57 protein-coding genes, 1 tRNA gene and 1 riboswitch (2 of these 59 running past the window's edge) are annotated in these 54467 nt (G+C 72.0%); of the genes, 26 read left to right on the top strand and 32 right to left on the bottom strand.

Annotation, left to right across the window (positions count from 1 at the left end; all coding sequences use genetic code 11):
- The 5 genes from ACZ56U_RS21695 to ACZ56U_RS21675 form a co-directional block, all read left to right on the top strand.
- Window positions 1–221, top strand: the 3' end of a protein-coding gene (locus ACZ56U_RS21695) for a peroxiredoxin (protein ID WP_469085633.1). The gene continues 238 nt to the left of window position 1, outside the view; the window shows 221 of its 459 coding nt (coding positions 239–459); its start codon lies off the left edge, out of view; it ends in the stop codon at window positions 219–221.
- Window positions 222–351: 130 nt separating this feature from the next.
- Window positions 352–927, top strand: coding sequence for a calcium homeostasis/redox stress adaptation protein (locus ACZ56U_RS21690; protein WP_391229429.1), 576 nt, complete (start codon window positions 352–354; stop codon window positions 925–927).
- Window positions 928–1035: 108 nt separating this feature from the next.
- Window positions 1036–1611 carry a TerD family protein gene (locus ACZ56U_RS21685; RefSeq protein ID WP_391229431.1) on the top strand — a complete coding sequence of 192 codons (576 nt, stop codon included), beginning with the start codon at window positions 1036–1038 and terminating at the stop codon, window positions 1609–1611.
- Window positions 1612–1764: 153 nt separating this feature from the next.
- Complete coding sequence (locus ACZ56U_RS21680) at window positions 1765–2907, top strand: DUF475 domain-containing protein (RefSeq protein ID WP_469085632.1); 1143 nt, start codon at window positions 1765–1767, stop codon at window positions 2905–2907.
- A gap of 118 nt (window positions 2908–3025) precedes the next feature.
- Window positions 3026–3763: a TerD family protein gene (locus ACZ56U_RS21675; protein WP_469085631.1), complete on the top strand. Its 738-nt coding sequence runs from the start codon at window positions 3026–3028 to the stop codon at window positions 3761–3763.
- 22 nt (window positions 3764–3785) lie between these two features.
- Here the strand turns inward: ACZ56U_RS21675 and ACZ56U_RS21670 are convergent, their stop codons facing one another.
- Window positions 3786–4637, bottom strand: coding sequence for a TerD family protein (locus ACZ56U_RS21670; RefSeq protein ID WP_469085630.1), 852 nt, complete (start codon window positions 4635–4637; stop codon window positions 3786–3788).
- A 197-nt stretch (window positions 4638–4834) separates the two neighbouring features.
- On the opposite strand from ACZ56U_RS21670, the gene ACZ56U_RS21665 reads away from it, so the two are divergent.
- From ACZ56U_RS21665 to ACZ56U_RS21655, 3 genes are read left to right on the top strand one after another with little or no spacing between them, the layout of a single operon-like run.
- The gene (locus ACZ56U_RS21665; protein ID WP_469085629.1) at window positions 4835–6001 is read left to right on the top strand and encodes an HpcH/HpaI aldolase/citrate lyase family protein; all 1167 of its coding nucleotides are present in this window, start codon (window positions 4835–4837) and stop codon (window positions 5999–6001) included.
- Window positions 6002–6023: 22 nt separating this feature from the next.
- Entirely contained in the window at window positions 6024–8537 is a 2514-nt protein-coding gene (locus tag ACZ56U_RS21660; RefSeq protein WP_469085628.1) for a phosphoribosyltransferase, read from the top strand.
- Entirely contained in the window at window positions 8537–9364 is an 828-nt protein-coding gene (locus ACZ56U_RS21655) for an HAD family hydrolase (RefSeq protein ID WP_469085627.1), read from the top strand. Before ACZ56U_RS21660 ends, ACZ56U_RS21655 begins: the two co-directional genes overlap by 1 nt.
- On the opposite strand, the gene ACZ56U_RS21650 is transcribed toward ACZ56U_RS21655, so the two are convergent.
- The 4 genes from ACZ56U_RS21650 to ACZ56U_RS21635 all read right to left on the bottom strand — a co-directional run bounded on the left by ACZ56U_RS21650 (window position 9354) and on the right by ACZ56U_RS21635 (window position 12514).
- A complete protein-coding gene (locus ACZ56U_RS21650; RefSeq protein WP_469085626.1) occupies window positions 9354–10004 on the bottom strand; it encodes a DedA family protein in 651 nt (216 codons plus the stop codon). The two genes, ACZ56U_RS21655 and ACZ56U_RS21650, sit on opposite strands and share 11 nt — an antisense overlap.
- Before the next feature lie 60 nt (window positions 10005–10064).
- Window positions 10065–10280: an FmdB family zinc ribbon protein gene (locus ACZ56U_RS21645; protein ID WP_469085625.1), complete on the bottom strand. Its 216-nt coding sequence runs from the start codon at window positions 10278–10280 to the stop codon at window positions 10065–10067.
- 20 nt (window positions 10281–10300) lie between these two features.
- A complete protein-coding gene (locus ACZ56U_RS21640; protein ID WP_469085624.1) occupies window positions 10301–11671 on the bottom strand; it encodes a hypothetical protein in 1371 nt (456 codons plus the stop codon).
- Window positions 11672–11746: 75 nt separating this feature from the next.
- Window positions 11747–12514 carry a DUF4097 family beta strand repeat-containing protein gene (locus ACZ56U_RS21635; protein ID WP_469085623.1) on the bottom strand — a complete coding sequence of 256 codons (768 nt, stop codon included), beginning with the start codon at window positions 12512–12514 and terminating at the stop codon, window positions 11747–11749.
- 210 nt (window positions 12515–12724) lie between these two features.
- Here ACZ56U_RS21635 and ACZ56U_RS21630 point away from each other — a divergent pair.
- Window positions 12725–12796 (top strand) — tRNA-Val (locus ACZ56U_RS21630).
- A gap of 50 nt (window positions 12797–12846) precedes the next feature.
- Here ACZ56U_RS21630 and ACZ56U_RS21625 read toward each other — a convergent pair.
- Window positions 12847–13215 (bottom strand): hypothetical protein, encoded by a 369-nt coding sequence (locus ACZ56U_RS21625; RefSeq protein ID WP_469085622.1) that lies wholly within the window; start codon window positions 13213–13215, stop codon window positions 12847–12849.
- A 102-nt stretch (window positions 13216–13317) separates the two neighbouring features.
- Window positions 13318–14241: a ketopantoate reductase family protein gene (locus tag ACZ56U_RS21620; RefSeq protein ID WP_469085621.1), complete on the bottom strand. Its 924-nt coding sequence runs from the start codon at window positions 14239–14241 to the stop codon at window positions 13318–13320.
- A gap of 146 nt (window positions 14242–14387) precedes the next feature.
- Here ACZ56U_RS21620 and ACZ56U_RS21615 point away from each other — a divergent pair, with 146 nt between their 5' ends.
- Window positions 14388–14615, top strand: coding sequence for a DUF2277 domain-containing protein (locus tag ACZ56U_RS21615; protein ID WP_469085620.1), 228 nt, complete (start codon window positions 14388–14390; stop codon window positions 14613–14615).
- 118 nt (window positions 14616–14733) lie between these two features.
- Here the strand turns inward: ACZ56U_RS21615 and ACZ56U_RS21610 are convergent, their stop codons facing one another.
- From ACZ56U_RS21610 to ACZ56U_RS21590, 5 genes are all read right to left on the bottom strand, one after another.
- Window positions 14734–15297, bottom strand: a complete 564-nt coding sequence (locus ACZ56U_RS21610; RefSeq protein ID WP_469085833.1) for a DedA family protein — start codon at window positions 15295–15297, stop codon at window positions 14734–14736.
- Between the two features lie 248 nt (window positions 15298–15545).
- Entirely contained in the window at window positions 15546–15998 is a 453-nt protein-coding gene (locus ACZ56U_RS21605; protein ID WP_469085619.1) for a DoxX family protein, read from the bottom strand.
- Between the two features lie 318 nt (window positions 15999–16316).
- Window positions 16317–16724 (bottom strand): hypothetical protein, encoded by a 408-nt coding sequence (locus ACZ56U_RS21600; protein ID WP_469085618.1) that lies wholly within the window; start codon window positions 16722–16724, stop codon window positions 16317–16319.
- A gap of 128 nt (window positions 16725–16852) precedes the next feature.
- Entirely contained in the window at window positions 16853–18496 is a 1644-nt protein-coding gene (locus ACZ56U_RS21595; RefSeq protein WP_469085617.1) for an alkaline phosphatase D family protein, read from the bottom strand.
- 70 nt (window positions 18497–18566) lie between these two features.
- Window positions 18567–19211: an HNH endonuclease family protein gene (locus ACZ56U_RS21590; RefSeq protein WP_469085616.1), complete on the bottom strand. Its 645-nt coding sequence runs from the start codon at window positions 19209–19211 to the stop codon at window positions 18567–18569.
- Window positions 19212–19561: 350 nt separating this feature from the next.
- On the opposite strand from ACZ56U_RS21590, the gene ACZ56U_RS21585 reads away from it, so the two are divergent.
- Window positions 19562–20143 carry a TMEM165/GDT1 family protein gene (locus tag ACZ56U_RS21585; protein ID WP_469085615.1) on the top strand — a complete coding sequence of 194 codons (582 nt, stop codon included), beginning with the start codon at window positions 19562–19564 and terminating at the stop codon, window positions 20141–20143.
- Between the two features lie 164 nt (window positions 20144–20307).
- Window positions 20308–20976: an HAD family hydrolase gene (locus ACZ56U_RS21580; RefSeq protein ID WP_469085614.1), complete on the top strand. Its 669-nt coding sequence runs from the start codon at window positions 20308–20310 to the stop codon at window positions 20974–20976.
- Between the two features lie 377 nt (window positions 20977–21353).
- Here the strand turns inward: ACZ56U_RS21580 and ACZ56U_RS21575 are convergent, their stop codons facing one another.
- Window positions 21354–22094, bottom strand: coding sequence for a peptidoglycan-binding domain-containing protein (locus ACZ56U_RS21575; RefSeq protein WP_469085832.1), 741 nt, complete (start codon window positions 22092–22094; stop codon window positions 21354–21356).
- Between the two features lie 520 nt (window positions 22095–22614).
- On the opposite strand from ACZ56U_RS21575, the gene ACZ56U_RS21570 reads away from it, so the two are divergent.
- Entirely contained in the window at window positions 22615–24807 is a 2193-nt protein-coding gene (locus ACZ56U_RS21570; protein ID WP_469085613.1) for a DHA2 family efflux MFS transporter permease subunit, read from the top strand.
- 76 nt (window positions 24808–24883) lie between these two features.
- Here ACZ56U_RS21570 and ACZ56U_RS21565 read toward each other — a convergent pair whose 3' ends face one another.
- Window positions 24884–25384, bottom strand: a complete 501-nt coding sequence (locus ACZ56U_RS21565) for a GNAT family N-acetyltransferase (RefSeq protein WP_469085612.1) — start codon at window positions 25382–25384, stop codon at window positions 24884–24886.
- 97 nt (window positions 25385–25481) lie between these two features.
- Here ACZ56U_RS21565 and ACZ56U_RS21560 point away from each other — a divergent pair, with 97 nt between their 5' ends.
- Window positions 25482–26189, top strand: coding sequence for a hypothetical protein (locus ACZ56U_RS21560; RefSeq protein ID WP_469085611.1), 708 nt, complete (start codon window positions 25482–25484; stop codon window positions 26187–26189).
- A gap of 5 nt (window positions 26190–26194) precedes the next feature.
- The gene (locus ACZ56U_RS21555) at window positions 26195–26836 is read left to right on the top strand and encodes a hypothetical protein (protein ID WP_469085610.1); all 642 of its coding nucleotides are present in this window, start codon (window positions 26195–26197) and stop codon (window positions 26834–26836) included.
- Here the strand turns inward: ACZ56U_RS21555 and ACZ56U_RS21550 are convergent.
- Window positions 26822–27247 carry a DnaJ family domain-containing protein gene (locus ACZ56U_RS21550; RefSeq protein WP_469085609.1) on the bottom strand — a complete coding sequence of 142 codons (426 nt, stop codon included), beginning with the start codon at window positions 27245–27247 and terminating at the stop codon, window positions 26822–26824. The genes ACZ56U_RS21555 and ACZ56U_RS21550 overlap by 15 nt on opposite strands.
- 103 nt (window positions 27248–27350) lie before the next feature.
- Between ACZ56U_RS21550 and ACZ56U_RS21545 the strand changes: the two genes are divergently transcribed.
- Window positions 27351–27743, top strand: coding sequence for a hypothetical protein (locus ACZ56U_RS21545; protein WP_398832153.1), 393 nt, complete (start codon window positions 27351–27353; stop codon window positions 27741–27743).
- A gap of 21 nt (window positions 27744–27764) precedes the next feature.
- Here ACZ56U_RS21545 and ACZ56U_RS21540 read toward each other — a convergent pair whose 3' ends face one another.
- A complete protein-coding gene (locus ACZ56U_RS21540) occupies window positions 27765–28436 on the bottom strand; it encodes an O-methyltransferase (RefSeq protein WP_469085608.1) in 672 nt (223 codons plus the stop codon).
- Between the two features lie 360 nt (window positions 28437–28796).
- Between ACZ56U_RS21540 and ACZ56U_RS21535 the strand changes: the two genes are divergently transcribed.
- Entirely contained in the window at window positions 28797–30857 is a 2061-nt protein-coding gene (locus ACZ56U_RS21535) for a bifunctional glycosyltransferase 87/phosphatase PAP2 family protein (RefSeq protein ID WP_469085607.1), read from the top strand.
- Window positions 30858–30933: 76 nt separating this feature from the next.
- Here ACZ56U_RS21535 and ACZ56U_RS21530 read toward each other — a convergent pair whose 3' ends face one another.
- Complete coding sequence (locus ACZ56U_RS21530) at window positions 30934–32169, bottom strand: cytochrome P450 (RefSeq protein ID WP_469085606.1); 1236 nt, start codon at window positions 32167–32169, stop codon at window positions 30934–30936.
- 250 nt (window positions 32170–32419) lie between these two features.
- Between ACZ56U_RS21530 and ACZ56U_RS21525 the strand changes: the two genes are divergently transcribed.
- Together ACZ56U_RS21525 and ACZ56U_RS21520 are read left to right on the top strand one after the other, a co-directional pair.
- Window positions 32420–33589, top strand: a complete 1170-nt coding sequence (locus ACZ56U_RS21525) for a steroid 3-ketoacyl-CoA thiolase (RefSeq protein ID WP_469085605.1) — start codon at window positions 32420–32422, stop codon at window positions 33587–33589.
- Between the two features lie 58 nt (window positions 33590–33647).
- Window positions 33648–33887 carry a hypothetical protein gene (locus ACZ56U_RS21520; protein WP_469085604.1) on the top strand — a complete coding sequence of 80 codons (240 nt, stop codon included), beginning with the start codon at window positions 33648–33650 and terminating at the stop codon, window positions 33885–33887.
- Window positions 33888–33937: 50 nt separating this feature from the next.
- Here ACZ56U_RS21520 and ACZ56U_RS21515 read toward each other — a convergent pair whose 3' ends face one another.
- From ACZ56U_RS21515 to ACZ56U_RS21480, 8 genes are all read right to left on the bottom strand, one after another.
- A complete protein-coding gene (locus ACZ56U_RS21515) occupies window positions 33938–34735 on the bottom strand; it encodes a Fic family protein (protein ID WP_469085603.1) in 798 nt (265 codons plus the stop codon).
- Complete coding sequence (locus ACZ56U_RS21510; RefSeq protein WP_469085602.1) at window positions 34732–35544, bottom strand: hypothetical protein; 813 nt, start codon at window positions 35542–35544, stop codon at window positions 34732–34734. Before ACZ56U_RS21510 ends, ACZ56U_RS21515 begins: the two co-directional genes overlap by 4 nt.
- Window positions 35545–35698: 154 nt before the next feature.
- Window positions 35699–36118: an aggregation-promoting factor C-terminal-like domain-containing protein gene (locus ACZ56U_RS21505; RefSeq protein WP_391229508.1), complete on the bottom strand. Its 420-nt coding sequence runs from the start codon at window positions 36116–36118 to the stop codon at window positions 35699–35701.
- 300 nt (window positions 36119–36418) lie between these two features.
- The gene (locus tag ACZ56U_RS21500; RefSeq protein WP_469085601.1) at window positions 36419–37213 is read right to left on the bottom strand and encodes an ECF transporter S component; all 795 of its coding nucleotides are present in this window, start codon (window positions 37211–37213) and stop codon (window positions 36419–36421) included.
- The gene (locus tag ACZ56U_RS21495) at window positions 37210–38916 is read right to left on the bottom strand and encodes an ABC transporter ATP-binding protein (protein WP_469085600.1); all 1707 of its coding nucleotides are present in this window, start codon (window positions 38914–38916) and stop codon (window positions 37210–37212) included. Before ACZ56U_RS21495 ends, ACZ56U_RS21500 begins: the two co-directional genes overlap by 4 nt.
- Window positions 38913–40055 carry an energy-coupling factor transporter transmembrane component T gene (locus ACZ56U_RS21490; protein WP_469085599.1) on the bottom strand — a complete coding sequence of 381 codons (1143 nt, stop codon included), beginning with the start codon at window positions 40053–40055 and terminating at the stop codon, window positions 38913–38915. Before ACZ56U_RS21490 ends, ACZ56U_RS21495 begins: the two co-directional genes overlap by 4 nt.
- A complete protein-coding gene (locus tag ACZ56U_RS21485) occupies window positions 40045–40707 on the bottom strand; it encodes an SCO2322 family protein (protein ID WP_469085598.1) in 663 nt (220 codons plus the stop codon). Before ACZ56U_RS21485 ends, ACZ56U_RS21490 begins: the two co-directional genes overlap by 11 nt.
- Window positions 40704–41936 carry a prenyltransferase/squalene oxidase repeat-containing protein gene (locus tag ACZ56U_RS21480; protein WP_469085597.1) on the bottom strand — a complete coding sequence of 411 codons (1233 nt, stop codon included), beginning with the start codon at window positions 41934–41936 and terminating at the stop codon, window positions 40704–40706. Before ACZ56U_RS21480 ends, ACZ56U_RS21485 begins: the two co-directional genes overlap by 4 nt.
- A 117-nt stretch (window positions 41937–42053) precedes the next feature.
- Window positions 42054–42194: riboswitch (cobalamin riboswitch) on the bottom strand.
- 17 nt (window positions 42195–42211) lie between these two features.
- On the opposite strand from ACZ56U_RS21480, the gene ACZ56U_RS21475 reads away from it, so the two are divergent.
- The gene (locus tag ACZ56U_RS21475; protein WP_469085596.1) at window positions 42212–42877 is read left to right on the top strand and encodes a phosphotransferase; all 666 of its coding nucleotides are present in this window, start codon (window positions 42212–42214) and stop codon (window positions 42875–42877) included.
- Window positions 42878–42945: 68 nt separating this feature from the next.
- On the opposite strand, the gene ACZ56U_RS21470 is transcribed toward ACZ56U_RS21475, so the two are convergent.
- Entirely contained in the window at window positions 42946–43419 is a 474-nt protein-coding gene (locus ACZ56U_RS21470; protein WP_469085595.1) for a nuclear transport factor 2 family protein, read from the bottom strand.
- 90 nt (window positions 43420–43509) lie between these two features.
- Window positions 43510–44577, bottom strand: coding sequence for an MBL fold metallo-hydrolase (locus ACZ56U_RS21465; protein ID WP_469085594.1), 1068 nt, complete (start codon window positions 44575–44577; stop codon window positions 43510–43512).
- 167 nt (window positions 44578–44744) lie between these two features.
- Here ACZ56U_RS21465 and ACZ56U_RS21460 point away from each other — a divergent pair, with 167 nt between their 5' ends.
- The 3 genes from ACZ56U_RS21460 to ACZ56U_RS21450 are packed head-to-tail and all read left to right on the top strand — an operon-like array spanning window position 44745 to window position 47352.
- Entirely contained in the window at window positions 44745–46202 is a 1458-nt protein-coding gene (locus ACZ56U_RS21460; RefSeq protein WP_469085593.1) for an aldehyde dehydrogenase, read from the top strand.
- Between the two features lie 6 nt (window positions 46203–46208).
- Window positions 46209–46442 carry a ferredoxin gene (locus tag ACZ56U_RS21455; protein WP_469085592.1) on the top strand — a complete coding sequence of 78 codons (234 nt, stop codon included), beginning with the start codon at window positions 46209–46211 and terminating at the stop codon, window positions 46440–46442.
- Between the two features lie 46 nt (window positions 46443–46488).
- Window positions 46489–47352 (top strand): tetratricopeptide repeat protein, encoded by an 864-nt coding sequence (locus ACZ56U_RS21450; RefSeq protein WP_469085591.1) that lies wholly within the window; start codon window positions 46489–46491, stop codon window positions 47350–47352.
- Here the strand turns inward: ACZ56U_RS21450 and ACZ56U_RS21445 are convergent.
- On the bottom strand, window positions 47349–47963 hold the full coding sequence (locus ACZ56U_RS21445; RefSeq protein ID WP_469085590.1) for a TetR family transcriptional regulator: 615 nt from the start codon (window positions 47961–47963) through the stop codon (window positions 47349–47351). The two genes, ACZ56U_RS21450 and ACZ56U_RS21445, sit on opposite strands and share 4 nt — an antisense overlap.
- A gap of 208 nt (window positions 47964–48171) precedes the next feature.
- Between ACZ56U_RS21445 and ACZ56U_RS21440 the strand changes: the two genes are divergently transcribed.
- The 3 genes from ACZ56U_RS21440 to ACZ56U_RS21430 are packed head-to-tail and all read left to right on the top strand — an operon-like array spanning window position 48172 to window position 51352.
- Window positions 48172–49557, top strand: a complete 1386-nt coding sequence (locus ACZ56U_RS21440; RefSeq protein WP_469085589.1) for a glycosyltransferase family 4 protein — start codon at window positions 48172–48174, stop codon at window positions 49555–49557.
- Window positions 49551–50285, top strand: a complete 735-nt coding sequence (locus ACZ56U_RS21435) for a class I SAM-dependent methyltransferase (RefSeq protein WP_327716797.1) — start codon at window positions 49551–49553, stop codon at window positions 50283–50285. Before ACZ56U_RS21440 ends, ACZ56U_RS21435 begins: the two co-directional genes overlap by 7 nt.
- Window positions 50282–51352, top strand: coding sequence for a prenyltransferase/squalene oxidase repeat-containing protein (locus ACZ56U_RS21430; RefSeq protein ID WP_469085588.1), 1071 nt, complete (start codon window positions 50282–50284; stop codon window positions 51350–51352). Before ACZ56U_RS21435 ends, ACZ56U_RS21430 begins: the two co-directional genes overlap by 4 nt.
- A 10-nt stretch (window positions 51353–51362) precedes the next feature.
- Here the strand turns inward: ACZ56U_RS21430 and ACZ56U_RS21425 are convergent, their stop codons facing one another.
- The 4 genes from ACZ56U_RS21425 to ACZ56U_RS21410 all read right to left on the bottom strand — a co-directional run.
- Window positions 51363–51653 carry a hypothetical protein gene (locus tag ACZ56U_RS21425; protein WP_469085587.1) on the bottom strand — a complete coding sequence of 97 codons (291 nt, stop codon included), beginning with the start codon at window positions 51651–51653 and terminating at the stop codon, window positions 51363–51365.
- Window positions 51654–51695: 42 nt separating this feature from the next.
- The gene (locus ACZ56U_RS21420) at window positions 51696–52706 is read right to left on the bottom strand and encodes an LLM class F420-dependent oxidoreductase (RefSeq protein WP_469085586.1); all 1011 of its coding nucleotides are present in this window, start codon (window positions 52704–52706) and stop codon (window positions 51696–51698) included.
- 97 nt (window positions 52707–52803) lie between these two features.
- Complete coding sequence (locus tag ACZ56U_RS21415) at window positions 52804–53577, bottom strand: DUF5336 domain-containing protein (RefSeq protein ID WP_469085585.1); 774 nt, start codon at window positions 53575–53577, stop codon at window positions 52804–52806.
- 202 nt (window positions 53578–53779) lie between these two features.
- Window positions 53780–54467 carry the 3' portion of an N-acetylmuramoyl-L-alanine amidase gene (locus ACZ56U_RS21410; RefSeq protein ID WP_469085584.1) on the bottom strand. It continues 275 nt past the right edge of the window, so the window shows 688 of its 963 coding nt (coding positions 276–963); its start codon lies beyond the right edge, outside the window; its stop codon occupies window positions 53780–53782.

Genomic DNA, 54467 nt, shown 5'->3' with positions numbered 1-54467 from the left:
TCTTCGCCGAGCAGGAGGGCCTCGAGTACCCCCTGCTGAGCGACTTCTGGCCGCACGGCGAGGTCTCCCGCGCCTACGGCGTCTTCGCCGAGGACAAGGGCTGCGCGGTGCGCGGCACCTTCGTCATCGACAAGGAGGGCGTGGTGCGCTGGACCGTCGTCAACGCGCTGCCCGACGCGCGTGACCTGAACGAGTACGTCAAGGCTCTCGACAGCCTCTGAGTCGGGACACCCGGTGATTCTTCGGTTCCAAGGCCTGCGGGCCACGGGAACCCGTCACTAGGATCGACACGTTGATCCGGTATCACACGCATGGCGGGGCTCCCCGCCCCTGGACACCAATGGAGGACTCGTGGGAGTCAGCCTCAGCAAGGGCGGCAACGTATCGCTGACCAAGGAGGCCCCGGGCCTGACCGCGGTCATCGTCGGTCTGGGGTGGGACGTCCGCACCACCACCGGCACCGACTTCGACCTGGACGCCAGCGCACTGCTGCTGGACGCCTCGGGCAAGGTGAGCAGCGACGCGAACTTCGTCTTCTTCAACAACCTCAAGAGCCCCGACGGCTCGGTCGAGCACACCGGCGACAACATCACCGGTGAGGGCGAGGGCGACGACGAGCAGATCAAGGTCAACCTCGCGGGCGTCCCGGCCGAGATCGAGAAGATCGTCTTCCCGGTCTCGATCTACGACGCCGAGAACCGCCAGCAGTCGTTCGGCCAGGTCCGCAACGCGTTCATCCGCGTCGTGAACCAGGCCGGCGAGGCGGAGATCGCGCGCTACGACCTCTCCGAGGACGCGTCCACCGAGACCGCGATGGTCTTCGGCGAGCTGTACCGGCACGGCGCGGAGTGGAAGTTCCGCGCCATCGGCCAGGGCTACGCCTCGGGCCTGCGCGGCATCGCGCAGGACTTCGGCGTGAACGTCTGAGACGTCCTTCAGACGTGAGCCACCCCGTCCGGCGCCGCACGGTTCGCGTGCGGCGCCGGACGCGCAGGACCACCAGAGACAGCAGTACTACGGGGAGGGACCAGCATCATGGGCGTCACGCTCGCCAAGGGGGGCAACGTCTCCCTGTCCAAGGCCGCGCCGAATCTCACGCAGGTGATGGTCGGGCTCGGCTGGGACGCGCGCTCCACCACCGGAGCCCCGTTCGACCTCGACGCCAGCGCACTGGTCTGCGACAGCGGACGGGTCCTGGGCGACGAGTGGTTCGTCTTCTACAACCAGCTCAAGAGCCCGGACGGCTCGGTGGAGCACACCGGCGACAACCTCACCGGTGAGGGCGAGGGCGACGACGAGTCGATCCTGATCGACCTCTCCAAGGTGCCGGCCCACTGCGACAAGATCGTCTTCCCGGTCTCGATCCATGACGCGGACAACCGCGGCCAGACCTTCGGACAGGTCAGCAACGCCTTCATCCGCGTGGTGAACCAGGCCGACGGCCAGGAGCTGGCCCGCTACGACCTCAGCGAGGACGCCTCCACCGAGACCGCCATGATCTTCGGCGAGGTCTACCGGTACCAGGGCGAGTGGAAGTTCCGTGCCGTCGGACAGGGGTACGCGTCAGGGCTGCGGGGCATCGCCCTGGACTTCGGGGTCAACGTCTCGTAACGCGATATGAGCAAAAGCCGGGGCCGGGTGGGGTGCGGAGGGGGGCGGACTAGACTCCGCTTCAAAGTTCGGTAAAAAGCCGAGTAGGGCAGCGGGGGAGACCCTCCCCCAGACTACGTCTGGGAGGTGCCCCCAGACAGGATTGGGTAGCCAGTGGTTCTGAAAACCTTCGGCTGGTCGTTCGCGGTCACCGCGCTCGGCCTCGTAGCGGCGGTCTTCTACGGGGGGTGGACCGGGTTCGGCATCGTGGCGATCCTGTCCATCCTCGAGATCTCGCTGTCCTTCGACAACGCGGTCGTCAACGCCGGAATCCTGAAGAAGATGAATGCCTTCTGGCAGAAGATCTTCCTCACCGTCGGTGTCCTCATCGCCGTGTTCGGCATGCGACTGGTGTTCCCGGTCGTGATCGTCGCCATCAGCGCCAAGATCGGCCCGATCGACGCGGTCGACCTCGCGCTGAACGACAAGGATCACTACCAGGAACTCGTCACCGACGCCCACCCGGCGATCGCCGCGTTCGGTGGCATGTTCCTGCTGATGATCTTCCTGGACTTCATCTTCGAGGACCGGGACATCAAGTGGCTCGCGTGGCTGGAGCGCCCGCTCGCCAAGCTCGGCAAGGTCGACATGCTGTCGGTCTGCATCGCGCTCGTCGTCCTGCTCGCCACCGCGATGACCTTCGCGACCCACGCCCACCAGCACGGCGGCGCGCACGTCGACAAGGCGGAGACGGTTCTTCTCTCCGGTATCGCGGGTCTGATCACCTACATGATCGTCGGTGGTCTCTCCGGCTACTTCGAGGACAAGCTCGAAGAGGAGGAGGAACGCGAGCACGAGGAGGAGGAAGAGGCCGCGCGCAGCGGCAAGCCGCGCTCGGCGGTCGCCCTCGCCGGCAAGGCGGCGTTCTTCATGTTCCTCTACCTCGAGGTCCTGGACGCGTCCTTCTCCTTCGACGGTGTGATCGGCGCCTTCGCCGTCACCAACGACATCGTGCTGATGGCGCTGGGCCTGGGCATCGGCGCCATGTACGTCCGTTCGCTGACCGTGTACCTGGTCCGCCAGGGCACCCTCGACGACTACGTCTACCTGGAGCACGGCGCCCACTACGCGATCGGTGCGCTGGCCGTCATCCTCATGGTCACCATCCAGTACCAGATCCACGAGGTCATCACCGGTCTCGTCGGTGTCGTCCTGATCGCCTGGTCCTTCTGGTCCTCGGTGCGCCGCAACAAGGCACTCGCGGCCGCCGAGGGAAAAGCCGAGGGCTCGGACCCGAAGACTGAGATCTCCGTCTAGCACCCGAACCCCCGGCCGGGTGTGACAGCCCTCCGGGTGAGGAACGCTCTGAGCGGGGCGGCGTCGACTCCTCGACGCCGCCCCGTCGGTCTGTGACGTGAAACGTGGGGGCGGGAACATGGGCTTCTTCGACGGGCTCCGGGGCGGCCGCGAGGCCGACTTCGACTCGGGCAACGCGGCGACCAACGCCATCGAGCTGACCAAACGGCACGACCGGGTCTCCCTGAGCAAGCAGGGCGCGGAGACCGGGCATCTCCGCATCAACCTGGCCTGGCGGATGCGGACCTCCGACATCGGCGGCTCCCAGCGCGAGAGCCTGTTCCGGCACCCCTTCCGGGCGCTCAAGCCGCCGGAGGTCATGGGACACAGCCAGAGCATGGTCAACGTCGACCTCGACCTGGGGTGCCTGTACGAGCTGGCCGACGGCACCAAGGGCGTGGTGCAGCCGCTCGGCGGGTTCTTCGGCGACGTCAACGCGGCGCCGTACGTCAAGCTGAGCGGGGACGACCGGTTCGGGTCGGCGTCGGGCGAGACGATCTACGTCAACCTCGACCACAAGGACGCCATCAAGCGGATCCTGGTGTTCGTCTACATATACGACCAGACCCCGGCGTTCGACCGGACGCACGCGATCGTGACCCTGTACCCGAGCAACGGCCCCCGGATCGAGATAGGCCTCGACGAACGCCATCCCCAGGCCCGGTCCTGCGCCGTGGTGATGATCGAGAACGTCAAGGGCGAGATCCTCGTCCGGCGCGAGGTGAAGTTCGTCTACGGGTTCCAGGCCGAACTCGACCGGCTGTACGGGTGGGGGCTCCAGTGGGGGCGGGGCTACAAGACCAAGGCGGGCCGGTGACGGCCCCCGCGTCCCGGCGCCCCTACGGCCGGATGAACTGAGGGCCCTGAGGCGGCAGCCGGAAGTCCGGGTCCGGCGCCGCGGCGGGCGCCGACTGCGGGTAGCCGTATCCCGACGGGGCCCCCGCGGTCGCCGGGACCGGGGCCTGCGGATAGCCGTACGCGGAGGGGTCGGCCGACTGCGGGTAGCCGTAGGCCGACTGGGTCGGCGGCGGCGCCTGCGGCGCCTGGGGGTAGCCGTAGGACGGCTGGGACGGGACCGCTGTCGTCGGCTGCTCGGGCGGCAGCGGCTGGGAGGACTCGGGGGCCGGCGCCGGCTCCTGGGAGGCGTCCGACTCGTCCACCGAGATGCCGTAGTCCCCGGCCAGGCCCTCCAGACCGTTCGAGTAGCCCTCGCCCAGGGCGCGGAACTTCCAGCCCTCGCCGCGGCGGTACAGCTCCCCGCAGATCAGCGCGGTCTCCTGGCCGGTCTGCGGCTTGATGTCGAAGTAGGCCAGCGGCTCCCCGTCGGGAGCCTTGCCGTCGTACAGCAGTATGCGCAGGGCGGGTACACGGTCGAAGGTGACGCCCTCCGCCGACGCGACCAGGAGAATCTGTCCGACGGCGGACTCGACACCGGAGAGGTCTGTCTGGATCGTGTCGGTGAGGCCCTCGGCCACCCGCTTCTTGCCGAGCAGCCGTACCGTCCCGGAGGGGTGCCGGGGCTGGTTGTAGAAGACGAAGTCCTCGTCGGAGCGCACGCGACCGTCGGGGCCGAGGAGCAGCGCGGAGGCGTCGACATCCGGGACCTCCTGCCCGGGCGTCCAGCGCACCACGGCGCGCACCGTGGTGACTTCGAGCGGGACGTTCGACCCCTTCAGCATGGCGTGCGTCATGCGGTCATCCTGCCTTCTCGGTCCTGGTCACGACAACGCGGGGGTGCGGGTTCCGCGGGTCGGATCCGCCCCGCCTGTGCTCGGCCGCGTTACCTGGAATTCATGCCCGATGGGAACCCCTGACATGGGTTTGTACGTACTATTACCGGCCACCTGTGAATCGTTCACAGAATGCCCAGTCACCACGGGGGAGTCATATGCGTCATTTTGGGCACATTGCCCCTGAGGTGCGTCAGCGCCTGTTCCACCAGGAGCCGTGCGAGTTCACCGCCGACTCCCCGGCCCGGCTGCTCTCCGCGGCCCTGGGCGCCACCCTGTACAGCCCGGCCACCCGGCCGCGGCTCGCCGACGACATCCTGAAACAGGTCGGGCGTGGCGTGGTCTCGATGGTGCTGTGCCTGGAGGACTCGATCGGCGACGAGGACGTCGTGGAGGCCGAGGAGAACCTCGTCCGGCAGTTCACGGAGCTGGCCCAGCGCGCGTCGGCGGATCTGCCGCTGCTCTTCATCCGGGTCCGCTACCCCGGACAGATCCCCGACCTCGTCGAGCGGCTCGGGCCCGCCGCCCGGCTGCTGTCCGGGTTCGTGCTCCCGAAGTTCACCGAGGAGCGCGGCATCCCCTTCCTGGAGGCGCTGTCCGGCGCCGAGGTGGCGAGCGGGCACCGGCTGTTCGCCATGCCGGTCCTGGAGTCGCCGGAGCTGATGTACCGCGAGTCCCGGGTGGAGACCCTGGAGGGCATCGCCCGCGCGGTCGAGAAGTACCGGGACCGGGTCCTCGCGCTCCGCCTCGGCGTGACCGACTTCTGCTCCTCCTACGGCCTGCGCCGGGCCCCCGACATGACCGCCTGGGACGTCCAGATCGTCGCCTCCGTGATCGCCGACGTGGTGAACATGCTGGGCCGCGCCGACGGCACCGGCTTCACGGTCACCGGGCCGGTCTGGGAGTACTTCCGGGTCCAGGAGCGCATGTTCAAGCCGCAGCTGCGCCGCAGCCCCTTCCTGGACGGCCAGGCCGAGGAACTGCGCGAGGCGCTCATAGAGCACGCCATGGACGGGCTGCTCCGGGAGATCGCCCTCGACCAGGCCAACGGTCTGATGGGTAAGACTTGTATTCACCCCTCGCACGTGCTGCCCGTGCACGCACTGTCCGTGGTCAGTCACGAAGAGTTCAGTGACGCGGCGGACATCCTGCGCCCGGAGCGCGGCGGCGGGGGAGTGCTGCGCTCGCAGTACACGAACAAGATGAACGAGGTGAAGCCGCACCGAGCCTGGGCCGAGCGCACGTTGCTCCGCGCCGAGGCGTTCGGGGTGGCCAACGAGGACATCGGCTTCGTGGAACTGCTGGCCGCCGGAATCCCGGACTGAGCCGGGCCGACCCGAGGGACGCATGAACAACGCAGTGAACAACGAGGTGCCGGACACGACGTGGTCCGGGACCTGGGTCGCCGAGCGGCTCGGGGTCGAGCTCCTGGGCGACGACCAGCTGACCGGCCTGCTGGGCCTCGCCCTGCGCCGCAACCCCAAGCGGGCCCATCTGCTGGTCTCCAACGTGCTCGGCAAGCACGTCCCGCAGTCACCGTCCGTGGTCCACGGCTCCGGCTTCGCCCTCGGCCTGCGGGTCCGTGAGCTGCTGGGCGCGCGGGAGGCCGAGCGGGCGGTGGTCCTCGGCTACGCGGAGACCGCGACCGGCCTCGGCCACTGCGTCGCCGACGGCATCGGCCTCGCCCCCTACCTCCACTCCACCCGTCGCCCGGTCCCCGGCGTGGCCCCGGCGGGCGGCTTCGAGGAGTCCCACTCCCACGCCACCTCCCACCTGCTCCTCCCGGAGGACCCGGCCCTGCTGGTCGGCGACGGCCCGCTGGTCCTGGTCGACGACGAGTTCTCCACCGGCAACACGATCCTGAACACCATCAGGGACCTCCACGACCGCTACCCGAGGAACCGGTACGTCGTCGTGGCCCTGGTCGACATGCGCTCGCAGGCCGACGCGGGCCGCCTGGAGGCCTTCGCCCGGGAGATCGACGCGCGGGTGGACCTGGTGACGGCGGCGTCGGGGACGGTGATCCTGCCGGAGGGTGTCCTGGAAAAGGGACAGGCCCTTGTAGCGCGCCACGAGGTGACTGACCCGGGGGCGCGGGGCTGTGTCGCGTCTGCGGCCACCGCCGCGCGGGCGCGATCAACCCCCACCGGCCCGCACCCGACACACCAGCGCATCGACCTCCACTGGCCCCACGGCCTCCCCGACGGCGGCCGCCACGGCTTCACCCCCGCGCACCGAATACGCCTGGAAACCGCCCTCCCCGCCATGGCCGCACGCCTGGCCAAGGCACTCCCGGCGAACGCCCACCGCGTCCACGTCCTCGGCTTCGAAGAGCTGATGTACGCCCCGCTCCGGCTCGCCCACGAGCTGGAGCAGGCCGCCGAAGGGGTCCAGGTCACCTACTCCACGACCACCCGCTCACCCGTCCTCGCCGTCGACGACCCCGGGTACGCCATCCGCACCCGCCTCGCCTTCCCGGCCCACGACAACCCCGCCGACGGCCCGGGCGAGCGCTACGCCTACAACGTGGCCGGAGCCGGCTTCGACGCCGTCGTCGCCGTCGTCGACTCCACCGCCGACACCCCGGAACTGCACGCCCCCGACGGCCTGCTCGCCCAGCTCGCCGCCCACACCCCGCATGTCGTCCTCGCGGTCGTCCCCAGTTACGTCCCCGAGCCGCTGTACGTGCCCGAAAGGCCCCCGATGCTGCCCGAGCCCCTCCGCGGCCCCGCCTTCTCCTCGTACCCGCCGGAAGAGGTCGGCTGGCTGCTCCAGGACCTCTCGGACGTGACGCTGGAGGCGCCGACCGAGGAGCGCGAGGAGGCCATCCAGAGCGGCGGCGCGCACTACGCGGAGTCGCTGCCGGTGGAGTACCAGCCGAGCGAGCAGTACCAGCGGCTCTTCCACACGGCGCTGGACGAGGCGGCCCCCCGGCTCGCGCAGGCGGTCGGCGCCGTGACCGAGCTCGTGCTCGCCGAGCGCTCACCGCGCCCGGTCCTGGTCTCCCTCGCCCGCGCCGGCACCCCGATCGGCGTCCTGATGCGCCGCTGGGCCCAGTTCCGGCACGGCCTCGAACTGCCGCACTACGCCGTGTCGATCGTCCGCGGCCGCGGTATCGACGCCAACGCGCTGCGCTGGCTGGCCGCCCACCACGACCCGGCCGACGTCGTCTTCGTCGACGGCTGGACCGGCAAGGGCGCGATCACCCGTGAACTCGCGGAGGCCATCGAGGAGTTCGAGGCCTCCGACGGCATCACCGGCTTCGACCCGGAGATCGCGGTGCTCGCCGACCCGGGCTCGTGCGTGCGGACGTACGGCACCCGCGAGGACTTCCTCATCCCCTCCGCCTGCCTCAACTCCACGGTCTCCGGCCTGATCTCCCGCACGGTCCTGCGCGCGGACCTGGTCGGCCCGAACGACTTCCACGGCGCGAAGTTCTACCGCGAACTCGCGGGCGCCGACGTCTCCGTGGCCTTCCTCGACGCCGTCGGCGCCGTCTTCCCGGAGGTCGTGGAGGCGGTGGACGCACAGGTCAAGGAGCTGCTCTCCAGCGACCGCAGCCCCACCTGGGAAGGCTGGGCGGCCGTCGAGCGGATCAGCGAGGAGTACGGCATCCACGACGTCAACCTCGTCAAGCCGGGCGTCGGTGAGACCACCCGGGTGCTGCTGCGCCGCGTGCCCTGGAAGATCCTCGCGCGGGCCGGCGCGGGCGCCGACCTGGACCACGTACGCCTGTTGGCCGAGCAGCGAGGTGTCCCGGTGGAGGAGGTCGGTGAACTCCCGTACACCTGCGTGGGGTTGATCCACCCCAAGTACACGCGGGGCGCGACCGGTGCCGACGGCCGGGCGGTGGCCCTCTGATGCCGGTGCTGGTGGCGAGCGACCTCGACCGTACGCTGATCTACTCCTCCGCGGCCCTCGCGCTGACCATGCCGGACGCGCGGGCGCCCCGGCTGCTCTGCGTCGAGGTGCACGAGAGCAGGCCGCTGTCCTACATGACCGAGACGGCCGCCGCACTGCTGGCCGACCTCGGCGACGCGGCGGTGTTCGTGCCCACGACCACCCGGACCCGCAAGCAGTACCAGCGCATCAACCTCCCCGGCCCCCCGCCCACGTACGCGATCTGCGCCAACGGCGGGCACATCCTGGTGGACGGGGTGACGGACGCCGACTGGCACACCCGCGTGCAGGCCCGGCTCGCCGACGAGTGCGCGCCGCTGAGCGAGGTGCAAGAGCATCTGCTGCGGACGGCCGACCCGGTGTGGGTGCGCAAGCACCGGGTCGCCGAGGACCTCTTCGCCTACCTCGTCGTCGAGCGTGAACTGCTGCCCGAGGACTGGGTGAAGGAGCTCGCCGTGTGGGCGGAGAACCGCGGCTGGACGGTCTCGCTCCAGGGTCGCAAGATCTACGCCGTCCCCAAGCCCCTGACCAAGAGCGCCGCGCTGCACGAGGTCGCCCGCCGCGCCGGCGCGGACCTGACGCTGGCGGCCGGGGACTCCCTGCTCGACGCCGACCTGCTGCTCGCCGCGGACCGGGGCTGGCGCCCGGGGCACGGCGAACTCGCGGACGAGGGTTTCACCGCCCCGAACGTCAGCGCGCTGCCGGAGCGGGGTGTGCTGGCGGGGGAGCGGATCCTGCGGGAGTTCCTGCGCGCCACCCGCGGGGCACCGGCGGCCCCTACGAGTTGACGCGCGCGTCCCGCGCCCGCCTGCGGCGGCGGCCGGACCCCGGTCGCCGCACCAGCCGTACGACGACGAACGCCACCACCGCCAGCGCGGCCCCCGCCAGCACGACCTTCGAGTACGCGGACACGATGTCCGTGACCTGGGTCCAGTTGTCGCCCAGCAGATAGCCCGCCATCACGAACGCGGTGTTCCACAGCGCGCTGCCCAGCGTGGTCAGGCCGAGGAAGACGGGCAGCGGCATGCGCTCCACGCCGGCCGGGACCGAGATCAGGCTGCGGAAGATGGGGATCATGCGGCCGAAGAAGACCGCCTTGGTGCCGTGCCGCAGGAACCACGCCTCGGTCTTCTCGATGTCGGAGACCTTCACCAGCGGCAGCCGGGCCGCGATCGCGACCGTGCGGTCCCGGCCGAGCAGCGCGCCGACGCCGTACAGGGCGAGCGCGCCGACCACCGAGCCGGCGGTCGTCCACAGCAGGGCGGCCAGGAGGTTCATCTGGCCGGTGCTGGCCGCGAACCCGGCGAGCGGCAGGATGACCTCGCTCGGCAGCGGGGGGAAGAGGTTCTCCAGGGCGATGGCCAGCCCGGCGCCGGGCGCGCCGAGCGTGTCCATGAGTCCGTTGATCCACTGCGGTGCGGCTGTCATGCCGTCCACGGTAGGAAACCGCAGCTGAAGGTTTCCTGAAGCCGCCGCCCACGGGGGCCGTCAGCCGCAGCAGCCTCCGCCGCAGCAACCGCCGCCGCCTGAACGCGGCGCCTGGGCCGGTGCGGAGGCCGAGCCGCCGACGGCCACCGTCGACAGCAGCTTCACCGTGTCGTCATGGCCGGCCGGGCAGTCCGCGGGGGCGGACGACTCCGCCATCGGACGGCTCAGTTCGAAGGTGTCGCCGCAGGTGCGGCAGCGGTACTCGTAGCGAGGCATGAGCACAGGTTAACCGCGCCTCAGTGGCCGGCGCCGCGCTCCTCGCGGATCTGCGAGACCACCCGCGCCACCGTCTGCCGCACCGCCTCCGTCTCGGTGAGGAAGTGCCAGTAGTCGGGGTGGCGGCCCTCCAGGGTGCCGATGGCCCGCTCCAGCCGGGCCACCGAGTCGTCCAGCGGGCGCGCGTGGCGCGGGTCGGGGGTGGTCCGGCCGGTCATCGCGAGCCGCTGGGCGTCCCGGATGGCGAACCGGGTCCGGTCGATCTCCTGCTGGGGGTCCTTCTGCACGGCGTTCAGGCGCCGCAGCCGGTCACCGGCGGCCGAGACGGACTCGTCGGTGGAGTTCAGCAGGGCCCGCACGGTCGACAGCAGGGCGGTGGCGTCCGGCCAGCGCTGCTCGTCGCGCGCGGCGCGGGCGTCCGCGAGCTTGCGCTCGGCCTGGCGGACGTTCTCCGTCGCCTGGTCGGGGACCTGCTGGAGGTCCTGCCAGCAGGCGACGGTGAAGCGGCGGCGCAGCTCGCTGAGGACCGGGTCGACCTGCCCGGCGCGGGTGGTCAGGGCCTGGGCGCGGGTGCGCAGGGAGACCAGCCGGTGGTCGATCTCGGCGGCCTTCTCCGGCAGCCGCTCGGACTCGACCCGGACCGCCTCGGCCTCGCGCGCGACCCGCTCGGCACGCTCCAGGGTCTGCGGGACGCCGTGCTGCCCGGCGCCCTGGTTCAGCTTGGTCAGCTCGGGGCCGAGAGCGGCCAGCCGGGCGGCGAGGTCGTCCGCCTTCAGCCCCGACTCCCGTACCGCGTCCAGGGCGTTGGAGGCGGCCAGCAGGCCCTGCCGGGCGCGCTCGACGGCGGGGGCGAGCCGGGCCAGCTGCGTCTCGGCCTTGCCGAGCAGCGGGCCGAGGCCGTCGCCGAAGCGGTCCAGGTCCCGCTTGACGTTCGCGAGGTCGTCCTTGGCCTTGGTGAGCTCGGTCCGCGCGCGGACGGCGACCGAGGCCTCCAGGTCGTCCCGGTCGAGGTCGTGCGCGTCGACGGCCTCGATGTAGTGGCGGCTGGCCTCGTCGATCCGCCTGCCGAGCGCCTCGAAGTCGGCGACGGCGCGCCGGGCGGCGGGGGAGTCGTCGACCGCGATGATCGTCTCGATCGAGATCCGCAGATCACGCTGGGCGGTGTCCAGCTCGTAGAACGCGGCCGCGGCGGCGTCCTTCGCGGCCTGCGCCTCGGCCCGCTGGCTCTCCGAGCGGCCCCCGAACCAGCGCCGGGTGCCGCCGCCCGCGAACGCGGCCGGCAGCGCGAGCGCGGCGAACAGGGGCAGGGCGGTCAGGGTGAGCGCGTCGCGCAGCACCTCACGCGCGCGCGGCTTCGACGGCGAGTACGGCTGCGCTGGTGTCGCCGTCACATCCCTCTCCCGTGCTGTGATCCGTCCTTGCCCGGTGTCATTCTCCCACCGGTTAAGGACGAACACACGGGCCCGTTAGTTCGCGGTACGGACCGTGACTTTGCCGTCGCCGGTGCGGGCGGTGATGACATGGGTGCTGGAGTCGGCGCGGGGCACGGACACGTCCACACCGCCGTCACCGGTCTCGGTCGTCACCTTGTACGTCGCCTCGGGGACGTCGATGGTCACGGACCCGTCGCCGCTCCGGGACTCCACCCGCTCCGGTACGGCGCCCAGTTGGAGGTGGACGGAGCCGTCGCCGGTCTCGGAGCGGATCCGGCGCGAGGTGACCTCGGCGCGCACGGAGCCGTCGCCGGTCTTCAGGTGCAGCGGGCCGCTGGAGTCGGTGACGTGGACGGAGCCGTCCCCGGTACGGATGCTCAGCGCGTCCTCGAAGCCACGCGCGCGTACGCTGCCGTCGCCGTCCTGGACCTTGACGGAGACACCGCGCGGGACCTCGATGCGGTGCTTGCCGGCGCAGTCGGCGACGACGCCGGTGCACGTCATCCGCAGTTTCAGGGTGTCGTCCCGCATGGACCAGGTGACCTTGGGGTCCTTGCCCATCGCGACCGTGCCCCGGAACCAGCGGGTGACCTCGATCCGGCCCGCCTCGTGATCGTCGGCGGCGACGATCTCCAGGGCGGAGTCGTCGGAGTCGATGGTGAGGGTCCTGCCCTGAAGCGCGAACGAACGGTGGTCGGGGTCCTTGTCGTCCGAGGCGGAGGCTCCGCAGGCGCTGACACCCGCGATGAGAGCGACGGCCCCTGCGGCCAGGGCGACGCGGGCGGTGACGGGACGGGCCATTGGGATCTCCCCCTGAGACAGACCGATGAGGCTCTTCGACCGTACGGAGCGGGAGGCCGTCGCGGGATCCGGGACGCTCCCGGATGCGGGGTGGGGAAAACCCCCGGGTCCACCCCCGACAGGCGGCTCCCGCGATACGGGTTTGCAGACCAGGGGCCGGGGCGATGTAGGCTGTCGACTCGTCCTGAGCGCTGCTGCTGTTCGGGACCCGGGTGCGTAGCTCAGGGGTAGAGCGCCTGCCTTACAAGCAGGATGTCGGCGGTTCGAAACCGTCCGCGCCCACAGGAACGAAAGGACCCCGGTCGATCAGACCGGGGTCCTTTTCTTGTTTCTCAGTTCCCCGCGTTCCCCGCGTTCTCCACTTCCCGTTCCTCTTCCCGTTCCCGCGCGTGCTTCAGCCTCATGCGGGCGTCCACGCGGTCCGCGCCGGTGACCTCCGCCCAGAAGCGGTGGCCGCTGACGAAGACGGCGAGTTCGTGCTCGCGTCGGCGGAGCTTCTCCACCTCGGCCTGTTCGTCGGCCGTCCAGCCGGGGGAGGCGGGGCGTTCCACCTTGCGCCAACCGGCGGTGTCACTGAATCCGTCCAGGGGCTCGACCGACCAGGGCAGCCGCTTGAGCAGGGCCGACAGCTCGGCCCGGACCTGATGCAGCTCCTCCTGACCGGCGAGGAGGTCACTCGGAAAGTCATAGGTCGTAGCCACGGCGCAATGCTACGCCTGTTCGATTTAGGGGTGCGAGTTTCTGAGGGTAGTTCGTGTGTTCGGGCGTGCCGCCGGGCCGGGTCCACACCGGGGGGCACGGCGTCAGTGGCCGGCGGCCTTCAGCTCCGCCACCAGGCGCGCCGCCACCGGTACCGGAACGCCGTGCTGGTCCGCCGCGCGGAGCAACGCCCCGCCGATCGCGTCCAGTTCGAGCCGGTGGCCCGCCTCGGCGTCGCGCTGCATGGACGACTTGGTCCCCGCCGGGAACGCGTCGTAGCGGGCCAGCGCCTGGACCGGGTCCGCCGGACCGCCGCAGGCGCGGCTGACCGCGGCCGTCTCCTCCACGAGTGCCGTCAGCTCCTCGCGGTGGCGCGTGCGGATGTCACCCAGCGGCAGCCCGTACCGCGTGGTGAGCAGGGCGAACGGGGCCAGGAACGACATCTTGGCCCACAGCGCCGCCGTCTCGTCCGGCAGCACCCGCGTGGTCGGCCCGGCCGCACCGAGCACCGCCGCCAGCGCCTCCAGGCGCTCCCGGGGCACCTTGTCCCCCGCGAGGTCGACCTCCGCGAACGGGCTGCCGTGGACGATCTCCCCCGGTGCCACCCGCGTCGACTCCACCCGGATCACCGCCGGCGCCACCACGTCCTCGCCATACCGGGCCCGCAGGGCCGCCGGGTGCTCCACACCGTTCAGGAACGGCACCAGGAGCGCGTCGCCCAGCGCGGCCGGCGGGACCCGGTCCAGGGCCGCGTCGAGCGCGGTGTGCTTGACCGCCACCAGACAGACGTCGACCCGCGTCCGCAGCTCGCTCTCCGCCTCCACCCGCGCGGTGAAGTCCCCGAACACCGCGCTGCGGACCCGGATCCCGCGGGTGCGCAGGGCCGCGGCCGTCTCGTCCCCGGCCAGGCAGATCACCCGGTGCCCGGCCCGGGCCAGCAGCCCGGCGAGCAGACCGCCGATGCCGCCCGGCCCCAGTACCGCCACGGTCGGTCCACCGTCGTACGTCAGTTTCTCGTCGTGCGTCATCACACGAACTCCCTTCGTCGGTCGACCCCTTGAACGGTGGCCGCCTCGCGAAGGATCATCGCAGACCTCCTCGCGGCCGGCGATCTCCCGGGCCCCGTTCCGCGGAGCCCCGGGCGGTATCTCCTGAGGGGAGCGAGACTGGGGGTATGTGCCGCAGCATCAAGACCCTTCGCCCGCCCGCGCTGCCCGAGGAGGCGACCGAGGACGAGATCCGCGCCGCCGCCCTCCAGTACGTACGGAAGGTGTCCGGCTTCCGGGCACCCGCCGCCCACAACAGGGAGGTCTTCGACCGCGCCGTGGCCGCGGTCGCCGAGGCCACGGCCGAACTGCTGGACGGCCTGGAGGTGCGGGGCGCCGCCCAGAAGGCAGGCTGAACGGGCCCGGCGTGGACGACGGCGTCCCGAACGGGGACGCGCGCGAGCCGTCACGAGGCGCGGCTGCGCTCACCCGCGCGCGCCGCGACCGTCCCCGGTCACGGCTCCCCGCGCGGCGCTACGCCGGCTGCCGCCGCATCACGTACGCCGCCCCGGCGCCCGCGCCGAACAGGGCCAGCACGGAGACGCCGGTCGCCAGCCAGGTCGTACCCAGCCACTGGGCGCCGTAGTAGCCGAGGCCGACGCTGTACGCGGCCCAGGCCAGGCCCGCCAGCGCGGACCAGGGGAGGAACTCGCGGACGCGGCGGTGGGCGGCGCCCGCGACGAAGGAGACCACCGAGCGGCCGGCCGGGGCGAAACGGGCGAGGACCATCAGGGGGCCGCCGCCGCGCGCCAGCGCCGAGCCGAGACGTTCCTGCGCGGAGGTGAGGCGACGGGAGCGGGCGATCGCCCGGTCCAGCCGGGCCCCGCCGCGCCAGGCCAGCCGGTACGCCACCAGGTCGCCGAGCACCGAGGCGGTGGCGGCGACCAGGGTGAGCAGCAGGAGGTCGGGGACCTCGCCGGGCACCTTGCCGGTCGCCGCGCCGGGCACCGCCGCCGCTGCCGTGGCAGCGGTGATGACGAGGACGCCGCTCGGCAGGACCGGCAGGAACACATCGAGCAGCACCGACGCGGCCACCATCGCGTAGATGATTCCTGGGCTGCCGATCAGCGTGCCCACACTCCCGAGACTCTCCAACACCGTCACTCCCCGTTGTCCCCCGTAACAGCCCTACAGCGTACGCCCGGGGTGTGACAGCGGGTTCATGGGGGGCGCGTGTGTTCAGCACAGTATGTTCACGAGGCCGACACGTTCCGGCGTGCGACAGCCACAGACCACGACGGCGCCCGTCCTCCGTGAGGGCGGGCGCCGTCGGGTGTGGGCACGGGTCAGACGGCCACGGGTGCCTGGTCCGAGGCGGGCCGCCCGGCGACCGTCGAGCGCTTGTGGAACAGGCGGTCGAGCCCGAAGGCGCCGGAGCCGGTGAAGACGAGCAGCAGGAAGGACCAGCAGAACATCGCCGCGCCCTCGCCGCTGTTCTCGATCGGCCACAGGGCGTTCGGCTGGTGCACCTTGAAGTAGGCGTAGGCCATCGCGCCGGAGGCGATGAACGCGGCGAAGCGGGTGGCGAGGCCGATCATCACCAGCGAACCGCCGACCAGTTCGATCGCGGCCGCGTACCAGCCGGGCCAGGTGCCGAGTTCGACGGTGCCGCCCCTGCCGTCCGCGCCGCCGAGCACTCCGAAGAGCGCGACGGCACCGTGGCAGGTGAACAGCAGTCCGACGACGATACGGAACAGGCCGAGGACGTACGGCTGGGCGCTGTTGAGGCGTCCGGTCATGTGGGGAGTACTCCTGCGGTCGGGCCGGTCCGTGGGGTCGGACCGGTCGGGGGACAGAACCGTTCGAGCGCCCCACCGTAGGCAGCCCTCACCAATGGTTTCAAGTTCAACATTTGGCCACGGCTTTGCTTCCGTTTCGCCTTCCGTCCCTGTCGTAACCGCACGTGGAGCCGTTCTGGCCACCGCCGCCCGCGTCCGAAAGCATGACCGAATCCACACCAGCCTCTGCGTCCGCGGCGGTCACCCGGCGCCGCGTCCCCCGTCGCCGCCCCGCATGCGGACCGCCGCGCGCACGGCCGATACCGACCGGTCCTCGGGTCAGGCGTTGCCGGTGGCGATGCTCAGCCAGGGGGTCCAGGTCGAGCAGTTCTCCCAGCCGATGTCGTTGGAGTAGTTCCGCAGGCACACCTTGATCCGGACCTTTTTGTCCTCGTCGAAGTTGTAGTTGCACTCCTCACGGCCCGTGAACGCGCCGCCGGTCGCCTTGCACTCGCCCTCGCGGCCGTAGTCGGTCTCCCAGCGGGTGACCGTGCTCTTGTGGTCCTCCCCGATGTCGTTCGCCATGATCCAGTCGCCATCGGCCTGGAAGGCGCCCTCACCCTTGTTGTCGGACGTGTAGGCGTGCTGCGGCCAGCCCGTCGGGTACCAGGTGGCGTGGGCCGGTACGGCCATGAGGCCGACCCCCGCGCCGGCGGCGACGAGCGAGAAGCAGATCTTCTTCAACAAGGCGTTTCCTTCGAGCGGTTGGGCCGTCCGTGCGGGCCCGAGTGTCGAGGAGCGTATGGTCGAAGACGGGTTTACAGAAGCTTCAGCCGTGCACAACTCGCCCTTTCCGAGGCTCATGTGTGCACCGGTCACTTCTCGCCCAGCACCGTCTCCGTCACCACCTCCAGCCGCGGGTCGCCGCCCCGCACGGCACGTGCCTGCTCCATCCGCAGCAGGGCCGAACGGCCTTGCAGGGTCAGGGTCATGAGCTGGTTGCCGAACCAGGGGCCGCCCGTCCGCCGCCAGTCCACCGACGGCCGCGAACAGCCGCCGTGCCGGGCGAACCCGCGTCCGAGCGCGCGGCCCACCGCGCTCCAGCCGAAGCGGAAGCCGAGGCGCATCGAGAGCGGGATGGAGTTGTGGACGGGGGAGCAGGTCAACTGCACGACGTGGGCGTCCGGTTCGGCCCCCGCCGACCAGCGCGGCTCGGCGACGTAGGCATGGTGGACGTCCCCCGACAGCACGCACACCGTCGCCGGCGCGTCCGGCCCGGACCCGACCTCCGCGATGAGCGCGGCCAGCGCCTCGAAGGAGTCCGGGAACGCCGCCCAGTGCTCCAGGTCAGCACCCCGCCGCACCTTCTCCCCGAACCGCGCCCAACGTTCCCCGCGCTCACCCCGGCACAGCGCGGCGTTCCACGCCTCGGCGTCGTGCACCAGGTTCGGCAGCAGCCAGGGCAGCGAGGTCCCGATCAGGAGATGGTCGTACGATCCCGGCCCGTCCAGCACCTGCTCGCGCAGCCACCGGGCCTCGCCGGGGTCGAGCATCGACCGCTTGTCCTCGTCGAGGACCCGGGCCGCCCGCGAGTCGACCATCAGCAGCCGGACCCGCCCGAAGTCCCGCCGGTAACTCCAGCGCACGGATTCGGGTTCGGTGTCGGCCCGGACGGCGAAGGCGCGCAACTCGTCGGTGCCGTCGGCGCTTTCGGACACGGCGGCGTAGAGCGGGTCGGCGGCCAGCTCCGCAGGGGAGAGGTTCCCCAGGTGCTGGTAGACCCAGTACGACATCAGCCCGCTCTGCACCCGCTCGCCCCACCACGAGGTGGCTCGCATGTCCTCGACCCAGGCGGCGGAGGTGTTCCAGTCGTCCACGACGTCGTGATCGTCGAAGATCATGCAACTGGGCACGGTGGACAGCAGCCAGCGGATCTCCGGGTCGAGCCAGGACTCGTAGTAGAGGTGGGTGTACTCCTCGTAGTCCGCGACCTCGTTGCCCGGCGGCTCGCTCACGTCCCGGCGCGCGGCGAGCCAGCGCTGGGTGGCGGGCGAGGTCTCGTCGGCGTAGACCTGATCGCCGAGCAGCACCAGCGCGTCCGGGCGTTCACCGTCGGGGGCGGCCGCGATCCGGGCCGCGAGGGTGTCCAGGGCGTCCGGTCCGACGGGGTCCCGCTCGCCGTGGGGCGGAGCGGCCCAGCGGCAGGAGCCGAAGGCGATCCGGACGGTCCCGCCCTCGGCCGGAGTGCGGATCACCGGATCCGGGAACGGCGAGTCGGGCGGCGGCCACACGCGCGCCCCGTCCAGCAGGACCTCGTACGGCGACGAGGTCCCCGGCGTCAGCCCGGTGACCTGGACCAGCGCGTAGTGGTGGCCCGCCACCTGGAACGTGCGGGTCTGTCCGCCCGCCCCGTCCGCGCAGCGCACCTCGGCCGCGCACGGGCGGCTCGCCTCGACCCACACGGTCGCGGACGAGCGGTCGGTGTACCTGAGCAGCGGTCCCAACCGAAGTTCGGCCACGATCACCTCCTCCGTCGTCCCGTACGGTACGGAACGACGGAGGCCGCTGGGGAGGTCCCGCACCGAATCGTCAGCAATTGGCCAGGTAAGTGGTCAGCGCGCTCTTCTCCGCGGAGTCCACGGACAGGTCGTAGTAGTACTTCACCTGGACCCAGGCGCGGACGTAGGTGCAGCGGTACGCGGTGCGCGACGGCATCCAGGTGGCCGGGTCCTGGTCGCCCTTGGCCTGGTTCACGTTGTCCGTGACGGCGATGAGCTGGGGGCGGGTCAGGTCGTTGGCGAAGTTCTGGCGCTGGGTGGAGGTCCAGCCGTCGGCGCCGGAGTCCCAGGCCTCGGCGAGCGGGACCAGGTGGTCGATGTCGAGGTCGGAGGCGGCGGTCCAGGTGGCGCCGTCGTACGGGGAGTACCAGCTGCCGCTGGTGGCGGCGCAGGCGGAGTCCGTGACGACGTTCGTACCGTCGCGCTTGAGGACCGTCTCCCGGGTGTTGCAGCTGCCCGAGATGGTGATCCAGTGGTTGAACAGGTCACGGCTGTAGCCGGTGCGGTCCTCGGTCGCCACGGTGAGCGAGGCGAGGTAGGTGCGGGCCGTGGCGCCGCTGACCGGGGTGGGCAGCGCGGCGGACGCGGTCGGACCGTTGAAGAGCCCGACCGAGGCTATGAGCCCGGTGAGCGCGGCGAGTATGCTGAGCCGTCGACGCGCGTAGAACTTCGCCATGCGAACTCCCTTGAGGGGTGGGGGTGTTGAGCGCGAGCGAGGGAATGCTCGCGGCGCCGTGTTGCGGGGAGATGTGTGCCGGGTAAGAAGCTAGTGACGCGTACATGACACGACAAGGTTTACGGCGAAACGATCTCGTATGATGGTCGGAGCAGAAGGGGAGTAGCTCTTCGCCGGACCGTCGACATACTGCTCAGCTCGTCTGAGCCGGCGCCCGGAGGCAGGTCTTCTCGAGGACCGGCCAGCGAGACCTTCGGCAAGCAGTGCACAGGTGTATCCGTGTGCTGCCGTGCCGAGGTGTCGTAGCGCAGCAACACTCTCGGTGGGGCAGCCCTACCGATTGAGGAACCTTGATCAGCTTCACCGTGACGGCCGTCGTCTTCGGCGTCGTCTTTCTCGCGGAACTGCCGGACAAGACCGCGCTCGCCGGTCTCGTCCTCGGCACCCGCTACCGCGCCTCGTACGTCTTCGCCGGCGTGGCGGCGGCCTTCGCGCTCCATGTGGCGCTGGCCGTGGCGGCGGGCAGCGTGCTCACGCTGTTGCCGCAGCAACTGGTCCACGCGCTCACGGGGGTCCTCTTCCTGGGTGGCGCCGCGGTGCTGCTGATGAAGAAGGAGGAGGGCGACGAGGAGGTCCGGCGCCCGCAGGACCAGTCCTTCTGGAAGGTCGCGGGCGCGGGCTTCATGCTCATCCTGGTCGCCGAGTTCGGCGATCTGACCCAGATCATGACGGCGAACCTGGCCGCCCGCTACGACGACCCGCTCTCCGTCGGTCTCGGTGCGGTGCTCGCGCTGTGGGCGGTGGCCGGGCTGGGCATCGTCGGCGGAAAGGCGCTGATGAAGCGGGTGCCGTTGCGGTTGATCACGAAGGTGGCGGCGCTGCTGATGCTGGGCCTCGGGGTGTGGAGCCTGTGGGAGGCGGCCACCGGCTGAGCTGAACGGCGGATGAATACTTCCGGGATGCGCTGGCGCAAACCGGTCACGGTTTTGTACCGTGGAGAAACAAAGTGGTTCCCCGCCCGTTCTCCCTGACCGGCGGGCGGGGGCCGCCTTGTCCCCTCCGGGTCACCCCCGGTCCCCTCGTCCTGGAGCTGCCGATGACGGCCACCGCCGTACCCACCGTGCTGACCGCCCGTGCCCTCCTGCTCGACATGGACGGCACCCTGGTGAACTCCGACGCCGTCGTCGAACGGTGCTGGCGGCGGTGGGCCGAGCGGCACGGCCTGGACGGCGGCGAGATCATGAAGGTCGTGCACGGACGGCAGGGCTACGCGTCGATGGCGCTGCTGCTGCCGGACCGGCCGATGGAGCAGAACCACGCGGACAACGCCCGCATGCTCGCCGAGGAGACGGCGGACATGGACGGCGTGGTGGCGATACCCGGCGCGGAGGCCTTCCTCGCGTCGCTGCGGGGGGTGCCGCATGCCCTGGTCACCTCGGCCGACGTCGCGCTCTCCACGGCCCGGATGGCTGCCGCCGGCCTGCCGCTCCCCGACATCCGCGTCACCGCCGAGTCCGTCGGCGAGAGCAAGCCGCACCCCGAGGGCTTCCTGAAGGGGGCCGCGGAGCTGGGTGTGGCGCCGGAGGACTGCATCGTCTTCGAGGACTCGGGGGCGGGGATCGCGGCGGGGCGCTCCGCGGGGATGCAGGTCGTGGGCGTCGGGCCGCGGGCGGACTTCCATGAGCCGGACGTGGTCGTACGGGACCTGACCCAGGTACGGGTGGAGCGGGACGAGGCCGGAACGGTCCGCGTCTACGTGGGCTGACCGGCGCGCCACGGCGGGGTTGGAACGACCCCGCCCCCACGCACCGCGACCGGTGAGCGTTTCTCGCCCCCGCCGCCCCTACCCGTCCCATGCTGGGGGCTGCGCCCCCAGACCCCCCATCGGCCCTGAACGGGCCTCGTCCTCAAACGCCGGACGGGCTGAAAGACAGGCAGGCGCCCCGCACCGGCGGGGGATGGAAGGCGAAGGGGCGCACCCCCACGGACGGGCCACCGGCGCCACGGCGGGAAGGGGACGTACCGGGGGGTGCCCGCCCGCAGTGTCGGGCGTCCGACCGACAGCACAGCTTGGCCCCACGGTTGCGCCCGACCGAGGACGGACACCCCCCGGTGCGGCCCCGACCCACAACGCACCGCGGCCTACGGCTCCCGCGTCTCCGACTCCAGACGCTCGCGCGTGGTGAGGTCGTACGCGCCGTATTCGGCGACCTGGATCCCCCGCGCCCACTGGTAGCGCCCCACCGCGTCCTGGACACCCTCGTTGTATTGGCCGCTCGCCTTCCTGGTGTACAGGCCGAGCTGGGTGAGGCGGAGTTCCAGTTCCACGACCTCCTCGCCCGCGGAGCCGCGGCGGAGCACCGGCGGGGTGCCCTTACCGGCGCCGTCGGCCTCGTCGGCCGCCCCGGTCGGCGCGGCGGAGGTGGTCACCGGCGCCGAGGGCACCGTGGAGCGGGACGGGGAGGGCGAGGCCGAGCTGCGGGAGGGGGACGGGGAGGCGGACGGGCTGGGGGAGGCCGACGCGGACGGGGCGGTTGCCGGGGGCGGTGCGGAGGCCGTGCTCGGGGTCGGGGACCCGGAAGCCGAGGTCGTCGCAGCGTCCGGGACGCTCGCCCGTACCTGCTCCGGCTGGGCCCCGTCGCGGCTCGGCGCCTCGTAGGAGAAGAACCCGCTCGCCAGCCCGGCCGCGGCGATCACCGCCACCACCCCACCGACCGCGCCCAGCAGGAGCGTACGGCGCGGACGCCGGGACCCGGCCTCGACGTCGTCCTCGGGGCCTCCCGCAGCGACCCCGTCGAACAGGCTCAGATCCATGGTGCTCGGCGCCGACGACGGTGGCGACAACGGCGTGGGCAACTCCGCGGGCACCGCCCGCAGCGGCATGGTCACGTCGGCCCCACCCGGCGCCCCGCCACCAGACGACCCGGAAGAACCAGACGACCCGGGCGACCCGGGCGACCCAGGCGACCCGGGTGGCCCAGGCGACCCGGGTGGCCCAGGCGACCCGGGCGACTCGGCCGACGCCTCCCCCTCCAGCTCCACATAGGGACGTATCCGCAACGGATCGAAGTCCTCCGCCGCGGCAGCCTCCGCCGTACGCGTCTCGCGCAGGGCGTCGGACGCCCGCTGCGTGCAGCCGCACGACGGCGTGTGGTCGACCCCTCTGGGCGCCCCGCACTCCGGGCACAGATGGCCGCTCGGTTCCGCCATGTGTTCGTCCCTCCCCTCGCGAACTCCAGAGATTATGCAGACCCCCTCCACACGCCCGCCCCACAAGCCCCCGGAATGTCGGGTTCCGACAGGACTCAACAGGCCATAAACGGTCACACCAACCACGATGGAGATGTAACGAGACCGCCAGGAGGTCTTCATGGCCGAGGACGCGCACGGTATGACGGGAGATGTGCGAGACCCACGAGACGGGCCGCAGGACCGGGCGCAAGCCCCGACACACGGCCGAACCCCCGCTCAGGCCACCGATCAGGCCCCCGATCAGGCCTCCGGCCTCACCCCGGACCGGCCGCAGGGCCGCCCGCAGGACCCGCCCCAGGACCCGCCCCAGGACCCGCCCCAGGACCGCACCCAACGCCGGCCCGGCGACCCGCACCCCTCCGGCGACGTCCTCGTCTCCATCGGCGCCCTGCTCCTGGGGATGCTCCTGGCCGCCCTGGACCAGACCATCGTCTCCACCGCGCTGCCCACGATCGTCAGCGACCTCGGCGGACTGGAGCACCTGTCCTGGGTGGTCACCGCGTACCTGCTCGCCTCGACCGCGGCGACCCCCCTGTGGGGCAAGCTCGGCGACCAGTACGGCCGCAAGAAGCTGTTCCAGACGGCGATCGTGATCTTCCTGATCGGCTCGGCGCTGTGCGGCATGGCGCAGAACATGCCCCAGCTGATCGCCTTCCGCGCCCTCCAGGGACTCGGCGGCGGCGGTCTCATGGTGCTGTCGATGGCGATCGTCGGCGACATCGTCCCGCCGCGCGAACGGGGCCGCTACCAGGGCCTGTTCGGGGCCGTGTTCGGGGCGACCAGTGTGCTCGGCCCGCTCCTCGGCGGCCTGTTCACGGAGCATCTCAGCTGGCGCTGGGTTTTCTACGTCAACCTGCCCGTCGGGGTGGTCGCGCTCGCGGTCATCGCCACCGCGCTCCGCATCCCGAGCAGGGCGACGCGGCACGTCATCGACTATCTCGGCACGTTCCTCATCGCCGCTGTCGCCACCTGCCTGGTGCTGGTGGCGTCCCTCGGCGGCACCACCTGGGGCTGGGGCTCGCCGCAGATCGTCGGTCTGGCCGTCCTCGGTGTCGTCCTCGCCGTCGCCTTCGTGGCCGTGGAGCGCCGGGCCGCCGAGCCGGTCCTCCCGCTGAAGCTGTTCCGCGTCCGCACCTTCACGCTCTCCGCGGTCATCAGCTTCGTCGTCGGTTTCGCGATGTTCGGCGCGATGACCTACCTGCCGACCTTCCTCCAGGTCGTCCAGGGTGTCAGTCCGACCATGTCCGGCGTGCACATGCTGCCGATGGTGGCCGGCCTGCTGCTGTCGTCGACGGCGTCCGGGCAGATCGTCAGCCGCACGGGCCGCTGGAAGGTGTTCCCGATCGCGGGCACCGGCGTCACCACTCTCGGTCTGCTCCTGCTCCACCGTTTGGACGAGAACAGCTCGACCGCGGAGATGAGCACGTACTTCTTCGTGTTCGGTCTGGGCCTCGGCCTGGTGATGCAGGTGCTGGTCCTCATCGTGCAGAACGCCGTCTCGTACGAGGACCTGGGTGTGGCCACGTCCGGCGCGACCTTCTTCCGCTCGATCGGCGCCTCCTTCGGCGTGGCCGTCTTCGGCACCGTCTTCGCGAGCCGCCTCGGTGACAAGCTCACCGCGGCCTTCCGCGGCGCCGAACTCCCGCCGGGCGCGTCGGTGGACCGCCTGGAGTCCGACCCGCGCGACATCCTCGAACTGCCGGGCGCGCTCCAGCCGCCCGCGGTGCACGCGTACGCCTCCTCCATCACGGACGTCTTCCTGTACGCCGCCCCGGTCGCCCTGCTCGGCTTCGTGCTGGCCTGGTTCCTGAAGGAGGACCGGCTGCGCGCCTCGGTCACGGCGCCGGACCTCACCGAGACCCTCGCCAGCAACCCGGTGGAGCGGTCCTCGTACGACGAGGTGTGCCGGGCGCTGTCGGTGCTCGGCACCCGGGAGGGGCGCCGGGAGATCTACCGGGAGATCACCGAGCGGGCGGGCTACGACCTGCTGCCGGGGGCGAGCTGGCTGCTGCTGCGGATCAGGAGGTACGGCTGGGCGGAGCCGGCCGTCCTCGCCGAGGGCAGTGCCGTCCCGCTGCACGTGGTCATCGCCGCCGCCCGCCAGGTCGAGGAACGGCGTCTCGCCACCCGGCAGGGCGTCGACCTCGTCCTGACCGACACCGGCCGGGAGGTCGCCGAGCGTCTCGCCCTCGCCCGTGAGGAGTCCCTGGCCGCGCTCCTCGGCGACTGGTGGGGCCCGGACCGCCCCACGGACCTGGCGCAGCTGGTGAAGGACCTCAACGCCGAGCTGTGCGGCTCGGACCGGGAGCAGCCGCACAACGGGACGGCGTCCCGCACCGGCTGACGACCCGCGACGACCACCGGCGCCGTGCCGAACCGCTCTACGGGGCCTCTCTACCGGGCCTGTCTGCAGGGCCGCTCTACAGGGCTTTGCCGAACCAGTGCTCGGCGTAGGTGTCGTCGTTGTGCGGCGCGGTCTCCTCGAAGCCGAGACGCGCGTACAGGGCGCGCGCCTCGACGAGGTCGTGCCGGGTGTCGAGGATCATCCGTCCGGCACCCAGCGCGCGGGCGGCGTCCTCGGCGGCCCGTACGAGGACGGGACCGCCGCCCCGGCCGCGCAGCTCCTCGCGGACGAACACCCGCTTGAGCTCGGCGGTGTCCGCGTCCAGCAGCTGTATGCCCGCGGTGCCGGCGGGTTCGTCACCGTAGCGGCCGACCAGCAACTGACCCTGGGGAGGGGTGAGCGCGGACCAGTCCGCGCGGGCGACCTCCCGCTCCAGCTCCTCCGGCGCGGTCCGCCGCCCCTCGCGCAGGAGGTAGTACCGGTCGCTGACCTCCGTGTAGTACGCCCGCCAGAGCGCGGTGGCCACAGGGGAGTCATACGGCTCGGGGGCCACGGTCCAGGTCGTCATGGCGCCCATTGTCGGACACGGCGTGCACCATCAGCCCCTTCGCCCCCAGTCGGCACAGGAAGGTGGTTGCCGGTTTGAGGACCCGGTCCGGGGCTACCCGGTATGCATGTCAACAGGCCTGATCATCGCTCTGATCGTGATTGTCCTGGCCGTCCTTGTGGTGGCGGCCGTATTTGCCCGGCGTGCCCGGGGTCCGCAGCGTGGCCGCAGTCTGCAGCACCGCTTCGGGCCCGAGTACGACCGGGCCGTGGCCCGGCACGACGGTGACTCGCAGGCTGCCGAGCGCGAGCTCGCCCAGCGTGTCGAGCGGCACGGTTCGCTGCGCGAGCGGTCCCTGGAGCCGGCCCAGCGGGAGCAGTACGAGGCCCGCTGGACCGCGGCCCAGGAGCGGTTCGTGGACTCGCCGCGCGAGGCCGTGGCGGAGGCGGACCGGCTGCTCGCCGAGCTGGCCGGGGCCAAGGGGTTCCCTGACGGCGGCCAGTACGAGGAGCAGGTCGCCGCGCTGTCCGTGCACCACGCCCACCACGTGGACGGGTACCGGCGCGTGCACCGCGCCGCCCACCTGCGTGGGGGCGAGACGCAGGACGGCGCCACGGCCGGCACCGAGGAGATGCGCGAGGCCATGGTCGAGGCTCGGGCGCTGTTCGAGGACCTGGTGGGCGAGGGTCGCCACCGTGAGTCGTCCCGGACGGTCGAACGGGCCGACCGCGCCGAGATCCACGAGGAGTCCGAGGGCGGCAACCGCCACGCCCGCACCGACGGCCGCGGTCATCAGCCGTGGGCGTTCAACCGCCGTCACGCGAAGGGGAGTTGAGTGACATGAGGGACGCGACAACCGGCTCGGGGGCCGAAGGCCCGCAGCACGGAGACAGGCTCACGGGCACCACGGGCACCACGGGCACCACGGGCTCTACAGGCGCCACGGGCACCGGCCGGACGGGAACCGACCCGACGGGACGTGGCTACGGCACCGGCGCCCGCTCGGCCGGTCCGCAGGGCCAGGAGAGCGCGCCCCTGGTGGCGGGCCACGACACGGCCCACGACACCACCCGAGACACCACCACCCGCGACACGTCCGACGCCGCGCAGGCCGAGAAGGGCGACAACTCCAGGTCCCCCCTGGTCGCCGGGCAGGAAGGGCACGAGAGGGCGGCCCAGGGCGAGGGTGCCCACCGCGGCCGACTGCTCCCGCACGACGAGATCGACAAGCTCTCGCTGCGGCTTCAGCACGCGGTCGCCGGGTTCGTCGACGGACCCCGCACCGCCGTGGAGGAGGCCGACCACGTGATGGAGGAGGTCGCCTCCCGCCTCACGGACGCCCTGACCCAGCGCCGCCACACCCTGCGCACGTCCTGGCAGCAGGACGGCGCCGGCAAGAACGCCGACGCCGGCGACACCGAGCAGCTCCGCCTCGCCCTGCGCGACTACCGCGAGCTGGCGGACCGGCTACTGCACCTCTGAGTCACCCGCCGCCGCCCGGCGCTCCCGCCACAGCCGTACGACGTCCTCGACGTCGTACGGCTTCATACCCAGCGGGGGGCCGGGCGGCGGCCTGAACATCATGTCGCGGATCTTGACGTTGACGTCCGTGAGCAGTTTCCGGACGATCCGTTCCGACGACGCCGCGTACGCCGCGGCGAGCGCGTCCTCCGCCTCCTTGCGCAGCGCCAGCGCGGGCGGCAGCACGGCCAGCCCTTCGCGGGCCATCTTGCGCCTGATCCACCACAGTTCGTCGTACGGGGTCTCGAGAGCGGCGGGCAACGGCTCGCCCGCGCCGGGCAGTCGGTCGAACTCGCCGCGCCCCTGCGCCTCTCGGATCTGCTGGTCCACCCAGGACTCGAACGGGACGCCGGGTGGCTTTCGCTCGGTCATGAGCCCATTGTGCCGGACGTGGGGTGGCCGGGCGATTTATCATGCGGCCGCTGTGCAAGGACACTTGCGCGGGAACGGTTCAGGAACTGCAAAGGGAGCGCACGTGCTCGAACTCACCATGGCCGCCGTATCCGCGGCGGAGGAGGGTGCCACGGCCGGCATGCAGATGGCCGACGCGCCCAGTGACCCGGGTGCCGTGCTGCGTGTCGGACGGGACCAGTCCGTGTGCCGGCTGTCGACGCCCGACGACTGGCTGTTCGTCTCCCGGGTGCATCTGGAGTTCCTGTGCGGCCCGGAGGGCGGCTGGCAGGTGACCTGGCTCCAGGGCTCACAGGCCGAACCGTCCTCCGAGGTGCACCTGGTCGTCGGCCAGTACGCCCAGCCCCTCGTCTACGGCGGGACCATCCCGCTGCCCAGGGGCGGCAACGGGGAGATCGTCATCCGGGACCGCACCGCCCCCCGTACCGTCAACGTCGGTTTCTACCACGAGGGTTGATCAGCGCCGGTGGGCGAAGGGCTACGCGACCACCCGCGCCAGCGCGAAGCCGTCGTAGCCCTTGGCGCCCACCGTCTGGATCGCGGTCCCGCTCAACCTCGGGTGGGAGCCGATCAGTTCGATGGCGGCCCGGGTGCCGGTGATGTCCGGCGCGGCGCTGTCCGGCTCGGCGACGCGGCCGCCGCGCACGACGTTGTCGACGATGATCAGGCTGCCCGGTCGGGTGAGCTTCAGCGCCCACTCCACGTAGTGCGGGTTGTTGGCCTTGTCGGCGTCGACGAAGACCAGGTCGAAGGGGGCCGGGTCCTCCTCGGCCAGCTTCGGCAGCGACTCCAGGGCGGGGCCGACCCGGACCTCGACGAGCCGGTCGAAGCCGGCCCGCGCGATGTTGCCGGTCGCGACCTCCGCGTGCCTCGGGCTGTACTCCAGGGAGATCAGCCGCCCGTCGGCGGGCAGGGCGCGGGCCAGCCAGATGGTGCTGTAGCCGCCCAGGGTGCCGATCTCCAGGATCCGTCGGGCGCCCTGGACCTGGGCGAGCAGCTGGAGCAGCTTGCCCTGGGTGGCGCTGACGGCGATCCGCGGAAGTCCGGCGGCCTCGCTGTCGCGCAGGGCGGCGGACAGTGCCTCGTCATCGGGTGTGAGGTGGGTGGCGAAGTAGTCGTCGACGTCGTCCCAGATCTGCGACTCGCTCATATGTCTGTGCCTTTCCCGCGGCTGATCGGAGCTGCCCACCCCTGGGGCTGACGAACGGACGCCCCGTCGAGTTCCCGCCGGGAGCGCCGTACGGCGAGCAGGGCCGTGGCCGCTTCAGACGGTAGTACGGCGGCAGCACACGGTTCCGTTCCGCCGTACGCCGTATGTGCGCCAGGTCGCGCCTCGCGCGCCGCCGCACGGGGCCGCGGACTATCGTCATTCGGACAAAAGCGGGACGGACGTCAGGTGAAACCGGAGTCGCCGCGTCTCTCTCCTGGGGTGGTGCGAGGCTGAGAGGGTTCGCAGAACAGCCCACACGCGGGCAACGCGTGGGAGAACGGGGCGGGAGGCCTACGAGGCGTGCTGGATGCGGAACACGGCGGACGACCCGCGCAGGCGCTCGGAGCGGGTGCCGCGGACTCGGTGCGGGCGCGGGTGCGCCTGGCCCGCCTGGGGCTGTGGCTGGTCGCCGCGATACTCGCCGTCCGGCAGGTGGCCGTCGTCCTGAGCACCCCCGAGGGGGAGCGGCTGACGGACCTGGAGACCTGGGTCGGCACCGACGGCGTCCTGCATGTGAAGGGCTCGCTGTACGACTCCACCCTGTTCACGGGTACGCCCTTCGGGGGGCTCGTGCTCAAGCCGTTGACGCGTGCCGCCGAGCAGGCCCTCGGCTGGGGGTGGACCTTCGGCACGCTGCTGCTGGTCGTCGTCCTCGGCCTGGTCGCCGCGCGCGCCCTGCCGCAGCCGGTCGGCCGGCTGACGGCGCTGCTGGCCGCGCCGGTCGCGGTCAGCCTGCTGATGCTGTCGCTGCCGGTGCGCAACACCCTGTGGCTGGGCCAGACCAGCGTCATGCCGGTGCTGCTGGTCCTGCTGGGCTGCTTCGTCGTCCGCGGCCAGGGGGCGAGCGGGGTGCTGGTCGGTGTCGCCGCCGCGCTCCAGCCACCGGTGCTGCTGTTCGCGGCGCTGCTGTGGTTCACGGGGCGGCGACCGGCCGCGCTGTGGGGCGCCCTCACCTTCGCCGCGTGCACGGCGCTGGCCTGGCTGGCGATGCCGCACGACTCGTACACCTACTGGGTCCACCACATGGCGGGCACCGGGCTCGGCGGCCCCGCCGACGACCTGTCCAACCAGTCGCTGCACGGCGCGCTGCTGCGCGCGGGCCTGTCCGGGCCAGTGGAGATCGCGCTGTTCCTCGCGCTCGGCGCGGCCGTGACCGTGCCGGCCCTGCGCCGGGCCGTGCGGTACGCCCGTGACGGACAGCTGCTGCTCGCGGTCGCGATCACCGGCTGCGCGGCGATCCTGGTCTCGCCCACCACCTGGCAGCACCAGCTGCTGTGGGTGCTGCTCGCGGTGGTCGGGCGGGTCGGGAAGCGGGCCTCGGACCGGTATGTGTGGCCGGTGGCCGTGGTCCTGGTCATGACGCTGCCGGCGAAGATGATGCTGCCGAACATGTCCACGCTGTACCCGGTGCGCGACAACGTCGTCCTGCTGGCGGCGCTGGCGGCGGCGACGGTCGTGCCCTTCCTGCCCCGGACGTCCCCGTACTACGCGAGCCCGATCCCCGCGGAGCACGCCGAGCCGGTCCCCGCGCGCTTCCGGCGGGTGCCGCTGCTGCCGTTCCTCAAGCGGGCGTTGACCCGTCCGAATCTGCTCCTGGAACTGCTGCTGATCCGGGTGACGTACGCGGCGTACCAGAAGGTGCGGCTCGCGGCGACGGGCGGCAGCAACTCCGAGGGCCGGGCACGCGCGGAGGCCCACGGCCGGCAGATCCTCGACTGGGAGCGATGGCTGCACGTCGACATCGAGCACTGGGCGAACCACGCGGTGGTCAAGGTCGGCTGGCTGCGCGACTTCCTCGACTTCTACTACACGTCGTTCCACTTCGTGGTCCCGCTGTCGGTCCTGGCGGTCCTGTACTGGCGCCGCCCGGTCGACTACCGCTGGGCCCGCGCCTCGCTGGGCTTCACCACGCTGCTGGCCCTGGTCGGCTTCTGGCTCTACCCGCTGGCCCCGCCCCGACTGATGCCGGGCCTCGGCATCATCGACACGGTCCACGGGGTGCAGGACTTCTCCCAGCCCGACTACGGCACCCTGACCCACCTGACCAACCAGTACGCCGCGATGCCGTCCCTGCACTTCGGCTGGTCGCTGTGGTGCGGCCTGGTCATCGTGATCATCGCGCCCCGGGGGTGGATGAAGGCCCTGGGCCCGCTGCACCCGCTGTGCACGCTGACGTCGATCGTGGCGACGGGCAACCACTGGATCCTGGACGCGGTCGGCGGCGCCCTGGTGGTGGCCGGCGGCTTCGGGCTGGCCTATCTGTTCCAGGGACCCAGGGCGCGTACGGCGAAGGCGGCCGGGGCCGGTCCCCAGGGGCGGCCGGTGGCGGTGGGCCACGGGGGAGGCGGGAGCGGGACGTAGGGATGGGGGTGCTCCCTGCCTCCCCCGGGTCAGGACGGGCCGGCGGCGCCGGGAAGCCACCGGCCCGGGTCGCGGGTCAGGCCACGCTCACCTGGAGTTCCTTGACGCCGTTGATCCAGGCCGAGCGCAGGCGGCGCGGGTCGCCGGTCAGATGGAGGCCCGGCATGGCGTCGGCGATGGCGTTGAAGATCAGGTTGATCTCCAGCACGGCCAGGGACTTGCCCAGGCAGAAGTGCGGACCGCCGCCGCCGAAGCCCAGGTGGGGGTTGGGGTCACGGGTGATGTCGAAGGTGTCCGGCCGGTCGAAGACCTCCGGGTCGTGGTTGGCCGAGGCGTAGAAGATGCCCACCCGGTCGCCCTGCTTGATCTTCTTGCCGCCCAGCTCGGTGTCCTGGGTGGCGGTGCGCTGGAAGCTGACCACCGGGGTCGCCCAGCGGACGATCTCCTCGGCCGTGGTGGCCGGACGCTCGCGCTTGAACAGCTCCCACTGGTCGGGGTGGGTGAGGAAGGCGTGCATGCCGTGGCTGATGGCGTTGCGGGTGGTCTCGTTGCCGGCCACCGCCAGCGCGAGGACGAACATGCCGAACTCGTCCGAGGCCAGGTTGCCCTCGTCCTCGGCCGCCACCAGTGTGGTCACGATGTCCTTCGCCGGGCACTTCTTGCGCTCCGCGGCCATGTTCATGGCGTACGCGATGACCTCCATCGCCGCCTGCTGGCCGACCTCCTCGGTGATCGCGTACTCGGGATCGTCGTAGGAGATCATCCGGTTCGACCACTCGAAGATCTTCAGCCGGTCCTCCTGCGGGATGCCGATCAGCTCGGCGATGGCTTGCAGGGGGAGTTCGCAGGCGACCTGGGTGACGAAGTCGAAGGAGCCCTCGTGGGCCAGGGCGCGCTGGACGATGGAGTGGGCGCGGTCGCGCAGGGTGTGCTCCAGGGCGCGGATCGAGCGGGGCGTGAAGCCGCGCTGGACGATCTGGCGCACCCGGGTGTGCTCCGGCGGGTCCATGTTGAGGATGATCAGCCGCTGGGCGTCGATGGCGTCGCGTTCGATGCGCTCGTTGAAGCGGATGATCGCGGTGTTGAGCGTGGAGGAGAAGAGCTCGGGGTGCGTGGAGACGTACCTGACGTCCGCGTGCCGGGTGACGGCCCAGTAGCCCTCGTCCCGGAACCCGGCGACATTGCCGGACTGGGGGATCCAGTGCACCGGTTCCGTCCGGCGCAGCTCGGCGAACTCCGGCAGCGGGACTCGGTGTTGCAGCAGGTCGGGATCGGTGAGGTCGAACCCGTCGGGCAGCGCTGGACAGGGCATGGGCAACTCACTCCAGCCGTGGCTCTGACAGTCGTGTTCTGACGGCCCATCAGGTCGGGTTGCCGTGAAGGTAGTAACGGGTTCTACAAGAGGCAAGGGGTACGGCGAGCCCAATTGCGTGCACGACCCTTGCGGTTGTGGACGCGAAGTCAGCAGACTGCACATGGAACTAGAACACGTACTAGTTCCGCGTGGCGGGCCGGGCCGGGACGCCCCCGCGCCGCGCTCTTGAGGAGGAGAGGAACTCCCCATGGCCGCGGAACCCGTGATCGTCGAAGCCGTACGCACCCCCATCGGCAGGCGCGGCGGCGCGCTCGCCAACCTCCACCCCGCCTATCTCCTGGGCGAGACCTACCGTGAACTCCTCGGCCGCACCGGCATCCCCGCCGACTGTGTCGAGCAGATCGTCGGCGGCACCGTGACCCACGCTGGCGAACAGTCCATGAACCCCGCGCGCACGGCCTGGCTGACGATGGGCCTGCCGTACGAGACGGCGGCGACCACGGTCGACTGCCAGTGCGGCTCCTCGCAGCAGGCCTCGCACATGACGGCGAACCTCATCGCCGCGGGCGTCATCGACGTCGGCATCTCCTGCGGGGTGGAGGCGATGTCGCGGGTGCCGCTCGGGTCCGGGTCCAAGCACGGGCCGGGCAAGCCGTTCCCCGACGAGTGGAACGTGGACCTGCCCAACCAGTTCGAGGCGGCCGAGCGGATCGCCCGGCACCGGGGGCTGACCCGCGAGAACGTCGACGCCCTCGGTCTGATCTCGCAGGAGCGGGCCGCGGTGGCCTGGAGCGAGGAGCGCTTCAAGCGGGAGACGTTCGCCGTCCAGGTGCCCACCACCGAGGACGAGCAGCGCGCCGGACAGGGCATGTGGCGGCTGGTCGACCGGGACGAGGGGCTGCGCGACACCTCGATGGAGGCGCTGGCCCGCCTGAAGCCGATCATGCCGACCGCGGTGCACACGGCCGGCAACTCCTCGCAGATCTCCGACGGCGCCGCCGCGATCATGTGGGCGTCGAAGCGGATGGCGCGGGCGCTGAAACTGCGGCCCCGGGCGCGGATCGTGGCGCAGGCGCTGGTCGGTGCCGACCCGCACTTCCACCTCGACGGGCCGATCGACGCGACCAGGGCGGTGCTGGGCAAGGCCGGGATGTCCCTGAAGGACATCGACCTCGTGGAGATCAACGAGGCCTTCGCGTCGGTGGTGCTGAGCTGGGCGCAGGTCTTCGAGCAGGACCTGGAGAAGGTCAATGTCAACGGCGGCGCGATCGCGCTCGGGCATCCGGTGGGCGCCACCGGGGCCCGGCTCATCACGTCGGCACTGCATGAACTGGAGCGCGTGGACAAGGAGTTCGCGCTGGTGACGATGTGCGCGGGGGGCGGGCTGGCCACCGGCACGATCCTCCAGCGCATCTAGGTGCGAGCGTCCCTGATTCTGGCTCGACAGGGTTGACGCGTTCTGATCAACTTGCCCGATGTTTCTCAACCTCATCCTCCGTGTCCTGCCCTTCTACCTCCGCGAGCCCCTGGTCATCGGCATCTGCCTGACCATGGCCGGGGCGTGCTTCTACTGGTTCGTCCAGGTGGGGGGCCTGGGCCGGGGCGGTTTCGGCCTGCTGTTCCTGGGGATCGCGGTCCTGCGCGGCTATCTGTTCCGCAAGGAGTGGAGAGCCCACCAGGCGGCCAAGGCGGGCGGCCCGGTACCGCAGGCTTAGCGCCCGCATCCCGCCGCGGTCCCGGCCGACGCGTGCGCACCGGCGCCCGGCTACCGCGCCGGTCGCCCCGCCGCGGCCGTGAGCAGTACGGCGAGCAGCCCGGCGAGGGCCAGGGCGCCGTCGGGATCGTCGGCGCGCCGGCTGATCCGGCGCACGGGGCCGACCTGGTCGAGAGCGGCGCCCTCCCGGGCCAGGACGAACGTCAGGACGAGGAACGCGGAGCGGGCGTTGCCGTCGTCGAACGGGTGGAAGAAGCAGACGTCCAGGTAGACGCGGGCGGCCCGGGCGGTGAGGGGGAGCGCGGGGTCGTGGGCCTCGGCCAGGCACGCGTTCAGCCGGGCGGGCAGGTCCGGACCGATGCCGTACCGCTCCCGTCCGGCTTTGGCGTAGGCGGGGGCGTCGCGGAACGGCGGGGCCTGCGGGACGCCCAGCACGTGCCGCTGCCAGCCGCCGAGCAGCGCGAAGGTGAGCGGCTCGGCGCGGGCCGCGTCCGCGCGGACCTGGGTGAGGGCGGTGAGCAGACGTTCTGCGCGCTCCGGTGAGCGGGCGCGGTCATGGGTGCGGATGTCGTGGGCGGCGCCGTCCCGGGCCGGGGTGACAGGGCAGGGGGCCGTGGGCGCCCGGTGCCAGGGGACGGTGGCGCGGAGGGCGAGCCAGGCGCGCAGGTGGTCGGGGGCGGCGGGGCCGGTGCGCGGGTGGTTGGGGGTGGGCGCGGGGTGGGGGCCGTGGTGGTTCGGGGTGGGTGCCGGGTGGGGGCTGAGGTGGTCCGGAGTGGGCGCTGGGCAGGGGCCGGGGTGGTCCGGGGTGGGTGTGGGGCGGGGGCCGTCCGGTAGGTGCCCGGGCGTCATTCGTCGAGGAGTGACTGGAGGCGTGCCGAGATGAAGCGGCGGTCCTCGGCGGCGGGCTGGACGGGTGCGCCGGGTTCCAGGGAGGTGGCCAGGTGTTCCGCCACGTCGTCCACCAGCTCCCCCTCCGGCATGGTCCAGCTCTCGAAGCGGCCGCCGATGGCCTCCTCGACCAGCGTCTCGGCCGTCTGCGGGGGCACCTCCCAGCGGGTGAGGAACCAGGTCAGGACCTGACGGCAGTGGCTGTACCAGGCGTCCCCCGAGCCGGTGCGGTCCAGGACCTGGAGGATCAGGTGCTGGGTGGCGCGCTCCCAGGCGTCGCGGCGGCTCTCGGGGTCCGAGGAGGACAGCGGGTAGGCGTCGAACCGGCGGCTCAGGTACTCCAGCCAGTCCCGCCACTCACACAGCGAGGCGGCGACCCGCGCCAGGGTCTCCCCGGGCGTGGTGATCGAGTGCAGGGTGCAGCACCAGCCGCCCACGGGTCCACCGCCGAGGTCGCCCTCGTCGTGCGCCCAGCGCCAGCCGGTGCTCCAGCGGCCGTACCGCGCGACGAGCTCCTCGGTCATCTCCCGGGTCCAGTCCCAGCCCTCGCTGTGCGACCAGTCGCACAGCCTGGCGTACTCGGCGTAGGCCTCGTCGGGATGGGCGGCGGCCTTCCTGACCGGCCGCTCGGGCACCCGGCTCGCGGCGTCCAGACCCCGGACGACATCGAGGGCGGCGGCGCTGTCGAAGGGATGGCGCTGGGGGTCGACCTCGGGCCAGGTCAGGTCGTAGGGGAGGAGTTCGTGGGGCATCGAGGCATGCTCCGTCATGGGCGGGCCCATTTCAACCCGATTGATCGAACCTGCGTTCGGCGGCTGAGGGGCGGATGTCCTACGGGTCCACCGGGCCGGGAGGGGCGGGCACACGACGATGCGGCGACCCCGGAGGGGGTCGCCGCATCGCGGTGAGTCGGTGCCGGCCGGCTCAGTACCAGCCGTTGGCCTGCCAGAACGCCCAGGCGGCGGTCGGGCTGCCGTAGCGGGAGTTCATGTAGTCGAGGCCCCACTCGATCTGGGTCTCGGCGTTGGTCTTCCAGTCCGAGCCGGCGGAGGCCATCTTGGAGCCGGGCAGGGCCTGGACCAGGCCGTACGCGCCGGAGGAGGCGTTGGTGGCGTCGACGTCCCAGCCGCTCTCGTGCTCGACGATCTTGCTGAACGCGTTGTACTGGGCGGTGTTCGGGATCATCTGACGCGCGATGGACTTGGCCTCGGCGGCGGAGCTGGTGGTGGCCGCCTGAGCGGGCGCCGCGGTCAGCACCAGACCGGCGGTGGCGGCGGCCATCGCGACGGTGGTGACGGCCTTCTTGGGGGAAGCGATGCGGCGAACGATGCGGGAGACGGACACGGAGAACCTTTTCCTCGGGGACGGGGCTGTCGCGTGCACGCTCCGGAGGTCCGGGTCATGCGTCGGCGCCGAGGCCCGTGGGGCGGGTCGGCGCCGTGCGACGTTGTCCAGAGAAACAGGCTCGGAGGCCGTCCGCAATGACCCCTTTTACTAGTTGTGGTCGCATCTGGGGTGGTCGGGGTGCGTGTGACCTGGCTCTCAATAAGCAGGTCAGGGGCGGTTATGGCGTGAGCATGGCGTCCGATTTGCACTACTAAGTCGGTTAGTGAGTGATGTGGGTCATGTGGGATGGTTCACCGGTCAACGAGGTTCGAATGTGACCGCGGTCTCGAACCTCGCCCGCCGAGTGGCTCTGCGTAGCGCCCTGAGCACGGCGGGACCGAGCAGGAAGGTCAGCGCGACCGTGCACACCGCTCGGCCCAGGTCCCAGCCGAGGGACGTGGCCAGGCAGTACGCGACGAAACGGGCCAGGTTCGCGGAGACCGGGTCCCCGACGACGAAGGCGATGTTCGAGGCCAGCGCCCCCAGGAAGGGCCAGCCCGCGAGATTCATCGCCGTGCCGTACGCGAACGCCGCCACGAACCCGTACAGGGCGAGGAGCCGGATCTCCGCCCGGCCCCGGAACCGGCCCGGCAACAGGCCCGCGCCCATCGTGAACCAGCCCATCGCCATCATCTGGAACGGCATCCACGGCCCGACCCCGCCCGTCAGCAGCGCCGACGCGAACATCGTCGTCGAGCCCAGCGCGAACCCGAAGCCCGGGCCGAGGACCCGGCCGCTCAGCACCATCAGGAAGAACATCGGCTCGATACCGGCCGTCCCGGCGCCGATGGGCCGCAGCGCCGCCCCCGTGGCGGCCAGCACCCCCAGCATCGCCACCGCCTTCGGACCGAGGCCCGCCTCCGAGATCGCCGCCGCCACGACCGCGACCAGCAGGAGCAGCAGACCCGCGAAGAGCCACGGCGCGTCCTGGCTGTGGGCGCCGACGGCGGAGCCCGCCGGGGTGATGAAGGGCCAGCCGAACGCGACGAGGCCGACCACGCCGGTGACGACGAGGGTGGCGACCGAACGGGGGCCCAGCCGGACCGCCCTCATCCGAGCGCCTCGCGTACCTGCGCCACCGTGAGCCACTTCTGCGGCGCCAGGATCTTGCTGACCTGCGGCGCGAAGGAGGGGGAGGCGACGACGACGTCCGCCGCGGGGCCGTCCGCGATCACCTCGCCGTCGGCGAGGAGCACCACCCGGTGGGCCAGCTCGGCGGCCAGCTCCACGTCGTGCGTGGCCAGGACGATCGCGTGCCCCTCGGCGGCCAGCTCGCGCAGGACCGTCACCAGGCGGGCCTTCGCGGCGTAGTCCAGTCCGCGCGTCGGCTCGTCGAGGAGGAGCAGGGGCGGCCGGGCGCTGAGGACGACGGCCAGCGCGAGCACCAGCCGCTGGCCCTCGGAGAGGTCGCGCGGATGGACGTCGTCGGCGACGCCGGGGAGCAGCTCACCCACGAGGGCCCGGCAGGTGCCGGGCGCCGCGCCGGCGTCCCGGTCGGCGGCCTCGCACTCGGCGGCGACCGTGTCGGCGTAGAGCAGGTCGCGGGGTTCCTGGGGGACGAGACCCACGCGGCCGACGAGGTCCCTGGGGGCCGTGAGGTGCGGTGTCAGGCCGCCCGCGCGGACCTCGCCGGAGGTGGGCCGGACCAGGCCCACAAGGGTGTTGAGCAGGGTGGACTTCCCGGCGCCGTTGCGGCCCATGAGGGCGATGGTCTCGCCTGCGGCGATGGTGAGGTCGACGTGGCGCAGGGCCTGGACGCGGGACCGCGTGACGGTGAGGGCGCGGACCTCGGCGGGATGCGGGGAGGGGGCGGCGGGGTTCTGCCTGCGGCGGAACCAGCGGGCGGGCGGGGTGCCGCGCGAGGGGCCGGGGGCGTCCGAAGGACGGCTGGGTCGCTGGTCGTGAAGTTCCCCGCGCCCCTTCAGGGCGTCCCTGTGCGGTGCCTCCAGCCGCTGCCGGAGGTCCGTCGCCCGGCGCCGCGCGTCCCGCACCGTCAGGGGCAGCGGGGACCAGCCCGCCAGGCGGCCCAGGTCCACCACCGGCGGGTACACGGGGGACACGGCCATGATCTCGGCCGGCGTGCCGAGGAGCGGGGCCGCCCCCGGGCCGGGCAGGAGGGCGATCCGGTCGGCGTACTGGATGACGCGTTCCAGACGGTGCTCGGCCATGAGGACCGTCGTGCCCAGGTCGTGGACCAGGCGCTGGAGGACGGCCAGGACCTCCTCGGCCGCCGCGGGGTCGAGCGCCGACGTGGGCTCGTCGAGGACCAGGACCAACGGGTGCGGGGTGAGGACCGAGCCGATCGCGACGCGCTGGCGCTGACCGCCGGAGAGGGTGGCGATGGAACGGGCGCGGAGGTCGGCGAGGCCCAGGAGGTCGAGGGTCTCCTCGACCCGGCGGCGCATCACCTCGGGCGGCAGACCCAACGACTCCATGCCGTAGGCGAGTTCGTCCTCGACGGTGTCCGTCACGAAGTGGGCGAGCGGGTCCTGGCCCACCGTGCCCACGACGTCCGCCAGTTCCCGCGGCTTGTGGGTCCGGGTGTCGCGTCCCGCGACCGTGACCCGACCGCGCAGGGTGCCGCCGGTGAAGTGCGGGACCAGGCCCGCGACGGAGTTGAGGATCGTGGACTTGCCGGTGCCCGACGGGCCCACGAGGAGGACGAGTTCACCCTCGGGCACCTCCAGGTCCACGCCCTGGACGGCGGGTTCGGACGCGTCCTCGTAGATGACGGAGACGTCCTCGAAGCGGATCACGACGGCTCCTTGTGCGGGGCGAGGAAGGCCGGCAGGAGTCCGGTGAGGACTGCCGCGGCGGGCCAGAGCGGGAGGGTGGGGGCGGTCAGCGGGATCACCCCGGGGTGCAGGGCGGCGGGGTCCCGTACCGCGGCGAGGGCCAGCAGCGCCGCGACGGCCGCGCCGGAACCGGCGACCAGCCACGCGCGCGTGGTCCAGCGGTCCGGGCGGTACCGGGTGCGTGGCGTACGGCGGCCCCCGAGCCGCAGGCCGACGAGGGCGGCGGCGACGCCGGCGAGCAGCACGGGCAGGCCGTAGACGCCGCCCTCGGCGGTGAGCAGACCGTATGTCCCGGCGCAGATGCCGAGCAGTCCGCCGAGGGTGAGGGCGGCCGTCGTACGGCGTACCGGGGCGGGGACGGCGGCGGTGCGGCCGTAGCCGCGGGCGTCCATCGCGGCGGCGAGGGCCACGGAGCGCTCCAGGGCGCCCTCCAGGACGGGGAGCCCCACCTCCAGCAGACCGCGGAGGCCGCCGTCCGGGCGGCCGCGCAGGCGGCGGGCGGCGCGCAGCCGCTGCACGTCGGCGATGAGGTTCGGGGCGAAGGTCATCGCGACGACCACGGCCACGCCCATCTCGTAGAGCGCGCCGGGCAGGGTCTTCAGCAGCCGGCTCGGGTTGGCGAGGGCGTTCGCGGCGCCGACGCAGATGAGGAGGGTGGCGATCTTCAGGCCGTCGTAGAACGCGAAGACCAGGGTCTCGACGGTGACCCGGCCGCCCAGCCGGATGCCCTGCGCCCAGTCGGGCAGGGGGAGTTCGGGGAGGGTGGCGATCACGTGCGTGCCGGGCAGAGGGGAGCCGAGGGTGACGGCGAAGGCGAGGCGGATGAGCAGGACGGCGAGGCCGAGCTTGACGAAGGCGGAGTAGGCGCGGGCCCAGGGGGCGTCGGGGCGGCACGCGGCCACGACGAAGGCGGAGGTGGCGATCAGCAGGGCGAGCAGGAGGGGGTTGGTGGTGCGGGTGGCCGCGACACCGAGGGAGAGCGCCCACAGCCACCAAGCGCCGGGGTGGAGCGGCGTGGCGCCGGAAGGAAGCCGTGCGGCGCCGCCGGGGGCGAGCCGCGGGGCGCGGCCGTCGCCGCGGCGCCCGGGCTCAGCGCGCATTCCGGCGCCGCCTCGCCTGCCACACCGCCGCCGCGCCGAGTGCCGCCACGGCCGCGGCGCCGGCGAAGACACCCACCGACGGGCCCGCGCCGCCGTCGTCCTTCTCGGCGGACCGGGCGGGCGCGGGGGACTCGGTCTGCGGCTTCTTCCCCGACGCCACCTGCTCCCCGCACCCCGCCCGCGGATACCCGGCGATGGCGCACAGCAGGGCGTCGGTGCCGTACCGCAGGGGTGTGGCGACCGTCGCCAGGGCCTCCGCCGTGGTCGCGTCGGTGGCGACCACCGCGCACGCCGTCCGCGCCGGCGGCGGGGTCTCACCGGAGGGCGCGTCCGACGCCGTACCGAAGTCGACGACCAGCGCGACGCGCTTGCGGCCGTCCTCGGCCGGGGTCCGCGCGCAGATCGTGGCGAAGGACGCCGTGCCGCGGGGCTTCGTCGCGTCCGCGGAGTCCTCGCTGACGGCGAACCGGAAGCCCTGGACGTCCCCGTCGGAGGGGACGGTGGTGGCGGGCCCCTGGGTGGCGTAGGTCCAGGTGCCGCCGGTGCGGTCCCAGAAGGACCAGTAGCGGTAGCCGGTGGCGTGGGCGGCGCCGGTCGCGCCGGTCAGCAGGACCAGCGCGGCCAGGAGCGGGGCGAGGGCTCGGCGGATCACGGCTGCCGCTTCTTGTTGCGGCCGCTGATCAGGAAGCCGACGCCGATGCCGGCGACGAGTCCGACGCCGATGATCCACCAGACACTGACGCCCTCCTCGTCCTTCTCGGCGGCCTTGTCGTCCGCCTCGGGGGCCCGGCTCTCGTTCGCGGCGGGGACGTCCCGCGGCTGGGGACCGGTGGCGTTCAGCAGGGCCACGAGGTCCGCGCCCCCGAAGTCGCGCGGGTTGAGACCGGAGGCCTGGGCGGCGAGGACGAGCTGCGCGTACGCGGCCGGACCGCTCTGCTCGGCCCACTTGAGGGCGTGCGCCGCGAGCCAGCGGCCGGAGGCGGCGGCCTCGGTGTGGAAGTCGGCGGCCGAGAGGGCGACGACCGCGTCCGCGGTGTTGCCGTAGTCGGGCTGGTTCTCGCTGCCGGGCATGACCGAGGTCAGGTGCTTGTCCTTCGCCAGGGCCCTGGCGAGGTAGGAGGCGCCGTTGTGCGCGGCCTGCTCGGCGTCGCCGGGCTTCGCGCAGGACGCCGCGGCGGTGTCGTCGTCGGCCTGGACGTTCGTCGGCTGCTCGCCGAGCGCGCCGAGCACGGCCGCGGCCGTCGCGTCCGCGTTGGCGGCGAGCTTGCCCTTCTTGTCGGGCTGGTAGGCGAAGGCACCCGCGCCGTCACCGGTGCACGGCAGGGCGAGCTTCAGCAGGGCGTCGTACGGCGTCCTGCCGTCCTTGCGCACCTTCGCGGGCTGCTCGCCGACGGCGCTCAGGGCGCCGATGACCACGGAGGTGGAGTTGGCGTCGCTCGCCCTGCCCGGCGTGTAGCCCCAGCCGCCGTCCTTGTTCTGCACGGACTTCAGCCAGGCGACCGCCTTGCCCGGCGCGTCCTCGTGGCCGCCCGTCGCCGCGAGGGCCTGGACGGCGGCGGCCGTGCTGTTGGTGTCGACCATGACCTTGGCGTCACAGGCCTTGGCGGCATCCGCGCGGAAAGCGGGGAAGGCACCGTTCGCGCACTGCTGCCCGGCCAGCCAGTCCACCGCCGTCTCGGCGGGGTCCACGCCCTGCTCCACCTGTGCGAGCAGCGTCATCGACTGCCGCCACACCCCGTCGTACGTGGGGTCCGCGCTGCCGTAGAGACCGTCCGGTATCACCACCGACGGCGACGGCGAAGGACTCGCGGCCACGGCCGGTGCGGCGGCCCCGATCACTGCGGTGGCGGCCAGGACCGCGGCGCTGCGGCGGACGTTCATGATCGGCGGGTGCCTCTCCCTGAAAGGGGAGCCGGGCAGCGCGGGACACCCCGGCGGCTCGGCTCCGTATGCCTCGACGGTGCCGCACACCGGCCGGTTGCCGGTGCGCGTGAGCCGGTCACTGGGACCGTACGGGGCGATCCGGCTCGCCCTCTCGTGGTGCGAAGGGCTTACGGTTGCGGGTCAGCGCCGGAATTGCACCGGCTTCCCCCCGTACGGGCGTGATGACGACCCGGCCACTGTACCGGGCCGTAGGAAGCCGCCGAGGGGCGGCTGTGAGCGGCGGTAGTTTCGGGGTCGTGGAGAGCACGGGGAGACTGATCGGCTCGGGGCGGGCCTCGGACGTGTACGAGATCGACGAGGCGTGGGTGCTGCGGCGGACCCGGGACGGCCACGGCGACGCGCTCGCCGAGGCCGCCGTCATGGAGCGGGTGCGCGGGCACGGGTACCCGGTGCCGAGGGTGCGGGTCGCCGACTCCTCACGGACCGAGCTGGTGATGGAGCGGCTGCACGGGCCGACGCTGCTGACGGCGTTCGGCGCCGGACGGATCGGCGCGCGGGAGGCGGGGGAGGTGGTCGCCGGGCTGCTGCGCCGGCTGCACGCGCTGCCGGGGCGGGTCGTCCACCTGGATCTGCACCCGGACAACGTGATGCTGACGCCCGACGGCCCCTACGTCATCGACTGGGCCAACGCCGAGGAGGGCGACCCCGCTCTCGACTGGGGCATGTCCGCCGTGATCCTCGCCCAGGTCGCCGTCGGTGACACCCCGCTCGCCGCACCGGCCCGGGCGATGCTGACCGGCCTGCTCGCCGACGCCTCGCGGCTCACGGAGGAGGGGCTGGCCGCGGCACGTCGGCGGCGGGCGCTGAACCCGACGATGAGCCGGGCGGAGACCGAACTCCTCGGGACCGCAGAGGACTTGATCCGCTCATTGATGTGAGCGGGACCCGTCACACCCTGTGCTGCGGCGACCAGAAGCGGGGGGATGGTCCGGCCCGACCTCCTCGACTACCCGCTCGCCCCGGACGCCTGAGGTGTCGGGCCCCCGAAGGGCAGATGCAGCACCCGGGAGGCCAGCAGCCAACTCCCGTCCGCCGTACGCCGGAACGTGTCCTCGTAGTGCCCGACCTGGACCGGCGGCCCGGAGGGGATCGGGGTCGTGCCGCCGTCGTGGCCGTCGACGCGGTACGTGGTGAAGTACGAGGTCGCGCTCGCCGTGTCGGCGGAGTCGACGGTGACCAGGATGTTCGACATCACCCGCCGCGAGAGCCGGTCGCCGGGGCGCGAGCCGAAGTACTCCCGCAGTGCCGCCCGCCCCTGGAACCGCCGCGCGTCACCGCCCGGAGAGGGCCACTCCCAGCTGCCGTCCTCGGTGAACAGCTCGGCGACGGAGCCGGGTTCGCCGAGATCGAGGCGGCGGACGAGATCGACGATGAGGCGCTCGCAGGCGCGCTCGGCGAGGAGTCGCTCGATGGGGTCCATGATCCTGTGTAGCAGCCGCAGGCCGGCCGGGGCGACCGTTCGAGCCATCGGGCCCGCGCCGCCCGATGACCACCGAGGAGGGGGCGCGGCTCAGGTCACATTCGGGACCGTCACCGCCACGTATGCCACCGGCTCGCTCCCCGCGACCGCCTCCGCCCGCCCCAGCTTCACCAGCCGCCGCAGATGGGCCTCGGCCTCCGAGACCGCGATGTTCCGTGATCCGTAGGGGATCTGGTCCCACGGCCGGTTCCACTCCATGCGCTCGGCGAGCTGCCACGGGGTCAGCGGCGCCGCGAGCAGGGCCAGCAGTCCGGTCAGCCGCTCCTCGTGGTGGGCGAGCAACTCCCGTACGCGGGCGGGCGCGTCGGTGAACGCGTGCTGGTGGGCGGGGAGGATCTCCGCGGGGGCGAGACAGCCGACGCGTTCCAGGGAGTCGAGGTAGTCGCCGAGCGGGTCGGTGACGGTGGCGTCGTCGGGGTCCTCGTACAGGCCGATGTGCGGGGTGATCTCGGGGAGTACGTGGTCGCCGGAGAACAGCCGCCCGTGGCCGGGGAGTCGGGCGGGGTGCTCCTCCTCCAGGTGCAGGCAGACATGGCCCGGGGTGTGGCCCGGCGTCCAGATCGCGCGCAGCCGGCGGCCGGGGAGGTCCAGGAGTTCGCCGGGAACGATCTCGCGGTCGGGGAGGGCGGGGGAGAAGCCGGGGAGCCGGCGGGGCCGGCCGGCGCGCAGCGGCGCCACGTGCTCCTCGGGGGCGCCGGCCGCGGTCAGCTTGGCCGACATGTACGACAGCCAGTGGCCGGCGTCGGTCTCGCGGGTGCGGCGGACGATCGCCGAGTCCGCCGCGTGCATCGCGATCCAGGCGCCGGAGGCCTCACGGACCTTGCCCGACAGTCCGTGGTGGTCGGGATGGTGATGGGTGATCACCACGCCGTGGATCTCGCCGACCGTCGTGCCCAGTGCCGTCAGTCCCGCGGTGAGGGTGTCCCAGGACGCCGGGTCGTCCCAGCCGGTGTCGACGAGGACCGGGCCGCGGTCGGTGTCGACGACGTAGACGAGCGTGCAGCCCAGGGGGTTGTCGGGGATGGGGACCCGCAGGGAGCGGACGCCTCCGCCGTGATCGCCGACCGCCGGTTCGGGCTGTGGCACCGACTGCGTCATGGGCTCCCCCGTCTCCGCGTTCCGGTCACTATAACTAGAACGGGTTTCGATGGGAGCCCCGGTCACCCTTCTGGTCCGTTCGCCGCTGTGGACTCCTCCGAGGGGAGCTGGTATCAGTTCCGGTATCTGATGAACCGTCAGAGTCAGCTCCCGGGGAGGCAGTCGCGATGACCGAGCTCGTGGAACACGGACAGCTGTTCATCGGCGGGGAGTTGACCGACCCCCTGGGCAAGGACGTGATCGAGGTGATCTCCCCGCACACCGAGGAGGTCATCGGACGGGTCCCGCACGCCTCGGCCGAGGACGTGGACCGGGCCGTCGCGGCGGCGCGCGCGGCCTTCGACCACGGACCCTGGCCGCGCATGACGCTCGACGAGCGCGTCGAGGTCGTCACCCGCATCAAGGACGGCATCCTCACCCGGCACGAGGAGATCGCCCGCGTCATCTCCTCCGAGAACGGCTCCCCGTACTCCTGGAGCGTCCTGGCGCAGGCGCTCGGCGCGATGATGGTGTGGGACGCGGCGATCACGGTCGCGCGGGACTTCACCTACGAGGAGCAGCGCGACGGCGTCCTCGGCAGGATCCTGGTCCGGCGTGAACCGGTCGGCGTCGTCGCGGCCGTGGCCCCCTGGAACGTCCCGCAGTTCGTCGCCGCCGCCAAGCTCGCGCCCGCGCTGCTCACCGGCTGCACGGTGGTGCTCAAGCCGTCGCCCGAGTCGCCGCTGGACGCCTATCTCCTGGCCGAGATCACGCGCGAGGCCGGGCTGCCGGAGGGCGTGCTGTCGATCCTGCCCGCCGACCGGGAGGTCAGCGAGTACCTGGTCGGGCACCCGGGCGTCGACAAGGTCTCCTTCACCGGGTCGGTGGCGGCCGGCAAGCGGGTGATGGAGGTGGCGTCACGCCATCTGACGCGCGTGACACTGGAGTTGGGCGGCAAGTCGGCGGCGGTCGTCCTACCGGACGCGGACATCGAGACCTCCGTCCCCGGGATCGTCTCGGCGGCCTGGATGAACAACGGCCAGGCGTGCGTCGCCCAGACCCGCATCCTCCTGCCGCGCTCCCGCTACGACGAGTTCGCGGACGCCTTCACGGCGGCGGCGAACGCCCTGGTCGTCGGCGACCCGCTGGACCCCGCGACGCAGGTGGGCCCGCTGGTGGCGCGGCGCCAGCAGCGCCGGAACCTCGACTACATCCGCATCGGCCAGGAGGAGGGTGCCAAGATCCTCGCCGGCGGCGGCCGTCCGCCCGGCCTGGACCGCGGCTGGTACGTGGAGCCCACCCTCTTCGGCGACGTCGACAACTCCATGCGGATCGCGCGGGAGGAGATCTTCGGCCCCGTGATCTGCCTGCTTCCCTACGGTGACGAGTCCGAGGCCCTGAAGATCGCCAACGACTCGGACTACGGCCTGTCCGGCAGCGTGTGGACGGCGGACGTGGCCCATGGCATCGAGGTCGCGCGCCAGGTCCGTACCGGCACCTACTCCGTCAACACCTTCAGCCTGGACATGCTCGGCCCGTTCGGCGGCTACAAGAACTCCGGTCTGGGGCGGGAGTTCGGCCCCGAGGGCTTCAGCGAGTACCTGGAGCACAAGATGATCCACCTCCCGGCCGGCTGGGAGGGGTGAGCGGCCGTGGGCGACCGCTGGCAGGTCGAGGTCGACCGTTCCCTCTGCATCGGCTCGGCCCAGTGCGTCCACCACGCCCCCGACGCCTTCCACCTCGACGCGGGCCGCCAGTCCCACCCGGTCGAACCGGAGACGGACGCCAACGAGAAGATCCTCGCGGCGGCGGAGAGCTGCCCGGTGGAGGCGATCATGATCACGCTGCTGGGGAGCGGGGAGCCGGTGTTCCCGCCGGAGGAGTGAAGGCTTACGCTCCAGCGGTCGTCATCGAGGGACCGTTGGAGTGGGTGTGAAGAAGTCCGAGGCCAAGCAGCTCATCGAGCGGGCGTACGAGGCGTGGGACGCGGAGGAGTGGCTGCGGGCCGCGGAGGCGTTCGAGCAGGTCCTCGGGCACTTCCCGGACGAGAGGCAGAGCGCGACGTGGTGGTACGACGCCGCGCTCGCTCACAAGTTCCTGCGCAACTGGTCGAAGGCGTACGAACTCGGCCGCGAGGCCGCCGCCCGAGCCCCGCGCGGCGAAGGCGATCCGGCGTACTGGAACCTCGGCATCGCGGCGACCATTCAGCGGGACTGGACGACCGCGCGGGACGCGTGGAAGGGATTCGGCATCGAACTCCCCGACGGCGAGGGCGAGATCGACGGCAGCTTCGGGAGCGCGTGCGTACGACTGAACACCGGCGGGCAGCAGGAGGTCGTGTGGGTCGAGCGGCTGTGTCCCACGCGCGGACGCGTGGTCAACGTGCCCGTCACAGGCGGCCGGCGGTTCGGCGAGATCGTCGTGCACGACGGTGTGCCGAACGGCGAGCGGATCGTCGAGGGCACGACGTTCCCCGTCTTCGACGAACTGCTGCTCTTCACGGCCTCCCAGCTGCCCACCCTGGAGGTCACGGTGAACGCCGGGGAGCGGGCCGACCTGGAGGCGCTGCTCACGTTGTTCACCACGCACGGCTACGGCGCCGAGCCCGCCAGTTCCGTACGGATGCTCTGCGCGTGCTGCTCCGAGGGCACGCACGAGCAGCAGCGGTCCGCCGACGCGGGAGCCCAGCAGGTCTCGCTCGCGGCGCCCGAGGAAGAGGCGCGACGGCTGCTTCAGGAGTGGGCGGGACAGACGGTGCTCGGCCGGAGCTGGAGCGGACTGGAGCCGGTGGCTTAGTCGCCGGGCGCCGTCAGGTCGATCAGGCGGCACACCGTCTCGATGTCGATCTTGACCTGGGCGATGGAGGCGCGCCCCGACAGCCAGGTGATCAGGGCCGAGTGCCAGGTGTGCTCGATGACGCGGACCGCGGAGAGCTGCTCGGGGGTGGGGTCCGCCAGGCCCATCGCGTCCAGGATGATCACCGTGGTCTGGCGGGAGACCTGGTCGACCTCGGGGGAGACGCTGCGGTCGGCGAAGGTCAGGGCGCGCACCATCGCGTCGGCGAGATGCGGCTCGCGCTGGAGGGCTCGGAACGCGCGCATCAGCGTCTCCGCCACCCGCTCCGCCGCCGAGTCGCCCTGCGGCGGCTTCTTGCGCAGCGTGCCGTGCATGTGCTCCAGCTGGTCCTGCATCGTGGCGACCAGCAGATGCACCTTGGACGGGAAGTAGCGGTACAGCGTGCCGAGCGCCACCTGCGAGGACTCCGCGACCTCACGCATCTGCACCGCGTCGAAACCGCCCCGGCTGGCAAGCTGCGCGCTCGCGTGCAGGATGCGACGACGACGGGCCTCCTGGCGCTCGGTGAGCGGCGGGGCGGCGGGGCGCTGGGTGCTGACTTCCGCAGGCATGGGTCCCGTTCCGTGACAGTCGGTGAGGGCGGGTGATCACACAGCATGGCAGGGTCCCGTCGTGGCGTGAATCACCTGATCCACTGCTCACACCGCTCCTACCTGCCGGTAGATTCAGAGCCTCTTGAACGATCAAGTCTGAAACTTGTTCTAGATTAGCGTCCCGGCGTAATCTCGCGGGAAACAGCAGGGAAGAAGGGGGCCGGGAGTGACCGCTGAGGCCAGTCGGACGGGGTCCCAGGGGGACCCGGCCGCGGACGGCGAGCGACCGCTCAACATCGCCCTCCTCACCTACAAGGGAAACCCGTTCTGCGGTGGCCAGGGCGTCTACGTCCGCCACCTCTCCCGTGAGCTGGCCCGTCTCGGCCACCGCGTCGAGGTCATCGGCTCCCAGCCCTACCCCGTCCTCGACGAGGGCGACGACATCGACGGCCGCCTCGCTCTCACCGAGCTGCCGAGCCTCGACCTCTACCGCTCCCCGGACCCGTTCCGCACCCCCGGGCGTGACGAGTACCGCGACTGGATCGACGCGCTCGAGGTCGCGACCATGTGGACCGGCGGCTTCCCCGAACCGCTGACCTTCTCGCTGCGCGCCCGCCGCCATCTGCGCGCCCGGCGCGGCGAGTTCGACGTCGTCCACGACAACCAGACGCTGGGCTACGGCCTCCTGGGCGACATCGGCGCCCCGCTGGTCACCACGATCCACCACCCCATCACCGTGGACCGCCAGTTGGAGCTGGACGCGGCCGAGAGCTGGGGCCAGCGCTGGGCCAAGCGGCGCTGGTACGCCTTCACCACCATGCAGAAGCGGGTGGCCCGCAGGCTCCCCTCGGTCCTGACCGTCTCCGGCACCTCGCACCAGGAGATCGTCGAACACCTCGGCGTCCGCGAGGACCGGATCCACGTCGTCCACATCGGCGCCGACACCGACCTTTTCTCGCCGGATCCGGCGGTGGCCGTGATCCCCGGCCGGATCGTCACCACCTCCAGCGCGGACGTCCCGCTCAAGGGCCTGGTCTTCCTGGTCGAGGCCCTCGCCAAGGTCCGCACCGAGCACCCCGGCGCCCATCTCGTCGTCGTCGGCAAGCGCGCCGAGGACGGCCCCGTCGCCCAGGCCATCGAGCGCTACGGCCTCGAAGGCGCCGTCCGCTTCGTCAAGGGCATCTCCGACGCGGAGCTGGTCGACCTGGTCCGCTCGGCGGAAGTGGCCTGCGTGCCCTCCCTGTACGAGGGGTTCTCGCTCCCGGCGGCCGAGGCGATGGCCACGGGCACCCCCCTCCTGGCGACCACCGGCGGAGCGATCCCCGAGGTCGCCGGCCAGGACGGGGAGACCTGCCTGGCCGTACCACCGGGCGACTCCGGGGCCCTGGCGACCGGCCTGAGCCGTCTGCTCGGCGACCCGGAGCTCAGAGCGCGGCTCGGCCGGGCGGGCCGTGAGCGGGTACTGGCGCGGTTCACCTGGGCCAGAGCCGCCGAGGGCACGGTGTCCCGCTACCGCGAGGCCCTCACCGGCTCCGCCGACCAGCCCCCAGGCCGCTCCGCGGCCCCCGTGAGTGTTGCAGGCGTCTCTTCCGAAAGCAGGGCCACGTGCTGACCGTCGACTTCTCCCGGTTCCCGCTCGCCCCGGGCGACCGCGTCCTGGACCTCGGCTGCGGAGCCGGCCGGCACGCGTTCGAGTGCTACCGGCGGGGCGCCCAGGTCGTGGCACTGGACCAGAACGCCGAGGAGATCCGCGAGGTCGCGAAGTGGTTCGCGGCGATGAAGGAGGCGGGAGAGGCGCCCGAGGGGGCCACCGCCACCGCCATGGAGGGCGACGCCCTCGCGCTGCCCTTCCCCGACGAGTCCTTCGACGTCGTGATCATCTCCGAGGTCATGGAGCACATCCCGGACGACAAGGGCGTCCTCGCCGAGATGGTCCGGGTGCTCAGGCCCGGCGGCCGGATCGCCGTCACCGTCCCGCGCTACGGCCCCGAGAAGGTGTGCTGGGCGCTGTCGGACGCGTACCACGAGGTCGAGGGCGGCCACATCCGCATCTACAAGGCGGACGAACTGCTCGCGAAGATGCGCGAGGCCGGTCTGAAGCCGTACGGCACCCACCACGCCCACGCGCTGCACTCCCCGTACTGGTGGCTGAAGTGCGCGTTCGGCGTCGACAACGACAAGGCGCTGCCGGTGAAGGCGTACCACAAGCTCCTGGTCTGGGACATCATGAAGAAGCCGCTGGCGACGAGGGTCGCCGAACAGGCGCTCAACCCGCTGATCGGCAAGAGCTTCGTGGCGTACGCGACCAAGCCCCACCTCCCCGCGGTGGACGCGCGGTGACGACTCCGCGTACCGAACACCTGGTCCTGCCCGGGGTGTTGACCGCCGAGCAGGCCGCCGAGACCGTCGCCGGCATCCTCGCCGTGCAGCGGGAGGACGGGGCCATCCCGTGGTTCCGCGGCCACCACCTCGACCCCTGGGACCACACCGAGGCCGCGATGGCCCTGGACGCGGCGGGTGAGCGCGAGGCCGCCGAGCGGGCCTACGACTGGCTGGCGCGGCACCAGAACGAGGACGGATCCTGGTACGCGGCGTACCGGGACGGGGACTTCGCGGACGTCACCGACCGGGGCCGGGAGACGAACTTCGTCGCCTACATAGCGGTCGGCGTGTGGCACCACTACCTGTCCACGGGCGACGACACCTTCCTGGACCGGATGTGGCCCGCGGTCCACGCGGCGATCGAGTACGTCCTGCGACTCCAGCAGCCCGGCGGCCAGATCGGCTGGAAGGGCGAGGACGACGGCACGTTCACGAACGACGCGCTGCTGACCGGCTCCTCCTCCATCCACCACGCGCTGCGGTGCGCGCTGGCGATCGCCGAGCAGCGCGAAGAGCCGCAGCCGGACTGGGAGTTGGCGGTGGGGATGCTCCGGCACGCCATCCGCCGGCACCCCGAGCGGTTCCTGGACAAGAACCGCTACTCGATGGACTGGTACTACCCGGTGCTGGGCGGCGCGCTCACGGGCGCGGAGGCCAAGGGGCGTATCGAGGCGGACTGGGACCGCTTCGTCGTGCCCGGCTTCGGGGTGCGCTGCGTGGTCCCCAACCCGTGGGTGACGGGCGGCGAGTCGGCCGAACTCGCCCTCGCGCTCTGGGCGATGGGCGAGTCCGACCGCGCGCTGGAGATCCTCCAGGCGATCCAGCATCTGCGGGACCCGGAGAGCGGGTTGTACTGGACCGGCTACGTCTTCGACGACGATGCCGTCTGGCCGCGGGAACTGACCACGTGGACGGCCGGTTCCCTGCTCCTCGCGGTCGCCGCGCTGGGCGGCCACGAGGCGACGTGCGCGGTGTTCGGGGGCGAACACCTGCCGACCGGGCTGGACCCGGACTGCTGCGACTGAGCGATACGGGTCAGTGGCGGTGGACCCGGTTGGCGATGGCGTGTCCGACGAACAGGTAGACCACGGCCGCCAGTCCGTAACCGGCGACGACCCGGGCCCACGCCTCGTCGAACGTGAACAGGTCGTGCGACCAGCCCGCCAGCCAGCGGGCGGCGTCATGGATGAACTGCACGAAGTCGTTCGCGCGGTTCGCGTCCAGCAGGTACATCAGGATCCACAGGCCCAGGATGAAGGCCATGATGTCGGCGACGATCGCAATGATCGTGCCGGCCGAGTTGGCACCGCGATATCGAGAGGACATGACCGTCGGGTTGCCGCACTTGACTGAATCAAACCTGTGTGCCTACGAGTTGAGTTCCGCGAGGACCCGCATGGTCTCGGGGTCCGGCGCCAGGGCGAGGAGGTCCGTCACCGGCCCCTCGCGCCACGACTCCAGCCGCTCGGCGATGCGTTCGCGTGGTCCGACCAGGGAGATCTCGTCGGCGAAGGCGTCCGGCACGGCCAGCACCGCCTCCTCCCTGCGCCCCTCCAGGAACAGCCGCTGAATCCGCCGCGCCGCCTCCTCGTACCCCATGCGCGCCATCAGGTCGGCGTGGAAGTTGCGGGCCGCGTGGCCCATGCCGCCGATGTAGAAGCCGAGCATGGTCTTCACGGGGAGCAGCCCCTCGCGCACGTCGTCGCAGACCCGCACCTGGGCCATGGGGGCGATGAGGAAGCCGTCGGGGGCGTCGGTGAGGGAGGCCTCGTAGACCTCGGGGCGGGTCGGCGACCAGTACAGGGGCAGCCAGCCGTCGGCGATACGGGTCGTCTGGGCCACGTTCTTGGGACCTTCGGCGCCCAGGAGGATCGGGAGGTCGGGGCGCAGGGGGTGGGTGATGGGCTTGAGGGGTTTGCCGAGGCCGGTGGCGTCAGCGCCGCGGTAGGGGTGCGCGTGGAAGCGGCCCGCGAGCTCGACCGGCGCCTCGCGTCTGAGGACTTGGCGTACGACGTCGACGTACTCCCGTGTCGCGGTCAGCGGCGACCTCGGGAACGGTCGCCCGTACCAGCCCTCCACCACCTGCGGTCCCGACAGGCCCAGCCCGAGCATCACGCGGCCGCCGGACAGGTGGTCCAGGGTCAGGGCGTGCATGGCCGTCGTGGTGGGGGAGCGCGCCGCCATCTGGGCAACGGCCGTACCCAGCTTGATCCTTGAGGTCCGGGCGGCGATCCAGGTGAGGGGCGTGAAGACGTCGGACCCCCAGGACTCGGCCGTCCAGACCGAGTCGTAGCCGAGCCGCTCCGCCTCCCGTGCCAGCTCCACCTGCCGCGGGTCGGGGCCACGCCCCCAGTAGCCGAGCGCGAGACCGAGCCGCATGCCTGCCTCCTGACGGGGTGTCAGCCGGGGACGGGAGGCGACTGTACGACAACGGCCCCCCGCCGGGAAGGGCGAGGGGCCGTACGTTGAGTCCGGGTCAGCCGCGCTGGATCCCCGAGGTGTCCTGGAGGACGCCGCGACGGCCGTCCTGCGTCTGGGCGACCAGGTTGGCGCCGCGCTGCTCCACGGCCAGGTACCAGGTGCCCGGCGCGAGTTCGGCGATGGGCGACGGCGAGCCGTCCTCCGCGAACAGCGGACGCGGCACCGGAACCGCGAACCAGAACGGGGAGAAGTCCCCGGTCGGCTGCGGCGCCTGGGGCTGCGGCTGGGGCTGGGACGGAGCCGGCTGCGGCTGACCACCGTACGGCTGCCCCGGCTGCGGCTGACCGCCGAAGGGCTGGCCGGGCTGCGGAGCGCCGGCGCCCGGGTAGCCGTAACCACCGGGGGGCTGGGCGCCGTAGGGCTGGGGGGCGTGCGGGCGGGAGGCGGGGATCAGGGTGCCCTGGAGGGCGGGCAGCAGCGGCGTGGCGATGGCGGCCGCGGCCAGCAGGAGCGCGGCGATGAAGCCGAGGATGAGACCGGCGCCGGAGTCGGTGTTCTCACCGGAGTCCACCAGCGACCAGAACAGGCTCCACGCGGTGAGCACCGCGAAGGCCGTGCCGACCGTGCCGAGATCCAGGCCGGCGACCTTGCGCGGCTGCGGCAGGCAGCGGTTGACCACGATCAGGACGGCCCCGATGACCCCGGCCATGTAGATGCCGAGGCCCAGGCCCAGGCTGTCCCAGGCGTTGACGTCGATGTCGTAGTTCTGGACGCTGTACAGGTCGAGGAACGACGCGATGAAGAGCAACACCGCTGCTCCGATCACCACGCCGTCGCCTCGAGTGAGGGAGCGGATATTCACTTCAAGGAGTCCTTCGGTTCAGTCGTCTCGTCGTCGGCATCGCTGGAGGCGTCGCTGTCACCATGTCGCCGTCAGGCCCCGGTGTGAAGCGCGGGGGTGGCCCCTCATCGTAAAGACGACCTTATCGTCCGTCCGACGAGGCTGTCCGCAGGGATCGACCCGTGGACCTCTAGCCGCGCAGGAAACTCACGATTCCTTCAGAGATCCCCTGTGCCGCCTTCTGCCGCCAGGCACCGCTGGTCAGCTGTGCCGCGTCCTTGCTATCGCGCATGTTGCCGCACTCGATGAACACCTTGGGAACCGTTGACAGATTGAGACCGCCCAGGTCCTTACGCGTGACGAGACCGGTGCCGTCACCGACGTAGTTGGAGGGGGCGCTGCCCGTCACGCGGACGAAGTTGCCGGCGATGCGCTCGCCGAGGTCGGCGGAGGCGGCGACGATCGGACCGGTGTCGGCGCCGCCCGCCTTGACCTTGCCGGGGAGGATGACGTGGAAGCCGCGCTGGCCCGCGCCCGCGCCGTCCGCGTGGATCGACACCACCGCGTCGGCGCCCGCCTTGTTGCCGATCCGCGCCCGCTCGTCGATGCACGGGCCGTACGACCGGTCGCCGTCCTGGGTCAACTTCACCGTGGCGCCCTGCTGCTGGAGCAGCGTGCGCAGCCGGTGAGCGACGTCGAGGGTGAACCTGGCCTCGGTGTAACCGGAGTTGGTGGACGTGCCCGTGGTGTCGCATTCCTTCCAGGTCGTGCCGATGTTCACCTGCTTGTTGATCTCGGCCGTGTGCTGGAAGTTGTCGGGGTTGTGGCCCGGGTCGATGACGACGACCCTGCCCTTGAGCGGACCGGAGGCGGCCGGC

The organism is Streptomyces sp. NPDC034103, from assembly GCF_055575395.1.
The sequence above is the reverse complement of the archived record's forward strand: the minus strand, read 5'-3'. Positions and strand labels throughout refer to the sequence as shown.

What these genes read in the sequence shown, in the direction of transcription:
- ACZ56U_RS21685 (WP_391229431.1), top strand. Translation starts at nt 1,036, where the DNA reads ATGGGCGTCACGCTCGCCAAGGGGGGCAACGTCTCCCTGTCCAAGGCC.
- ACZ56U_RS21675 (WP_469085631.1), top strand. Translation starts at nt 3,026, where the DNA reads ATGGGCTTCTTCGACGGGCTCCGGGGCGGCCGCGAGGCCGACTTCGAC.
- ACZ56U_RS21670 (WP_469085630.1), bottom strand. Translation starts at nt 4,637, where the DNA reads ATGACGCACGCCATGCTGAAGGGGTCGAACGTCCCGCTCGAAGTCACC.
- ACZ56U_RS21665 (WP_469085629.1), top strand. Translation starts at nt 4,835, where the DNA reads ATGCGTCATTTTGGGCACATTGCCCCTGAGGTGCGTCAGCGCCTGTTC.
- ACZ56U_RS21660 (WP_469085628.1), top strand. Translation starts at nt 6,024, where the DNA reads ATGAACAACGCAGTGAACAACGAGGTGCCGGACACGACGTGGTCCGGG.
- ACZ56U_RS21655 (WP_469085627.1), top strand. Translation starts at nt 8,537, where the DNA reads ATGCCGGTGCTGGTGGCGAGCGACCTCGACCGTACGCTGATCTACTCC.
- ACZ56U_RS21650 (WP_469085626.1), bottom strand. Translation starts at nt 10,004, where the DNA reads ATGACAGCCGCACCGCAGTGGATCAACGGACTCATGGACACGCTCGGC.
- ACZ56U_RS21645 (WP_469085625.1), bottom strand. Translation starts at nt 10,280, where the DNA reads ATGCCTCGCTACGAGTACCGCTGCCGCACCTGCGGCGACACCTTCGAA.
- ACZ56U_RS21635 (WP_469085623.1), bottom strand. Translation starts at nt 12,514, where the DNA reads ATGGCCCGTCCCGTCACCGCCCGCGTCGCCCTGGCCGCAGGGGCCGTC.
- ACZ56U_RS21620 (WP_469085621.1), bottom strand. Translation starts at nt 14,241, where the DNA reads ATGACGCACGACGAGAAACTGACGTACGACGGTGGACCGACCGTGGCG.
- ACZ56U_RS21615 (WP_469085620.1), top strand. Translation starts at nt 14,388, where the DNA reads ATGTGCCGCAGCATCAAGACCCTTCGCCCGCCCGCGCTGCCCGAGGAG.
- ACZ56U_RS21610 (WP_469085833.1), bottom strand. Translation starts at nt 15,297, where the DNA reads ATGGTGGCCGCGTCGGTGCTGCTCGATGTGTTCCTGCCGGTCCTGCCG.
- ACZ56U_RS21605 (WP_469085619.1), bottom strand. Translation starts at nt 15,998, where the DNA reads ATGACCGGACGCCTCAACAGCGCCCAGCCGTACGTCCTCGGCCTGTTC.
- ACZ56U_RS21590 (WP_469085616.1), bottom strand. Translation starts at nt 19,211, where the DNA reads ATGGCGAAGTTCTACGCGCGTCGACGGCTCAGCATACTCGCCGCGCTC.
- ACZ56U_RS21580 (WP_469085614.1), top strand. Translation starts at nt 20,308, where the DNA reads ATGACGGCCACCGCCGTACCCACCGTGCTGACCGCCCGTGCCCTCCTG.
- ACZ56U_RS21575 (WP_469085832.1), bottom strand. Translation starts at nt 22,094, where the DNA reads ATGCCGCTGCGGGCGGTGCCCGCGGAGTTGCCCACGCCGTTGTCGCCA.
- ACZ56U_RS21565 (WP_469085612.1), bottom strand. Translation starts at nt 25,384, where the DNA reads ATGGGCGCCATGACGACCTGGACCGTGGCCCCCGAGCCGTATGACTCC.
- ACZ56U_RS21560 (WP_469085611.1), top strand. Translation starts at nt 25,482, where the DNA reads ATGTCAACAGGCCTGATCATCGCTCTGATCGTGATTGTCCTGGCCGTC.
- ACZ56U_RS21555 (WP_469085610.1), top strand. Translation starts at nt 26,195, where the DNA reads ATGAGGGACGCGACAACCGGCTCGGGGGCCGAAGGCCCGCAGCACGGA.
- ACZ56U_RS21550 (WP_469085609.1), bottom strand. Translation starts at nt 27,247, where the DNA reads ATGACCGAGCGAAAGCCACCCGGCGTCCCGTTCGAGTCCTGGGTGGAC.
- ACZ56U_RS21540 (WP_469085608.1), bottom strand. Translation starts at nt 28,436, where the DNA reads ATGAGCGAGTCGCAGATCTGGGACGACGTCGACGACTACTTCGCCACC.
- ACZ56U_RS21530 (WP_469085606.1), bottom strand. Translation starts at nt 32,169, where the DNA reads ATGCCCTGTCCAGCGCTGCCCGACGGGTTCGACCTCACCGATCCCGAC.
- ACZ56U_RS21525 (WP_469085605.1), top strand. Translation starts at nt 32,420, where the DNA reads ATGGCCGCGGAACCCGTGATCGTCGAAGCCGTACGCACCCCCATCGGC.
- ACZ56U_RS21520 (WP_469085604.1), top strand. Translation starts at nt 33,648, where the DNA reads ATGTTTCTCAACCTCATCCTCCGTGTCCTGCCCTTCTACCTCCGCGAG.
- ACZ56U_RS21515 (WP_469085603.1), bottom strand. Translation starts at nt 34,735, where the DNA reads ATGACGCCCGGGCACCTACCGGACGGCCCCCGCCCCACACCCACCCCG.
- ACZ56U_RS21510 (WP_469085602.1), bottom strand. Translation starts at nt 35,544, where the DNA reads ATGACGGAGCATGCCTCGATGCCCCACGAACTCCTCCCCTACGACCTG.
- ACZ56U_RS21500 (WP_469085601.1), bottom strand. Translation starts at nt 37,213, where the DNA reads ATGAGGGCGGTCCGGCTGGGCCCCCGTTCGGTCGCCACCCTCGTCGTC.
- ACZ56U_RS21490 (WP_469085599.1), bottom strand. Translation starts at nt 40,055, where the DNA reads ATGCGCGCTGAGCCCGGGCGCCGCGGCGACGGCCGCGCCCCGCGGCTC.
- ACZ56U_RS21480 (WP_469085597.1), bottom strand. Translation starts at nt 41,936, where the DNA reads ATGAACGTCCGCCGCAGCGCCGCGGTCCTGGCCGCCACCGCAGTGATC.
- ACZ56U_RS21470 (WP_469085595.1), bottom strand. Translation starts at nt 43,419, where the DNA reads ATGGACCCCATCGAGCGACTCCTCGCCGAGCGCGCCTGCGAGCGCCTC.
- ACZ56U_RS21465 (WP_469085594.1), bottom strand. Translation starts at nt 44,577, where the DNA reads ATGACGCAGTCGGTGCCACAGCCCGAACCGGCGGTCGGCGATCACGGC.
- ACZ56U_RS21460 (WP_469085593.1), top strand. Translation starts at nt 44,745, where the DNA reads ATGACCGAGCTCGTGGAACACGGACAGCTGTTCATCGGCGGGGAGTTG.
- ACZ56U_RS21445 (WP_469085590.1), bottom strand. Translation starts at nt 47,963, where the DNA reads ATGCCTGCGGAAGTCAGCACCCAGCGCCCCGCCGCCCCGCCGCTCACC.
- ACZ56U_RS21425 (WP_469085587.1), bottom strand. Translation starts at nt 51,653, where the DNA reads ATGTCCTCTCGATATCGCGGTGCCAACTCGGCCGGCACGATCATTGCG.
- ACZ56U_RS21420 (WP_469085586.1), bottom strand. Translation starts at nt 52,706, where the DNA reads ATGCGGCTCGGTCTCGCGCTCGGCTACTGGGGGCGTGGCCCCGACCCG.